Annotated in this window: 50 protein-coding genes and 1 pseudogene; 28 read left to right on the forward strand and 23 right to left on the reverse strand. The window is 68.8% G+C overall.

All coding sequences use genetic code 11. The features are described 5' to 3' along the window. A pseudogene (locus tag CLM62_RS16270) lies at positions 1-319 on the reverse strand (hypothetical protein); the annotation flags it as partial. A gap of 126 nt (positions 320-445) precedes the next feature. Here CLM62_RS16270 and CLM62_RS16275 point away from each other — a divergent pair. The 6 genes from CLM62_RS16275 (at position 446) to CLM62_RS16300 (ending at position 6,866) form a co-directional block, all read left to right on the forward strand. Beyond that, positions 446-1,657: a pyridoxal phosphate-dependent aminotransferase gene (locus CLM62_RS16275; RefSeq protein WP_095750593.1), complete on the forward strand. Its 1,212-nt coding sequence runs from the start codon at positions 446-448 to the stop codon at positions 1,655-1,657. A 119-nt stretch (positions 1,658-1,776) separates the two neighbouring features. Then, on the forward strand, positions 1,777-2,211 hold the full coding sequence (locus CLM62_RS16280; RefSeq protein WP_095750594.1) for a hypothetical protein: 435 nt from the start codon (positions 1,777-1,779) through the stop codon (positions 2,209-2,211). A 221-nt stretch (positions 2,212-2,432) separates the two neighbouring features. Then, entirely contained in the window at positions 2,433-3,506 is a 1,074-nt protein-coding gene (locus CLM62_RS16285; RefSeq protein WP_095750595.1) for a substrate-binding domain-containing protein, read from the forward strand. Positions 3,507-3,518: 12 nt separating this feature from the next. Continuing rightward, positions 3,519-4,697: a toxic anion resistance protein gene (locus CLM62_RS16290; protein ID WP_095750596.1), complete on the forward strand. Its 1,179-nt coding sequence runs from the start codon at positions 3,519-3,521 to the stop codon at positions 4,695-4,697. Positions 4,698-4,741: 44 nt separating this feature from the next. Next, positions 4,742-6,277, forward strand: a complete 1,536-nt coding sequence (locus CLM62_RS16295; RefSeq protein WP_095750597.1) for a VWA domain-containing protein — start codon at positions 4,742-4,744, stop codon at positions 6,275-6,277. Further along, positions 6,264-6,866, forward strand: coding sequence for a hypothetical protein (locus CLM62_RS16300; RefSeq protein WP_095750598.1), 603 nt, complete (start codon positions 6,264-6,266; stop codon positions 6,864-6,866). The genes CLM62_RS16295 and CLM62_RS16300 overlap by 14 nt, the downstream gene beginning before the upstream one ends. A 169-nt stretch (positions 6,867-7,035) precedes the next feature. Here the strand turns inward: CLM62_RS16300 and CLM62_RS16305 are convergent, their stop codons facing one another. Beyond that, on the reverse strand, positions 7,036-8,859 hold the full coding sequence (locus CLM62_RS16305; RefSeq protein ID WP_095750599.1) for a phosphoenolpyruvate carboxykinase (GTP): 1,824 nt from the start codon (positions 8,857-8,859) through the stop codon (positions 7,036-7,038). Positions 8,860-9,131: 272 nt separating this feature from the next. On the opposite strand from CLM62_RS16305, the gene CLM62_RS16310 reads away from it, so the two are divergent. The 4 genes from CLM62_RS16310 to CLM62_RS16325 all read left to right on the forward strand — a co-directional run bounded on the left by CLM62_RS16310 (position 9,132) and on the right by CLM62_RS16325 (position 12,902). Then, the gene (locus CLM62_RS16310) at positions 9,132-9,845 is read left to right on the forward strand and encodes a hemolysin III family protein (protein WP_095750600.1); all 714 of its coding nucleotides are present in this window, start codon (positions 9,132-9,134) and stop codon (positions 9,843-9,845) included. A 109-nt stretch (positions 9,846-9,954) separates the two neighbouring features. Beyond that, positions 9,955-11,502: a DHA2 family efflux MFS transporter permease subunit gene (locus CLM62_RS16315; RefSeq protein ID WP_095750601.1), complete on the forward strand. Its 1,548-nt coding sequence runs from the start codon at positions 9,955-9,957 to the stop codon at positions 11,500-11,502. A gap of 5 nt (positions 11,503-11,507) precedes the next feature. After that, positions 11,508-12,158, forward strand: a complete 651-nt coding sequence (locus CLM62_RS16320; RefSeq protein WP_095750602.1) for a TetR/AcrR family transcriptional regulator — start codon at positions 11,508-11,510, stop codon at positions 12,156-12,158. Between the two features lie 12 nt (positions 12,159-12,170). Further along, positions 12,171-12,902 (forward strand): Mut7-C RNAse domain-containing protein, encoded by a 732-nt coding sequence (locus CLM62_RS16325; RefSeq protein ID WP_095750603.1) that lies wholly within the window; start codon positions 12,171-12,173, stop codon positions 12,900-12,902. Here CLM62_RS16325 and CLM62_RS16330 read toward each other — a convergent pair. The 5 genes from CLM62_RS16330 to CLM62_RS16350 form a co-directional block, all read right to left on the reverse strand. Next, entirely contained in the window at positions 12,899-15,325 is a 2,427-nt protein-coding gene (locus tag CLM62_RS16330) for a galactose oxidase-like domain-containing protein (protein WP_095750604.1), read from the reverse strand. The two genes, CLM62_RS16325 and CLM62_RS16330, sit on opposite strands and share 4 nt — an antisense overlap. Then, entirely contained in the window at positions 15,322-16,515 is a 1,194-nt protein-coding gene (locus tag CLM62_RS16335) for a glycosyltransferase family 2 protein (protein WP_095750605.1), read from the reverse strand. The genes CLM62_RS16330 and CLM62_RS16335 overlap by 4 nt, the downstream gene beginning before the upstream one ends. Further along, the gene (locus CLM62_RS16340) at positions 16,512-18,170 is read right to left on the reverse strand and encodes a glycosyltransferase family 39 protein (RefSeq protein WP_095750606.1); all 1,659 of its coding nucleotides are present in this window, start codon (positions 18,168-18,170) and stop codon (positions 16,512-16,514) included. The genes CLM62_RS16335 and CLM62_RS16340 overlap by 4 nt, the downstream gene beginning before the upstream one ends. Further along, positions 18,167-19,444, reverse strand: a complete 1,278-nt coding sequence (locus CLM62_RS16345) for a glycosyltransferase (RefSeq protein ID WP_095750607.1) — start codon at positions 19,442-19,444, stop codon at positions 18,167-18,169. Before CLM62_RS16345 ends, CLM62_RS16340 begins: the two co-directional genes overlap by 4 nt. A 235-nt stretch (positions 19,445-19,679) precedes the next feature. Further along, on the reverse strand, positions 19,680-21,707 hold the full coding sequence (locus tag CLM62_RS16350; protein ID WP_095750608.1) for a thioredoxin domain-containing protein: 2,028 nt from the start codon (positions 21,705-21,707) through the stop codon (positions 19,680-19,682). 385 nt (positions 21,708-22,092) lie between these two features. Between CLM62_RS16350 and CLM62_RS16360 the strand changes: the two genes are divergently transcribed. Next, on the forward strand, positions 22,093-25,302 hold the full coding sequence (locus tag CLM62_RS16360) for a tetratricopeptide repeat protein (RefSeq protein ID WP_095750609.1): 3,210 nt from the start codon (positions 22,093-22,095) through the stop codon (positions 25,300-25,302). 220 nt (positions 25,303-25,522) lie between these two features. Here the strand turns inward: CLM62_RS16360 and CLM62_RS16365 are convergent, their stop codons facing one another. From CLM62_RS16365 to mca, 3 genes are read right to left on the reverse strand one after another with little or no spacing between them, the layout of a single operon-like run. Further along, positions 25,523-26,662: a Fic family protein gene (locus CLM62_RS16365; RefSeq protein ID WP_095750610.1), complete on the reverse strand. Its 1,140-nt coding sequence runs from the start codon at positions 26,660-26,662 to the stop codon at positions 25,523-25,525. A gap of 39 nt (positions 26,663-26,701) precedes the next feature. Then, positions 26,702-26,968, reverse strand: a complete 267-nt coding sequence (locus tag CLM62_RS16370; RefSeq protein ID WP_095750611.1) for a hypothetical protein — start codon at positions 26,966-26,968, stop codon at positions 26,702-26,704. Further along, positions 26,961-27,821 carry a mycothiol conjugate amidase Mca gene (mca, locus tag CLM62_RS16375; protein WP_179382119.1) on the reverse strand — a complete coding sequence of 287 codons (861 nt, stop codon included), beginning with the start codon at positions 27,819-27,821 and terminating at the stop codon, positions 26,961-26,963. Before mca ends, CLM62_RS16370 begins: the two co-directional genes overlap by 8 nt. 148 nt (positions 27,822-27,969) lie before the next feature. Between mca and CLM62_RS16380 the strand changes: the two genes are divergently transcribed. Together CLM62_RS16380 and greA are read left to right on the forward strand one after the other, a co-directional pair. Next, positions 27,970-28,368, forward strand: a complete 399-nt coding sequence (locus CLM62_RS16380; protein ID WP_095750613.1) for a DUF4307 domain-containing protein — start codon at positions 27,970-27,972, stop codon at positions 28,366-28,368. Positions 28,369-28,532: 164 nt separating this feature from the next. After that, positions 28,533-29,033, forward strand: coding sequence for a transcription elongation factor GreA (greA, locus tag CLM62_RS16385; protein WP_095750614.1), 501 nt, complete (start codon positions 28,533-28,535; stop codon positions 29,031-29,033). A 203-nt stretch (positions 29,034-29,236) separates the two neighbouring features. Here greA and CLM62_RS16390 read toward each other — a convergent pair whose 3' ends face one another. From CLM62_RS16390 to ilvA, 3 genes are all read right to left on the reverse strand, one after another. Then, the gene (locus CLM62_RS16390) at positions 29,237-30,088 is read right to left on the reverse strand and encodes an ABC transporter permease (protein WP_095750615.1); all 852 of its coding nucleotides are present in this window, start codon (positions 30,086-30,088) and stop codon (positions 29,237-29,239) included. Then, entirely contained in the window at positions 30,085-31,104 is a 1,020-nt protein-coding gene (locus CLM62_RS16395; RefSeq protein ID WP_095750616.1) for an ATP-binding cassette domain-containing protein, read from the reverse strand. Before CLM62_RS16395 ends, CLM62_RS16390 begins: the two co-directional genes overlap by 4 nt. Before the next feature lie 138 nt (positions 31,105-31,242). Continuing rightward, on the reverse strand, positions 31,243-32,475 hold the full coding sequence (gene ilvA, locus CLM62_RS16400; RefSeq protein WP_095750617.1) for a threonine ammonia-lyase: 1,233 nt from the start codon (positions 32,473-32,475) through the stop codon (positions 31,243-31,245). 158 nt (positions 32,476-32,633) lie between these two features. Here ilvA and CLM62_RS16405 point away from each other — a divergent pair, with 158 nt between their 5' ends. The 3 genes from CLM62_RS16405 (at position 32,634) to CLM62_RS16415 (ending at position 34,456) form a co-directional block, all read left to right on the forward strand. Beyond that, a complete protein-coding gene (locus CLM62_RS16405) occupies positions 32,634-33,155 on the forward strand; it encodes a MarR family transcriptional regulator (protein WP_257003876.1) in 522 nt (173 codons plus the stop codon). 190 nt (positions 33,156-33,345) lie between these two features. Beyond that, positions 33,346-33,852, forward strand: a complete 507-nt coding sequence (locus CLM62_RS16410; RefSeq protein ID WP_179382117.1) for a sigma factor-like helix-turn-helix DNA-binding protein — start codon at positions 33,346-33,348, stop codon at positions 33,850-33,852. A gap of 355 nt (positions 33,853-34,207) precedes the next feature. After that, complete coding sequence (locus CLM62_RS16415; RefSeq protein ID WP_095750619.1) at positions 34,208-34,456, forward strand: hypothetical protein; 249 nt, start codon at positions 34,208-34,210, stop codon at positions 34,454-34,456. Between the two features lie 48 nt (positions 34,457-34,504). Here the strand turns inward: CLM62_RS16415 and CLM62_RS16420 are convergent, their stop codons facing one another. After that, entirely contained in the window at positions 34,505-35,659 is a 1,155-nt protein-coding gene (locus CLM62_RS16420; RefSeq protein WP_095750620.1) for a cystathionine gamma-synthase, read from the reverse strand. A gap of 117 nt (positions 35,660-35,776) precedes the next feature. On the opposite strand from CLM62_RS16420, the gene CLM62_RS16425 reads away from it, so the two are divergent. Together CLM62_RS16425 and msrA are read left to right on the forward strand one after the other, a co-directional pair. Further along, entirely contained in the window at positions 35,777-36,895 is a 1,119-nt protein-coding gene (locus CLM62_RS16425; RefSeq protein ID WP_095750621.1) for a hypothetical protein, read from the forward strand. A gap of 88 nt (positions 36,896-36,983) precedes the next feature. Then, positions 36,984-37,700, forward strand: coding sequence for a peptide-methionine (S)-S-oxide reductase MsrA (msrA, locus tag CLM62_RS16430; protein ID WP_095750622.1), 717 nt, complete (start codon positions 36,984-36,986; stop codon positions 37,698-37,700). A gap of 179 nt (positions 37,701-37,879) precedes the next feature. On the opposite strand, the gene CLM62_RS50060 is transcribed toward msrA, so the two are convergent. Continuing rightward, positions 37,880-38,032, reverse strand: coding sequence for a hypothetical protein (locus CLM62_RS50060; RefSeq protein ID WP_179382116.1), 153 nt, complete (start codon positions 38,030-38,032; stop codon positions 37,880-37,882). Positions 38,033-38,157: 125 nt separating this feature from the next. Here CLM62_RS50060 and CLM62_RS49350 point away from each other — a divergent pair, with 125 nt between their 5' ends. Continuing rightward, complete coding sequence (locus tag CLM62_RS49350) at positions 38,158-39,858, forward strand: hypothetical protein (protein ID WP_143659090.1); 1,701 nt, start codon at positions 38,158-38,160, stop codon at positions 39,856-39,858. 83 nt (positions 39,859-39,941) lie between these two features. Here CLM62_RS49350 and CLM62_RS16435 read toward each other — a convergent pair whose 3' ends face one another. Next, complete coding sequence (locus tag CLM62_RS16435; RefSeq protein ID WP_095750623.1) at positions 39,942-41,294, reverse strand: hypothetical protein; 1,353 nt, start codon at positions 41,292-41,294, stop codon at positions 39,942-39,944. 191 nt (positions 41,295-41,485) lie between these two features. On the opposite strand from CLM62_RS16435, the gene CLM62_RS16440 reads away from it, so the two are divergent. Together CLM62_RS16440 and CLM62_RS16445 are read left to right on the forward strand one after the other, a co-directional pair. Beyond that, positions 41,486-42,052, forward strand: coding sequence for an ATP-binding protein (locus CLM62_RS16440; protein ID WP_095750624.1), 567 nt, complete (start codon positions 41,486-41,488; stop codon positions 42,050-42,052). A gap of 319 nt (positions 42,053-42,371) precedes the next feature. Next, positions 42,372-42,671 (forward strand): hypothetical protein, encoded by a 300-nt coding sequence (locus CLM62_RS16445; protein WP_095750625.1) that lies wholly within the window; start codon positions 42,372-42,374, stop codon positions 42,669-42,671. A gap of 409 nt (positions 42,672-43,080) precedes the next feature. On the opposite strand, the gene CLM62_RS16450 is transcribed toward CLM62_RS16445, so the two are convergent. Further along, on the reverse strand, positions 43,081-43,860 hold the full coding sequence (locus CLM62_RS16450) for a GntR family transcriptional regulator (RefSeq protein WP_095750626.1): 780 nt from the start codon (positions 43,858-43,860) through the stop codon (positions 43,081-43,083). A gap of 161 nt (positions 43,861-44,021) precedes the next feature. Here CLM62_RS16450 and CLM62_RS16455 point away from each other — a divergent pair, with 161 nt between their 5' ends. From CLM62_RS16455 to CLM62_RS16470, 4 genes are all read left to right on the forward strand, one after another. Then, on the forward strand, positions 44,022-44,369 hold the full coding sequence (locus CLM62_RS16455) for a hypothetical protein (protein WP_095750627.1): 348 nt from the start codon (positions 44,022-44,024) through the stop codon (positions 44,367-44,369). Continuing rightward, entirely contained in the window at positions 44,369-45,673 is a 1,305-nt protein-coding gene (locus tag CLM62_RS16460) for an FtsK/SpoIIIE domain-containing protein (protein WP_095750628.1), read from the forward strand. Before CLM62_RS16455 ends, CLM62_RS16460 begins: the two co-directional genes overlap by 1 nt. After that, positions 45,670-45,867, forward strand: a complete 198-nt coding sequence (locus CLM62_RS16465) for a hypothetical protein (protein ID WP_095750629.1) — start codon at positions 45,670-45,672, stop codon at positions 45,865-45,867. Before CLM62_RS16460 ends, CLM62_RS16465 begins: the two co-directional genes overlap by 4 nt. Positions 45,868-46,165: 298 nt before the next feature. Next, the gene (locus CLM62_RS16470; protein WP_095750630.1) at positions 46,166-47,539 is read left to right on the forward strand and encodes a replication initiator; all 1,374 of its coding nucleotides are present in this window, start codon (positions 46,166-46,168) and stop codon (positions 47,537-47,539) included. A 140-nt stretch (positions 47,540-47,679) separates the two neighbouring features. On the opposite strand, the gene CLM62_RS16475 is transcribed toward CLM62_RS16470, so the two are convergent. From CLM62_RS16475 to CLM62_RS16485, 4 genes are all read right to left on the reverse strand, one after another. Next, positions 47,680-48,774 (reverse strand): cutinase family protein, encoded by a 1,095-nt coding sequence (locus tag CLM62_RS16475; RefSeq protein WP_095750631.1) that lies wholly within the window; start codon positions 48,772-48,774, stop codon positions 47,680-47,682. 174 nt (positions 48,775-48,948) lie between these two features. Then, on the reverse strand, positions 48,949-49,323 hold the full coding sequence (locus CLM62_RS51525; RefSeq protein WP_257003877.1) for a hypothetical protein: 375 nt from the start codon (positions 49,321-49,323) through the stop codon (positions 48,949-48,951). A gap of 58 nt (positions 49,324-49,381) precedes the next feature. Continuing rightward, on the reverse strand, positions 49,382-50,428 hold the full coding sequence (locus CLM62_RS16480; RefSeq protein ID WP_257003878.1) for a recombinase family protein: 1,047 nt from the start codon (positions 50,426-50,428) through the stop codon (positions 49,382-49,384). A gap of 3 nt (positions 50,429-50,431) precedes the next feature. After that, positions 50,432-50,716: a hypothetical protein gene (locus CLM62_RS16485; RefSeq protein WP_095750632.1), complete on the reverse strand. Its 285-nt coding sequence runs from the start codon at positions 50,714-50,716 to the stop codon at positions 50,432-50,434. A 224-nt stretch (positions 50,717-50,940) separates the two neighbouring features. Here CLM62_RS16485 and CLM62_RS16490 point away from each other — a divergent pair, with 224 nt between their 5' ends. Next, positions 50,941-51,630, forward strand: a complete 690-nt coding sequence (locus tag CLM62_RS16490; RefSeq protein WP_095750633.1) for a DUF4389 domain-containing protein — start codon at positions 50,941-50,943, stop codon at positions 51,628-51,630. Positions 51,631-51,675: 45 nt separating this feature from the next. Here CLM62_RS16490 and CLM62_RS16495 read toward each other — a convergent pair whose 3' ends face one another. Beyond that, positions 51,676-53,292, reverse strand: coding sequence for a phospholipase D-like domain-containing protein (locus CLM62_RS16495; RefSeq protein WP_095750634.1), 1,617 nt, complete (start codon positions 53,290-53,292; stop codon positions 51,676-51,678). Between the two features lie 118 nt (positions 53,293-53,410). Here CLM62_RS16495 and CLM62_RS16500 point away from each other — a divergent pair, with 118 nt between their 5' ends. Together CLM62_RS16500 and CLM62_RS16510 are read left to right on the forward strand one after the other, a co-directional pair. Continuing rightward, the gene (locus CLM62_RS16500) at positions 53,411-54,514 is read left to right on the forward strand and encodes an AI-2E family transporter (protein ID WP_373559149.1); all 1,104 of its coding nucleotides are present in this window, start codon (positions 53,411-53,413) and stop codon (positions 54,512-54,514) included. 274 nt (positions 54,515-54,788) lie between these two features. Beyond that, positions 54,789-55,895 carry a serine hydrolase gene (locus CLM62_RS16510; protein ID WP_095750637.1) on the forward strand — a complete coding sequence of 369 codons (1,107 nt, stop codon included), beginning with the start codon at positions 54,789-54,791 and terminating at the stop codon, positions 55,893-55,895. A gap of 141 nt (positions 55,896-56,036) precedes the next feature. Here CLM62_RS16510 and CLM62_RS16515 read toward each other — a convergent pair whose 3' ends face one another. After that, positions 56,037-56,813, reverse strand: coding sequence for a carbonic anhydrase (locus CLM62_RS16515; RefSeq protein ID WP_179382118.1), 777 nt, complete (start codon positions 56,811-56,813; stop codon positions 56,037-56,039). Positions 56,814-56,920: the final 107 nt, after the last annotated feature.

Here is a 56,920-nt window from a genome sequence, read left to right on the forward strand (position 1 = left end):
CCCGCCGCCGGCCCGGGCCGGCACCACGAGCCGCCACCGGCGCGACGGCGGCCGCCGTCCGCGACTCGCCGATCTCTTCGACCGGCGGCAGTTCACCCGTCTCGCCGACCGGAGGCAGTTCACTCGTCTCGTCGTACGCGTTCTGCCAGCCGTGCGCGGCCGCCGGATCGGCGTACTCCTCGTACGCGGGCATCGACTCGGCCAGCGGGTGGTACACGTTCGGCACCTCCTGCGGCCCGTCGCCCGCGCTCGCGCCGTGAGCGCCGGTCGCACCATTGGTGCCGTACGCACCGTTTTCGTACTCCGGTGGGCTGGACATGGCCGCGCATTGTAGAGACGGGAGGGGCTGCCGGGACACCTGTCGGCGATATCCACCCAAACCACCGCGTCTCACGTGGTGGAAAACACGGCCCACGATGCGTTACCGGGCCGTAAGCTCCCAGACATGCAGGTGATCCAGTCGACCAAGCTCGCCAACGTCTGTTACGAGATCCGGGGCCCGGTTCTCGAGGAGGCGATGCGCCTGGAAGCGGCAGGTCACCGCATCCTCAAGCTGAACACCGGAAACCCGGCCGCGTTCGGGTTCGAGTGTCCGCCCGAGATCCTGGAGGACATCCTCCGGAACGTGTCGTCGGCCCACGGGTACGGCGACGCCAAGGGGCTGCTGGCCGCGCGACGGGCCGTCGTCATGCACAACCAGACCCTCGGCATCGAGACGGACGTCGAGCACGTGTTCGTCGGCAACGGCGTCTCCGAGCTGATCGTGATGGCGATGCAGGGGCTGCTGGACGACGGCGACGAGGTGCTCGTGCCCGCGCCCGACTATCCGCTGTGGACCGCGGCCGTCTCCCTGTCCGGCGGTACGGCCGTCCACTACCGGTGCGACGAGCAGGCCGACTGGATGCCCGACCTCGCGGACGTGGAGCGGAAGGTCACCGACCGCACCAAGGCGCTCGTCATCATCAACCCCAACAACCCGACGGGGGCCGTCTACGACGAGGCGATGCTCCGCGGGCTGACCGACATCGCCCGCCGCCACAATCTGCTGGTCTGCTCCGACGAGATCTACGACAAGATCCTGTACGACGACGCCACGCACACGCCGACCGCGGCCGTGGCCCCGGACCTGCTGACCCTGACCTTCAACGGGATGTCGAAGGCGTATCGGGTGGCGGGGTACCGGGTCGGGTGGATGTCGATCTCCGGGCCACGTGCGCATGCCGATTCGTATATCGAGGGTCTGACGATCCTGGCGAACATGCGGCTGTGCGCGAACATGCCGGGGCAGCACGGGGTCGTCGCCGCGCTCAGCGGGCGGCAGACCATCAACGACCTGGTACTGCCCGGCGGACGGCTTCGGGAGCAGCGCGACGTGGCGTACGAACTGCTGACGCAGATCCCCGGCGTGAGCTGCGTGAAGCCGAAGGGGGCGCTGTATCTCTTCCCGCGCCTCGACCCCGAGGTCTTCAAGATCAAGGACGACCGGCAGATGGTCCTGGACCTGCTGCGCCAGGAGAAGATCATGGTCGTCCAGGGCACCGGCTTCAACTGGCCCGAGCCGGATCACTTCCGCGTGGTGACCCTGCCGACCGCGGGGGACCTGCGATCGGCGATCACTCGGATCGGGAACTTCCTGGACGGTTACAGCCAGCCGTAAAGGCTGCGGGCGAAGGCCGTTCACCCTGTGTGTACACGCGGTCCGGTTTTGTGAATCACTCAACTTTAGACGAAATCTAAGCTAGGATGGCTTCCTGACAGCACAGGAGGCCATCCCCCATGTACGAACCGATCCGCACTGCGTCTTCCAGTCGGTCCCTCCACAGCACGATGGCCGGCACCACCCCCGACTTCCCGCACCGCTCCCGGGAGGAAGAGCTGGACATCCAGCTCGCGAGCCATCTTGCCGCGCTGCTCGCCGTCACGGACGAGCTGCGTGCGCTGGCCCCGTCCGCCGATCTGGACACCGCGGCCGACCGGCTCGCCGAGCAGGTGGCCCGGCTGCGGGCAGGACGTACGTCGGCCCGCGCGCCGCTCACGGCTGTCGGCGGGCAGTCGAATCTCGCGGCCGTGCACCACCGGGCGCACGCGCTGGCGGGCCGCGCCCTGGTCGTCGCGGCCTCCCGCGCCGACACCGCGGCGGCGATCCTCGCCGCCGAGCGCATGGACGCCCACGCGGCAGCCCTGGAGCCCCGCGAACTCGCGTCCCATTGACCCTCACCGAGCCCGAGGAAGGGCACCCCCGATCGGCCCCGGTCCGCGCGCACCCGCAGCGACGCGCGGGCCGGGTGCCACGCACTGCGCCGGCTTGAGCCGAGTCGGAACAGGGCCCGTTGCGTTCAGAACAGGGCCCGTTGCGTACCGGGACCGGTAAGTCACCCCCCGTTCATCCGATTCGCCTGGGAACGTTGGGTTCCGCGAGCACGCTCCCCGACGTGAGACGTATCGCAGGAATCGTCCTCGCGGTGCTGCTGGTCGGCGGAGTGGTGGCAGCCGTCGTAGCGGGCCGGGACAACGGGGACACGAGCACGGCAACGAAGACCGTGCGCGCAATGATCGGATCGGAGAAGGCGGAGTTCTTCGCCGATCCCGACGTGGTGAAGGCCCTTGCCGCCAAGGGCTACGCCGTGCAGGCGGAGACCTCCGGGTCCTGGGCCATGGAGGGCCTGGACCTCAAGGGCTACGACCTCGCCTTCCCGTCCAGCCAGGCGCCCGCCGACGAACTCGCCGCGAAGTACAAGGCCCGGCAGCCCCTGCCCGTGCCCTTCTACTCGCCGCTCGTCGTCGTGGCCCACCGCGGCGCCGCCGAGGTGCTCGCGGACAACGGGCTCGCCGTCCTCGACAAGAACCGCGGCACCCTGAAGATGGGCGCCTACCTCGACGCCGCCGAACGCGACCGGACCTGGCAGCAACTCAAGGGCGCGGAGAAGTACGGCGAGCTGACCGGCACCCTCTACATCGCGACCACCGACCCGGAGACCTCCAACTCCGGCGCCCTCTACCTCGCCACCGCCTCCTATGTCGCCGCCGGCGGCAAGGTGGCCGCGAGCGCAGCCGACGTCGACCGCACCGCGCCCCTGATGCGCAAGCTGGTCAGCGTCCAGGGTGCCCAGCAGTCCAGCACGGACGCGGCCTTCCGGGACTTCGTCAGCGGCGCCGGCAACCCGCTCGTGCTCGTCTACGAGTCCCAGGTCGCCGCCCTGCTCCACGACAAGCAGAGCTTCGACGACCTCACCGTCCTCTACCCGGACACCACCGCCAACAGCGACCACACCGTCGTACCGCTCACCGACAACGGTCGCGCCTTCGGTGAACTCCTCAGCAGCGACCCGGTGTTGCGCGAACTGGCCGTCCGGCACGGGTTCCGGCCACAGGGGGCCACCGCCGAGTTCACCAAGGCGACCGCCCCCCACGCCGCCTACCTCAACCAGAAGCTGACCGGCATCCGGCAGGCGCCCGTGCCCACCTCCGAGGTGCTGGACGAGATGGCGCGCCGGGCGCGCGGATAGGGGGAACCGCACATGACCGACAACACCGACGACACTTTCACGCTCACCCCGCCCGAGGCCGTCACACCCGTACCCCGGGAGAAGGCCGGCGGACTCGTCCCCGTCGACGACGACGTCCGTACGGACATGGCCAAGAAGGCCTCCGCGTACGTCGAAGGCCTCGCCGCCCTCGACGCCCGCTCCCCCGAGTTCGCCGGCAAGGTCGGCGAGATCACGGCGCTGGGCGCCGGCGAGATGCGCAGCGCCGCCGCGCAGTCCAACCGGATGCTGGAGCGGACCGTGCGCAGCCTGCCGTCCAAGGGCGGCGACGCGCAGTCCCTGGTATCGGGTTCGCTCGTCGAACTCCGGCGGGTGGTGGAGGACCTGGACCCGCGGGACCTGCCCGTCGCCAAGGGGCGGAAGTTCCTGTCCCGGCTGCCCGGTGGCAACAAGCTGCGCGACCACGTCGCCAAGTACGCCTCCGCACAGGGCACGCTGAACAAGATCGTGGGCTCCCTGCGGGGCGGTCAGGACGAACTCCGGCGGGACAACGCCGCGTTGCAGACCGAGCGGGTGCGCCTGTGGGAGACCATGGGCAAACTGCAGGAGTACGTCGTGCTGACCGAGGCCCTCGACACGGCCGTCGAGCAGCACATCTCGACGACGGAGGCCGCGGACCCGGCCCAGGCCGACACTCTGCGGGCCGACGTGCTCTTCCCCGTCCGGCAGAAGCATCAGGACCTGCTCACCCAGCTCGCGGTGTGCGCGCAGGGCTACCTCGCGATGGACGTCGTACGACGCAACAACGAGGAGCTGATCAAGGGCGTCGACCGGGCTGCCACCACCACCGTGTCCGCGCTGCGCATCTCCGTGATGCTGGCCTCCGCGCTCGACAACCAGAAGAAGGTCGTCGACCAGGTCAACGCCCTGCGCGGGACGACGGAGGATCTGATCCGGGGCAACGCCGAGATGCTGGCGACCCAGAGCGGGGAGATCCAGCGGATCGCCGCCGACCCGGCCGTCGGCGCCGACACCCTGCGCACCGCCTTCCAGCAGATCTACCGCACCCTCGACGCCATCGACACCTACAAGGTCCAGGCGACCGAGGCGATGGCGGCCACCGTGGAGTCCCTGACGTCGGAACTCCAGCACGCGAGCACGTATTTGGAGCGCAGCCGGTCCCAGGGCGCGCTGGAAGGCGGGCTCACATGAGACGCGGCATGGGACAAGGCATGAGACGAGGCATGGGACGAGGCATGCGACGACCCCTGGCCGTCGCCGTCGCGGCGATGGCCCTGCTGACCGCCTGCACCACCACGGCGGAGAAGCCGGACGACCCCGCCGCCCCCGAACCCGGCACGCTCCGCGTCCTCGCCTCCAGCGAGCTCAGCGACATGACCCCGGTCCTCGACCGGGTCGAGAAGGACACGGGCATCAAGGTCCGGCCCACGTACATGGGCACCCTGGACGCCGTGGAGCTGCTGGCGAAGGGCGAGGCGGACGAGCGGTACGACGCTGTGTGGCTGTCGTCCAACGACTATCTGCGCCTGCGCCCCGACGCGGCGAAGAAGGTGGTCTCCGAGACCCCGGTGATGTCGAGCCCGGTCGCGATCGGGGTGAAGACGGCCACCGTGGGGAAGCTGGGCTGGCAGCCGGACGACGTCACCTGGTCCCGGATCGAGCAGGCCGTCCGGGACGGGAAGCTGACGTACGGCATGACCGACCCGGCGCGCTCCAACTCCGGCTTCTCCACGCTCGTCTCGGTCGCCTCCGCCCTCTCCGGCGCCCAGTCCGCGCTCACGGACGCGGATGTCACGAAGGCCACGCCCCGGCTGAAGGAGTTCTTCCAGGGGCAGAAGCTGACGTCGGGTTCGTCGGGCTGGCTGGCGACCGCCTACGAGCGGCGCGGGAACGTGGACGCCCTGCTCAACTACGAGTCCGTCCTCAAGGGCATCCCCGGGCTCACCGTGATCCGCCCCCGCGACGGGGTCGTCACCGCCGACTACCCGCTCTCCTCCCTCGCGGCCACGAACGCCGCCACCCGCGAGGACGTGCGCCGCCTGACCGAGGCCCTGCGCACGCCGCAGATCCAGCGGGAGATCAGCGAGCGCACGCACCGCCGCCCGGTCGTCGCCTCCGTGCCGCCCGCGGCCGGCCTCGACACCGACCGCCGGCACGAACTGCCCTTCCCCGGCAGCCGGTCCGTCGCCGACGGCCTGCTCGACTCCTACGAGAACGAGCTGCGGCGCCCGTCCAGGACCGTCTACGTCCTCGACACCTCGGGCTCGATGAAGGGCGACCGGCTGGAGCGGCTCAAGACGGCGCTCACCGGGCTCACCAGCGACTTCCGCGAGCGCGAGGAGGTCACGCTGATGCCGTTCGGGTCGGCGGTGAAGAGCGTACGGACGCATGTCGTGAACCCCGCCGATCCGCGGACCGGCCTCGACGCGATCCGCCGCGACACCGAGGGGCTCACCGCCGAGGGCGACACCGCGATCTACACGTCACTGGAGGCGGCGTACGGGCATCTGGCCGTCGACCGGGACACGTTCTCGTCCATCGTGCTCATGACGGACGGCGAGAACACGACCGGCGAGGACGCGGAGCACTTCGAGCGCTTCTACACAGGGCTCAAGAGCACCTTCCAGGACATCCCCGTCTTCCCCATCCTCTTCGGCGACTCCGACAAGTCCGAGCTGGAGCACATCGCCGAGCTGACCGGCGGCCGCCTCTTCGACGCCCAGCAGGGCTCGCTGGACGGCGCCTTCGAGGAGATCCGTGGCTACCAGTAAGTTCCTCGGCTATCTCGAGTCCCGGAAGAACATCACCGGGAGTGCCTGCGGATTGGCCGGCGTAGTGCTGACCTTCGCGGGGGTGGCGGGGCCGTACTGGCCCGTGGTCGTGGTCGGCCTGTACGGCGCCGGGGCCCTGATCGCCCCGCCGGAGCGGCCGCCGCTGCCCGACTTCCCGGATCCCTCCGCCCAGCTCGACGAGGTGCGGGCCGACTTCGAGCGGCTCCGGGGCTATCTGGCGAACGTCGAGCTGCCGCCCGCCGCCGCGGGCCGGCTCACCGAGCTGACCGAGCTGCTGGCCGCGCTGCTGGACCCCGGCTGGGTCACCGAGGTGCTCGCCCAGGACCCGGAGGGCGTGCACGCGCTGTCCCGGGCCGTACGGCAGGACGTGCCGGAGGCGGTCGACACGTTCGTACGGACGCGGTGGTGGACGCGGCTGGCGCCGGGTCAGGAGTCACCGGAACGGCATCTGGAGCGGCAGTTGACTCTGCTGCACGAGGAGGCCGAGCGGCTGGCCGCGGCGGTGCGCGAGACCGAGGCGCGGCGGCAGGAGTCGCACACGCGGTACCTGGAGGACCGCTCGAAGTGAGCGGCTGGGGCCCTCCTCAGAAGGGCCCCAGGTCCCGCACGCCGTTGTGCGGGACCTCGCCGGACCTCGCCGGGCCTCGCCGGTCAGGGTGCTGTCACCGCGGCCGGCCGTGACGACGTTGCTGGTCAGGGCACGATCGGAGCCGGCCGCGGCGTAGGCGGGGGCTGTCTCAGCCCAGGCGCCGCACCAGCGCGCGGTACTCGTCCCACAGCTCCTTGGGCGTGTGCTCGCCGAAGGTGTTGAGGTGCTCGGGGACCAGGGCGGCCTCCTCGCGCCAGACCTCCTTGTCGACGGTGAGGAGGAAGTCCAGGTCGGAGTCGTCCAGTTCGAGGCCGTCGGTGTCCAGGGCCTCCTTGGTCGGCAGGATGCCGATCGGGGTCTCGACGCCCTCCGCCTTGCCCTCCAAGCGCTCCACGATCCACTTCAGGACGCGGCTGTTCTCGCCGAAGCCGGGCCAGACGAACTTGCCCTCGTCGTTCTTGCGGAACCAGTTGACGTAGTAGATCTTCGGCAGCTTCGACTGGTCCTTGCCCTTGGCGACGTCGACCCAGTGGCCCATGTAGTCGCCCATGTTGTAGCCGCAGAACGGCAGCATGGCGAAGGGGTCGCGGCGCAGCTCGCCGACCTTGCCCTCGGCGGCGGCGGTCTTCTCGGAGGCCACGTTGGCGCCGAGGAAGACGCCGTGGTTCCAGTCGAAGGACTCCGTCACCAGCGGTACGGCGGTGGCGCGGCGCCCGCCGAAGAGGATCGCCGAGATCGGCACGCCCTTGGGGTCCTCCCACTCGGGCGCGATGATCGGGCACTGCGAGGCGGGGACGGTGAAGCGGGCGTTGGGATGGGCGGCGGGGGTCTTTGACTCGGGCGTCCAGTCGTTGCCCTTCCAGTCCGTCAGGTGGGCCGGGGTCTCCTCCGTCATGCCCTCCCACCAGATGTCGTTGTCGTCGGTGAGGGCGACGTTGGTGAAGACGGAGTTGCCCCACAGCGTCTTCATCGCGTTGGCGTTGGTGTGCTCACCCGTGCCGGGGGCGACGCCGAAGAAACCGGCCTCGGGGTTGATGGCGTACAGCCGCCCGTCCTCGCCGAAGCGCATCCAGGCGATGTCGTCGCCGATCGTCTCGACCGTCCAGCCGGAGATGGTGGGCTCCAGCATGGCGAGGTTGGTCTTGCCGCAGGCCGACGGGAAGGCGGCGGCGACGTACTTGGACTCACCCTGCGGCGGGGTCAGCTTGAGGATGAGCATGTGCTCGGCCAGCCAGCCCTCGTCGCGGGCCATGACGGAGGCGATGCGCAGGGCGTAGCACTTCTTGCCGAGCAGGGCGTTGCCGCCGTAGCCGGAGCCGTAGGACCAGATCTCACGGGTCTCCGGGAAGTGGGAGATGTACTTGGTGCTGTTGCACGGCCAGGGGACGTCCTCCTGGCCCTCCTCCAGCGGTGCTCCGAGCGTGTGCACGGCACGCACGAAGAAACCGTCGGAGCCCAGCTCTTCCAGGACCGGCTGCCCCATGCGGGTCATGGTGCGCATGGACACGGCGACGTAGGCGGAATCGGTGATCTCGACGCCGATCGCGGAGAGGTCCGAGCCGAGGGGGCCCATGCAGAACGGGACGACGTACATCGTCCGGCCCTTCATCGAGCCGCGGAAGATGCCCTTCTCACCGGAGAAGATCTCCCGCATCTCGGAAGGCGCCTTCCAGTGGTTCGTCGGGCCGGCGTCCTCCTCCTTCTCGGAGCAGATGAAGGTCCGGTCCTCGACGCGCGCGACGTCGGTCGGGTCGGAGGCGGCGTAGTACGAGTTGGGGCGTTTGATCGGATCGAGCCTCTTGAAGGTGCCCTTGGCCACGAGCTCTTCGCACAGTCGCTCGTACTCGGCCTCGGATCCATCGCACCAGACCACGCTGTCCGGCTGCGTCAGTTCTGTGATCTCGTTCACCCACGAGATCAGTTCCTTGTGGGTGGTGGGAACGACAGGGGGAGCCGCTATGTCGCGCGCCACGATTGCTCCTAAATGAGGGATTTTTTGTTGGAGGCCCCGTGGGGGCTGCGACCCGGATGCGATCTTGGGCGCTCATCCGGTGCCGACCGCACTCATTTGATCATCCGACGAGAGTGCCCATCTGTCCAGAGGACCCCACAGGTGAGCGAACGTGAGGCTGGCCACGTCCGCTTCAGAGAGCGGCCACACACGCTTCAACTCCCGTGAGACGATGGCCACTCTTGTTCGCACACCGGTTCGTAACTTACTGTTCCGTAGGTACGATGCCCCGCATGACTGCGTCCGCCCCCGACGCGCCCACGGACACGCCGGCCGCCGGCCGCGGTCCCGTCGCGCTCTCCCTGCCGCATCCGGTCAAGCCCAAGCTGCGCGGCTGGCTGCATCTCGGTATGTTTCCGGCCGTACTCATAGCGGGCCTGGTACTCACCGCGCTCGCCGACTCCCCCAGAGGCCGCCTCGCCTGCGGCATCTACGCCCTGACGGCCTGCCTGCTGTTCGGCGTGAGCGCGCTGTACCACCGGGGCAACTGGAGCCCGCGGATGGACGGCGTTCTGCGCCGACTGGATCACGCCAATATCTTCCTGATCATCGCGGGCACCTACACGCCGCTGACGATGCTGCTCCTGCCGGGCGCCAAGGGTCAGTGGCTGCTGTGGGGCATCTGGGGCGCCGCGGCGGCGGGCATCGCCTTCCGGGTCTTCTGGGTCGGCGCCCCGCGCTGGCTGTACACGCCCTGTTACATCGCGATGGGCTGGGCGGCCGTCTTCTTCCTGCCCGACTTCATGCGCACGGGCGGCATCGCGGTCCTGGTCCTGGTGATCGTGGGCGGCCTCCTCTACAGCGCCGGCGGGGTGATCTACGGCATCAAGCGGCCGAACCCGTCACCGCGCTGGTTCGGCTTCCACGAGGTGTTCCACTCGTTCACGCTGGCGGCGTTCGTGGTGCACTACGTGGGGATCTCGCTGGTGGCGTACCAGCACGCGTAGACCAGCCTTCTCCCGGATGGCCACGGCTTTCGAGCCGTGGCCATTTTTCATGCGTTCGAGAGCTGATAGCAATTGACAGTCTCTAGATTTTAAGAGCTACTCTCATTTCATGGCTACTACCGAGTCCTACCCCGACCCCCGCCGCTGGTGGGCCCTCGCCGCCCTGGTCACGAGCATGCTGACGCTCGGCTTCGACATGACGATCCTCAACGTGGCGCTGCCGACCATGGCCGGTGACCTCGGCGCCACGACCGGCGAGCAGCAGTGGATGGCGGACGCGTACGTCGTCGTGTTCGCGGCGCTGATGCTCCCGGCGGGGCTACTGGGCGACCGGTTCGGGCGGCGGCTGATGCTGATCGTCGGGCTGGGGATCTTCCTGGCCGGTTCGGTGGTCGGGGCGCTGGCCGGGGACGTGAACGCCGTGATCGCCGCCCGCGCGGCGATGGGCGTCGGCGCCGCCCTCGTCACCCCGCTCGCGCTCTCGGTGCTGCCCTCGCTCTTCACGCCGGACGAGCGCGGCAAGGCCGTCGGCATCATCTCCGCGGGCTCGGCGCTGGGCCTGCCCCTCGGCCCGGTCATCGGCGGCTGGCTGCTCGACCACTTCTGGTGGGGCTCGGTCTTCCTGGTCAACGTCCCTATGGCCGCGCTCGGCATCGCCGCCTGCGTCTTCCTGCTCCCCGAGTCCCGCGACCCTTCCTCCCCCAAGGTCGACACCGTCTGCACCGCGCTCACCGCGGCCGGGCTCGGCGCTCTCATCTACGCGATCATCGAGGCGCCCGTCCGCGGCTGGGGCGACCCCCTGGTGCTGGGCATGCTGGCCGCGGCCGTGGTGCTGATCGCCGGGCTGGTGCTGCGCGAGCGGCGGGCCGAGCGGCCGATGCTCGACATGGCGCTGCTGGCCCACCGCGGATTCCTGTTCAACGCCCTCGCGGCGACCCTGGTGATGTTCGTCCTGTCCGGCCTGCTCTTCGTGCTGCCGCCGTATCTCCAGGCCGTCCTCGGCCACGACGCCCTCGGCACCGGGGTGCGCCTGCTGCCGATGATGGGCGGTCTGCTGGTCGCCTCGCGCACCGCCCAGCCGGTCGTCGCCCGGTTCGGCGCCCGGGCGCCGGTGAGCGCGGGCCTGGCCGTGCTGGCCTTCGCCGCGCTCCTCGGCAGCCGTACGACGATCGACTCCGGCTACGGCTTCACCGCCCTGTGGCTCTCGATCACCGGCCTCGGCTTCGGGTTCGCGCTCATCCCCGCGATGAACGGTGCCTTGGGCACCCTTCCCCGCGACCGCGCCGGCAGCGGCTCGGGACTGCTCATGACGCTGCGCCAGGTCGGCGCCGCGATCGGCATCGCCCTGCTCGGCAGCCTGCTGGCCGGCGCCTTCCGCGACCGGCTGGACGTCACCGGGCTGCCCGCCCGGGCGGCCGACACCGCCGGGGAGTCCGTGGTCGCCGCGCACCTGGTCGCCCGGCAGACGGGCTCCGCCGAACTGGCCGCCTCCGCGAACAGCGCGTACGTCCACGGCATGGGCGTCGTGCTGCTGGTGTGCGGGGTCGCCGCCCTCGTCGCCGCGCTGCTGTCCGCGGCGTTCCTGCCGAACAGCACCGCCGTCGAGGGCTCCGAGAGCCCGGACATGGTCGCGCCGCGGGCCGATGCCCGACAATGACCCTCATGACGCCCGCACGCACCTCTCCCCCCACCGACCGTCCCCAGCTGGGACTTCGTGAGCGGAAGAAGATCAAGACCCGGACGGCGATCCGCGACGCGACGTACGCGCTGATCCAGGAACAAGGTTACGACGCCACCACGATCGAGCAGATCGCCGAGCGCGCCGAGGTGTCGCCGTCCACGGTCTTCCGCTACTTCCCCACGAAGGAGGACATCGTCCTCACGGACGAGTACGACGCGATCCTGCTCCAGGAGCTGCGCGCCCGGCCCGCGGACGAGCCGTGGATGGACTCCGTGCGGTACATCATGCGCAAGGCCATCGGCCTCGGAACGTCCGAGGAACCCGAGGTCACCCGGCTCCGGGCGCGGCTGATGGTGGAGGTCCCCGCGGTGCGCTCCCGGATGCTGGAGAGCATGTCGGCCACCGGCAAGCTGCTCGCCGAGGCCGTCGCGGCGCGCACCGGCCGCGACGAGGGCAGCCTGGAGGTGCGGGTCTACACGAAGTCCCTCATCGGCGGACTGTCGGAGATCTCCCTGTACTGGGCCGAGAACGACTTCCGGGACGATCTCCTCGACCTCGTCGACCGCGCGCTGGACCTCTTCGAGTACGGCCTCCCCCCCCACGAGTCCTCAGGTCACGGCCTGCCGGCGTGACATCCTGACCAGGTGAACGGTCCCGAGATCCACGTCGACTTCGCCCCCGAGCTGCGCCCGTTCCTGCCCAACGGGCGGCGCCTGGGCGCCACCCCGGTCACCACCGACGGCATCTCGACCCTCGGCCATGTCGTCGAGTCCCTCGGCGTCCCGCTGACCGAGGCCGGCGCGCTGGTCGTGAACGGCGGCGAGGTGCCGACCTCGTACGTCCCCGTGGCGGGCGACACGGTCGAGGTAAGGCCCGTGAAGCGCCCCCAACAGGTCCCCGGCGCGCCCCTCCGCTTCCTCCTCGACGTCCACCTCGGCACCCTCGCCCGCCGCCTGCGCCTGCTCGGCGTGGACACGGCGTACGAGTCGACGGACATCGGCGACCCGGCCCTCGCCGCCCGCTCGGCGGCCGAGAAACGGGTCATGCTCAGCCGCGACCGGGGCCTGCTGCGCCGCCGCGAACTCTGGGCGGGCGCCTTCGTCTACAGCACCCGCCCCGAGGAACAACTCCGGGACGTCCTGGACCGGTTCCGCCCCGAGCTGGAGCCGTGGACCCGCTGCACGGCCTGCAACGGCCTGCTGAAGGAGGCCACCAAGGAGGAGGTGGCGGACCAGTTGCAGGGCGGGACGCAGCGGACGTACGACGTCTTCGCGCAGTGCCGGCAGTGCGGACGGGCGTACTGGAAGGGCGCGCACCACGAGCAGCTGGTGGCCATCGTGGAGCGCGCCCTCGAAGAGTTCGCCGAGAGAAGTTAACGCTTCCTGACGTCACCCTTCCCGCAGGCGATCCCGTCCTTGTTGCGGTCGAGCTTCAGCGGGTCGTCCTTGCCGTTGACCTTCAGGCGGCCGTAGTCGTTCTTCGCCAGCCAGGTGCAGCGGGCGGCCGTCGTCTTCTTCACCTCGTCCGGGAAGGCGGTCGGCACGCAGACGTTGATCGAGCCGTAGTGCCGGTCGCAGCCGGAGACGGTCGGGCTCACCTTCTGCGAGGTCTTCTTCTTGCCGGGCTCGGTGACCGTGCCCTCGAGGGAGTCGGCGAAGGAGTGGACGTGTGCCGAGGCGTCCGTCGCGCTCAGGGCCTGCGGGCCCTGGAGGTGCACCCACTTGGCCACCGACGGGACGCCGTTGGCGTCGACCGCGAAGAGCATGTACCAGCCGGGCGGGGCCAGGTTGGGGTTGCTCGTCACGTTCAGGTCGACGTTGTTGCCGTCCACCGACAGCGGCAGGTCCACGAACCGCTGGTTCGGGTCGGAGGAGTGGGTGACCGCCGCCGGGCGGATCAGCTCGGCCTTGGCGATGGGCCGGTCGACGGTGATCCGCTGGGTGTCGCCGTAGTTCCACTCGGTGTCGATCACCGAAGTGATCGTCGGACGCTCGCCCTTGAGCAGATAGGGCGGGGTGTAGATCGACACGTTGTGGTTCCAGGTGCCGTTGCCCGGGTTGTCGCCGGTGGTCATCACGCGGCCGTCGGGGAGGAGGAACGCGGAGGAGTGGTAGCCGCGGGCCTCCGGGTCGACGGCGACCGGGTCGAAGGTGTTGGTCGCCGGGTCGTAGATGGACGTCTCGTAGACCGGGTTGGCGCGGTTGTGCAGCGCGCCGCCGGTCTCCAGGACCTTGCCGTCGGGCATCAGGACCGCGGAGACGTACATCTTGCCCTGGTCGCCGGTCTGCGGCACCGGGCCGTTGCCGAGGTCGACCGTGCCCTGCGGGATCGGCGGGCCGGCGACGTACGCCGGGTTGGCGGACTTGAGGTCGATGACGTCGGTCAGCCGGTTGCCCTCCGGGTTGGAGTCGATATTGCCGCCGCCGAGGGTGAGGACCTTCTGGTCCTGCGCCGGGGGCAGCAGCACGCTGGCCGACTGGTCGCGCTCGTCCTTCTTCTGCAGGCCCGGGATCTGCGTGATCGTGTTGGCGTTGTAGTCGTAGATCGCCGATCCGGTGCCCGGGATGTTGTTGCCGAAGACATGGCTGCCCGAGTAGAAGAGGCGGCCGTCCTGCATCAGGATCATCGACGGGTACAGACCCCAGTACGACCAGGTCTGGTTGACCTTCCACGTCGGCAGCCACTGCTGCTCGGCGTCCGACCACAGCTCGGCCGTCACCGAGCCGGTGGAGTCCTCGCGCAGGCCGCCGAAGGAGATGACGTCACCGTTGCCGAGGGCGGTCGCCGACGGGTACCAGTGGCCGTCGTTCATGTCGTTGGTCTTGGTGTACGTCTCGGTGGCCGGGTCGAAGATGTACGAGTCCTTGTAGCCCTCGTAGCCGTGCCCGCCCGGAACCGGGTACGCCTTGTTGCCGCTCATCACCAGCACCCGCCCGTCCTGCAGCTGGACGTGCCCGGCGCAGAACATGTCCTTCGGGGTGGGGATGATCTTGTACTTCCCGGTCGCCGGGTCGTACACGGCCGAGGTGAACGTGCCCGCGTTGAACTGCTCCTCGCTGTTGCCGGAGCCCGCGATCAGCAGCACCTTGCCGTTGTGGAGGACGACCGAGTGCATGGAGCGCACCGGGTTCTGCATGGGCAGCACGTCCCACCGGCCGTTGGCGCACTCCGCGGGCGTGCCCGTGCACACCGGGTCCGGAACCGGGTCGGCGACCTGCTCCATCGTGTAGTCGTCGGTGGTCGCCGAGCCCGTGCCGTAGACGGAGACGCCCCAGGTGATGCGGTCGGTGCCGGCCGGGACCTCGGGGGTGCGGACCGTGGCCTCGGTCCAGCTTCCGGCCATGTCCAGCGTCTTGAGGTCGGTCCAGTACTGCCAGCCCGCCGTGGCGTCGTGCCGGAAGAGCGTGAGGGAGGTGTCCGGGGTCGTCGACTTGTACCAGAGGCCGAGGTCGTACTGCTTGCCCGCCGTGACGACCGGCGCGCACTCGGTGGACTCGGTGATCAGCGCCTTGCGGTCGCCGTCGACCCGGCGGGTCAGCTCGACCTTCATGGCCTTGGAGCCCGAGTGGGCGTCGTTCACGGTCGAGAAGGTGAAGTCGTTGTCGCCCCAGCCGGACTTCTCCCAGCAGTACGGCATGTCGGCCGTGCCGGCGGTCTCGAAGCCGGGGTTCTTGATGAGGTTGGCGGCGGAGGCGGACTGGGGTGAGGTGAGGAGCAGGCCGGCCGTGAGCGCGCCCACGCCGATGAGTGCGGTTCTTCGCCTGGATTTGATGTATCTGGTCGAACGACGTCTGTTCATACGGCTCTCCTTGCGGTGCGACTCCCGCGCAGCCCCCTGCGCGGCAGATAGACCAGCGCTTCGGTCGCCACGAAGCGCAGGACGAAGGTCGTCACCAGTGCGAGCGCGGTCGCGGACAGCGCGCCCATCTCGAACCGGTGGACGAAGAGGGCGATCAGCGGGATGCGCAGCAGCAGATCGGCGTTGGCGAGCAGCGCGAACCTGCCGACGCGGTCCCACCACTGGCGGTGCCGACGCCGGTCGCGGAACAGCAGGTGCTCGATGAGCAGGAAGTTCCAGGCCACCCCGAGCTGGTTGGCGAGGATCTCGGCCGGCACGTAGTGCATGCCGCCGGCGGTGAGAGCCCACAGGCCCAGCAGGTTGGGCACGAAGCCCGTCGCCCCGATCAGGCCGAAGCCGATCATGCGGGCGACCGGCGAGGCGGTGCGCAGACCGACCAGGTGGCGCAGGAAGCGGAAGCCCTCTTGCGCGGTCGACTTGGACTCCCCCGCGAACCGGTCCTGGAAGACGAACGGGACCTCGGTGACGCCGCGCGGACGGCTGCGCACGGCGAGTTCGAGGAGGATCTTGTAGCCGAGGGGCTGGAGGACGTCGGCGGTGACCGCGCTGCGGCGGATCGCGAAGAAGCCGCTCATCGGGTCGCTGATGCCGTGCAGCCGGCGCGGGAAGAGGGACTTCGTCAGCCAGGTCGCGCCGCGCGAGACGGCCACGCGGTAGCTGCCCGCCAGCCCGGCACGGCTGCCGCCCTTGATGTAGCGGGAGGCGACGACCAGACCGGCGTTCGCCCGTTCGCCGGTGGCCACCAACTCCGGTACCAGGGACGGCGGGTGCTGGCAGTCGCCGTCCATGACGACGATCCAGTCGGAGGAGGCCGCCTTCATGCCCTCGACGACCGCGCCGCCGAGCCCGCCGACCGGCTCGTCCCGGTGCAGGACGGTGACCGGGAAGGGGCAGTCCTTCGCCGCCTCCTGGATGACCTCGGGGGTGTCGTCGGTGGAGTCGTCCACGAAGACGACCTCGCAGGGCAGCCGCGTGGGCACCGATTCGGTGATCTGGTGCAGCAACTCCCGTACGTTCGCGGACTCGTTGAAGGTCGGTACGACGATGGTGACGGCGCCGGGTTCCGGCACCTCCACGGCCCGTGAGGCCGGATCGTCGAGTTCTCCGGGGACGATGGATTCCTGGCTCATCGGTCGCCTCCTGCGGCGCTGCCGGTGGTCTGGATCTGCCGGATCTCGATCCGGTCCTCACCGGTACCGAAGACGGCGACCGGTTTCGAGTGCTGGATGGCCGCCTTGACGTTGGGCAGGTCGACCGCGTCGCGCCGGACCGTCGGCGAGGCGACGACGTAGTCGATGTCCTTCCAGCCGCGCGGCATCGTCTTCGTCACCGCCGGGTCGAGGTCGGCCTTGTAGAACCAGATGACGCCGAGACCGGGCCGGTACCCGGCGTGCACCAGGTCCAGCCACATCGCGTCGTCGACGAGTACCCGGGTGTCCTTCGGGTTCTCCACCTCGCTGCTCAGCCACCTGGAGGCGGCCTTGTAGGGGGCGTTGGCGTCGAGGGTGACGGCGGTGCGCGTGGCGTCGTACCAGCGGGGTACGACGTAGGCGCCGGCGGCGATGGCGAGGACGGCGGCGAGCGCGTACCGCCCACCGGTGACGTACCGTTTCTCCCCCTCGGCCCGCCACCTGCGCACCACGGCGTGGGCGACGGACGCGGTGCCTCCGGCGAGGACGAGCGCGAGGAAGGGCAGCGCCTGGATAACGTACATCGCGGGCAGGTAGCCGTTGGGGCGCAGGGCCAGCGCGGCGAGGATCGCCACCGTCGCCGCCGGTCCGGCCAGCGCGCGGGCGGTGACCGACCAGCGCCAGGTGGCCAGCAGCAGAAGCGCGCCGGCCAGGCCGCCCAGCGGCAGCACACGGTCGTAGTAGAGCCACGACTGCAGAACGCCGTACGAGCCGGAGCCCTGGTCGAGGATGAAGCCCGAACCCGGCCTGGTCATCTGGTACTTGACGCCGTCCCAGAGGGAGACGTGGCCGCTGCCGGGCAGCAACTCGCCCTTGAGGAGGGCGAACAGGGGGTACGAGAAACCGATCAGCGTGCAGGCCGTGATGGCGCCGGTGACCGCGAACTTGCGGGTGTCGCGGTGGCTGTGCCGCCACATGGTGATCAGGAGCGCGGGCAGGATGACGAGCATCGTCTCCTTGGTGAGGACGGCCGTGGCGGCCGCGATGCCCGCCCCGAAGTGGTGCCAGAGGTGGCGGCTCGGGGAAGCGGCGAGGGTGAACGCGAGCAGCGTCCACATCACCGCGAGGTTGTCGAGGAAGATCTCGCGCTGGAGGACGACGGAGAGGGGCGAGAGCCCGAAGATCACCATGCCGAGCCCGGCGGCCCAGCGGGGCAGGGACAGGCGGCGGCCCAGGACGTAGACCAGGATCGCGCTGATGCCGCTGATCACCAGCATCGTCGCCCGCATCGAGCCGACCGTCATCGACTCGGGGCTGAGCATGGCGGGTATCCAGGTCAGCGCGGCTATCTGGATCCAGCCGAGCGGCGGGTGGTCGTACCAGTAGGTGTAGTGGGCCAGGCCCCGGCCCTCCTGGACCGCCCAGGCCTGCGCGAGATACGTGCCCTCGTCGTCGCTGAGCGTCGGGTAGTCGGCGATGTTCCAGCCCTGCACGATCATGATCGCCACGAGGAGGACGCCGCACAGCAGGAGGTCGGAGCGGGAGGAACGCAGTCGGCGCGGCGGGGCCGTTCGGCCGGCCGGACCGGATTCAGGCGCAGGCTGTCTCTGCGCGGGGACCGTAGGAGCGGTCACCGCGGGAAGGGTGGAGGTCACGCGGGGACGTCCTCTCGGGTCACAGCGGTACCGGTCGGTGCGGTGAGATGTGCTCCGACGTGCGTGGTCAGCTCCCAGTCGTTGCGGCCGCGTTGCTCACGCCATACGGCGCGGATGGCGGCCCCGGCGAGGAGCACCTGGTAGAAGGGGCCGCCCACGATGAGCTTGAGGTAGTGGACGAAGCGGACGCGCAGGCCGTACTGCTTGCCGAAGTCGTGCAGTCCGACGAGCTCGAAGACGAAGGTCACCATGGCGGTGACGAGCGGCAGGAAGGTGACGAAGGCGATGCTCACGGGCACGTCGAGGAAGAGCGCGATCGCCACGTTGAGCGGGATGATGATGCCGGTGAAGGCCTGCATGAACGGCGTCATCAGGGTGTAGCGGGCGAGCAACCGCTGCCCGAAGCCCGGGAGTTGCTTCCAGTCCTTCTTCCGGTACACCTGGAGGAAGCCCTGGTTCCAGCGGGTGCGCTGCTTCAGCAACGACATCAGCGAACCGGGGGTCTCCTCCTTGGTCACCATGTCGGAGTCGTAGGCGACGACGACCTTCTTGCCGACGCTGGAGAGCCGGACACCCAGATCGCAGTCCTCGGCGAGGCAGTTGGGGTCCCAGCCGTCGGCTTCCCGCAGTACGTCGGTCCGTACGAAGACGGTGTTGCCGCCGAGCGGGATGAACCCTTTCTGCGCGTGCAGGTGCAGCCGGGAGCGGAACCAGAAGAAGTACTCCAGGCAGTTGCGCAGGCTGTACCAGCTGGAGTGGAAGTTGATGAGCTGGACCCCGCCCTGCACGACGTCCGCGCCGGTGGACCGGAAGGCGTGGTCGACATGGGCGAGGAGCTCCGGATGGACCTGGTCCTCGGCGTCGAAGACCCCGACGACGTCGCCGCGGCAGTGCGGCAGCGCCGTGTTCATGGCCTTCGGCTTGTTCTTCTTCTCATGGGTGTCGACGACGACCCGCACGCGCGGATCGCGCTCCGCGGCGTCGCAGGCGACCGCCGTGGTCTCCGGGTCGTCGTGCCCGACGATCACGATGATCTCGAAGTCGGTGTGGCTGGACTCCAGCAGCCGCTGGATGGTGTGGTCGAGCACGGCCTGTTCGTGCCGCGCCGGAAGGAGCAGCGAGAAGGACAGCTGCTCGCCGCCCTCCGGGCTGCTGAAGCGGGTGGAGGCGAGCACTTCGGGCGTACGCCACGCGTGCATTTGCCACCACAAGGTGAAGGCCGCCATCCAGAACAAGGCCAACGAGACGGCAGCGATGAAGACAGACGTCAGCAACAGATCCCCCAGATCCCCAAGCCCCCTGTTCGCGACGGAAGCCCCCCTCCGTCACGTCACTGTGCAGAGATTAAGGGGGAACTGTGAAGCGTGGGAGCTGTTCCGATAAATAGTTTGTTTCGGAACGGTGGGGCGACTACTGGGAGGTATCCGAAGGACGTGGCCCATTTGGACACCCTGAACGAACGCCTCCGCTCCGGATACCCGCCGCTCAGCGCCCTGTCATCAGCCGCTGTCAGCCGCTCAGTTGCGTCCGCAGACGGTCCGGATCGGTCGTCGGGGTGTCACAGGTGAAGTTACGGCAGACGTACGCCGTCGGTTCACCGTTGCTCAACGGGCGGGCGGCGAGCAGCGGGAACTCGTCACTGTCCGGCGTGCCCACGGCGACGACCGCGCCCGGGGCGGTGCCGAGAAGTGCCGTGCGGTGCAGGGTCCTTGTGCCCGGGTCGTCCAGCGCCGGGCCGACGACCGCGACCTCCCTCGGACCGTCGAGCCGGGCCTCGGCCGCAGCGAGCCCCCAGCCGATGAAGCGGGGGACGCGCGGGCCGAGCGCCTTGACGACGCCGAGTGCCTTTTCGGCCGCGGTGCGGTGGGGCTCGTAGCCGGTCTGGGCAGCGTAGCTCAGCAGGGCGCCCGCGGCGGCGGTCCAGCCGGACGGGGCGGCGTTGTCGGTGGGGTCCTGCGGCCGGCGGATCAGCTTCTCGGCGTCGGCGGCGGTGTCGTACAGGGCGCCGGAGTCGTCGGTGAAGCGGGTGAGGACGTGGTCGAGCAGGAACCCGGCGAATTCCAGCCACACGCCCTCGCCGGTCACGGAGGCCAGCGCGAGGAACCCCTCGGCGACGTCGGCATAGTCCTCCAGTACGCCCGCGTTGGCACCGACGTGGCCGTCCTTGCTGGTGCGGGCGAGGCGGGCGTGGTCGTCGAGGTGCAGCCGGACGAGCAGGTCGGCGGCGCCGAGCGCGGCCTCGACCAGGTCGGGGCGGTCGAAGTAGGCGCCGGTCTCGGCGAGCGCGGCGATCGCGAGGCCGTTCCAGGCGGCGACGACCTTGTCGTCCCGGCCGGGGGCGGGGCGGGCCGCCCGGGCCTCGAGGAGGCGGCGCTTGACGGTCTCGACCTTCTCGGCGTCGAACACGCCCTCGTGCTGCGGGAGTTGCAGGACGGAGGCGCCGTGCTCGAAGGTGCCCTCCTCGGTGACGCCGAAGTAGTGGGCGGCAAGCTCTGCATCGTCGCCGAGCACCTCGCGCAGCTGCTCGGGCGTCCACACGTAGTAGGCGCCCTCGACGTGCTTGCCGGTCCCGTCGTCGCTGTCGGCGTCGAGCGCGGAGGCGAACCCGCCCTCGTTCGTGCGGAGTTCGCGCACCATGAAGTCGGCGGTCTCGAGCGCCACGCGCCGGGCCAGCTCCGAGCCCGTACTACGCCACAGGTGAGCATAGATGCGACACAAAAGCGCATTATCATAGAGCATCTTCTCGAAGTGCGGGATCACCCAGTCGCGATCGACGGAGTACCTCGCGAACCCGCCACCGAGCTGGTCATAGATCCCACCCCGAGCCATCCGCTCGCACGTGTCCTGCGCCATCTGCAAGGCACCCTCGGAGCCGGTGCGGGCGTGGTGGCGGAGCAGGAACTCGATCACCATGGCCGGCGGGAATTTAGGAGCTCCCCCGAACCCACCCCGCTGAGGGTCGTACTCCCGCGTCAGCCCGAGCAGTGCCTGCGCCAGCTCCTCGTCGCCGGGCGCCTGACTGTCGCCGTAGGAGATCTCCCGTCCGGCGAGATCCCGCACGATCTTCCCGGCGACCTCGGCGACCTCGTCCCGCCGGTCGGCCCAGGCGCTGTGCACCCCTTGCAGCACCTGCCGGAAGGAGGGCATGCCGTGGCGCGGGGCGGGCGGGAAGTACGTGCCGAAGTAGAAGGGCTCGGCGTCCGGGGTGAGGAACACGGTCATCGGCCAGCCGCCCTGCCCGGTGGCCGCCTGCACGGCCTCCATGTAGACGGCGTCCACGTCCGGGCGTTCCTCGCGGTCGACCTTGATGTTGACGAAGTGGGCGTTCTGGTAGTCGGCGGTCTCCTGGTCCTCGAAGGACTCATGGGCCATGACGTGACACCAGTGGCAGCTGCTGTAGCCGACGCTGAGCAGGACGGGCACGTTCCGTTTGCGTGCCTCCTCGAAGGCCTCGGCCGACCAGGGCCACCAGTCGACGGGGTTGTCGGCGTGCTGAAGGAGGTACGGGGACGTCTCGTGCGCCAGTCGGTTCGGCATGGTGTCCATCCTGCCGCAGTACCCCTCACATCGCCGGACAGCACACTGCCCGTGCGCCTAGGCCCTGTCGTCAAATTCCCGTCGTCCGCCCGAAGGGCGGGCCGCGCGGCGTCAGGTGCGTGCTCTCGGCGTGCCGGGCGCAGGCCCTCGTACTGGTTGTACGTGGGTCTGCGCCCGGTGCGGCGAGAGTGCGTGCATGGCGTCGCGCGGCAGGCGGGAATTTGACGACAGGGCCTACGCATGTGTTCCTCCGGGAGAGGTGTCTCTCCGGATATGTGTCCCTCCGGTATGTGATCCTCCGGCCCCCTCCCCAGGGCGTGCCGTCCGCAGCACACTTGACCGTGGACGATCGAGAAGTGCCGCTGCCGCCGGAGGGGGACATGACATGCGGGACAGTCATCGCGCGGAGGCCGAACGGCTGCTGGCGCGGGCCGTGGAGGAGGAAGTGCGGCGCTCGGGCGGGCGCACCGACGGGGGTGTGCTGCTGTCGCGGGCGCGCGGGTCGCTGGACGCCATGGCGCAGACGGCCGCCGAGGAGTACGAGGCCTACACCCGCGCCCTGGACGAGGCGAAGGCAGGGCAGCTCACCTTCGGGCAGCGGTACGCCAAGGAGGGCGGCGGCACGCCCCTGATGGTGGCCGGTGTCGCCGCCGTCGCGGCCGCCGTCGCCGACCTGGCGCTCGGCACCGGCGCGGGCACGGCGCTGGGCGCGGGCGTGACCGTGGGGGTCGTCGGCGCGGCGGCGACCGTGGTGAAGGTGGCCGGCTCCCATCTGCCCGCCGCACACCACCGCGCGGGCGCCATCACCCAGCCCGGCGGCCCCGAACAGCTGCGCCTGCAGTGGCTGACGGCGCTGGAGGTACGCGGGATCCGCCCGTTCCTCGACCAGCAGCGGGTGCTCAGCGCGTCCACCGGCCCGAAGAAGACCGCGCAGGGGCCGCGGCTGATCGGCGCGGACAAGAGCGCGGCGGCGCGCGGGCGGACCGTGCTCCAGCAGTCGTTCGGTCAACTCCCGGAGCCGGTGGGCCCGTTCGCGGGCCGACGGCAGGAGATGGGGCGGATCCGGCAGTGGGTGCAGGCGGCCCGGGCGAGTACGGAGACGAAGCCGACGGTGGTCGTTCTGCACGGGGCGCCCGGCAGCGGCCGTACGACGCTCGCGGTGCGCGCCGCCCACGACCTGAAGGACTACTTCCGCGGCGCGTGCGTGGTCGACCTGCGCGGCGACAGCCCGGAGGAACCGCCGCTGTCCACCCGCGACGCCCTCCTCCACCTGCTGAACCGGCTCGGCGCGCCCCGCGAGCAGCTGCTGTTCCGGGAGCGTTCCTCCGCGGACCAGCAGGTCAAGCGGCTGAGCGAGCTGTACCACCAGCATCTGACCGGTCTGCCGGTCACCATCGTCCTGGACGACGCCTCGGACCCCGAGCAGGTCCGCACCCTCGTCCCCGAGCGCTCCGACAGCGTGGTGCTGGTCACGGCGCGGGAGCCCATGGTGTTGCCCGCCGACCTGCCGGCCCGGGTGCACCACCTGTCCGTCGAGACCCTGGACGCGCCCGGCGCCGAGGAGCTGCTGGGCGCGGCCGCGCAGGACAGCAGCGGGCCCTACGACGCCGAATCGACCGACCGGGTCAGGGAGTTGTGCGGCGGGCTGCCGCTGGCGCTGCGCATCGCGGGCTCTTCTCTGGGCCCGCGCTCACCCCGCCAGCTGGCCACGGACCTGGGCGCGTACGGCCCGGTCGAGCCGGCCGAGAGAGTCCTCTGGCTGCGTTACACCGACCAGTCGGAGACCGCCCGCCGACTGCTGCGCCGCCTCGCGCTGGCCGGCCGTGCCTCGCTCGGCGCCGCCGCGGCGGCCGCTCTCCTGGCCACGGACGAGGCGGAGGCGACCCGCCACCTGGTGGCGCTCTCCCGGGCGGGCCTGATCGACCACGTGCGCGGCAGCCGCTACCGCCTGCACGACCTGGTCCGCGCCTTCGCCCACGCCCGCCTGCTGGACGAGGAGGAACCGGCGGAGCGTACGGCGGCGCAGGAACGCCTGATCGTGAACTACGCCGACCTGGCCGACTCGGTGCTCCGCCTGGTCGACGGCAACATGTCGACCCGCTCGGACCGCTTCAGCCCGCACGGCTTCCACTCCCTGGACGAGGCGCTGCGCTGGCTGGACGACGAGTCGAGCTTCATCACGGCGGCGCTGCGGCACGCGGAGGACGTGAACCAGGCGGCCGTACTGAATCTGCTGGGCGCCCTGTGCGACTACTGCCTGCTGCGCGGCGACCTCTACCGTCTCGGCGAGATCAGCGAGCTGGCGCAGGCGGTTGACCAGGGGTTGCTGGTCCGCTCGGTGCAGTGGCGCACGGGTATCGCGGCGCGGCAGCTGGGCGAGCTGGACAAGGCGCGCACGACACTGACGTCGGTCGTGGACCTCTACATGGAGGCACACCACGACGCCGGCGCGGCCCGAGCCCTGTGCTCTCTCGGCATCACCCTGCACCACCAGGGCAATCTGACCGAGGCGGCGGCGAGGCTCCGCGAGGCCCTGGATCTCCAGGCCGCGCCCCAACTGGCCACGGACCGCGCCTGGACGATGCACGCGCTGGCGGCGGTGGAGCGGGACCGGGCGCGGCTGGCTCAGGCTCTGGACCTGCTCACCGAGTCCCTGGTCCTGCACCGGCGGGGCGAGTCGGTGCACGGCGAGGCATGGGCCCACTTCCAGCTCGGCCAGCTGGGCCTGCGCATGGGCGACGTACCGCGCGCGGAGCAGGAGCTCCGTACGGCCCTTGAGTTGTACGGCCGCACCCGCGACGCCCGCGGCGAGGCCTGGGCCCTGACCCAGCTGGCCCGGGCCCGCCTGGTCGCCGGCGACGCGTCGGCGGCGGTGGACGCCCTGCGGCAGGCCGCGGCCCGACACCGTGACAACGAGGACGCGCGGGGCGAGGCGTGGACGGTGTACTACCTGGGGCAGGCCCTGGAGGAGACGGGCGACCTGGACCAGGCGGTACGGGAACTGGAGCGGTCGAGGACGATGTTCTCGCGGATCCGGGATGTGTACGGGCTCGCCTGCGCCCGGCATCACTCGGCCCGGGTCACTCGGGACCAACGGGCCGCGCAGACGGGGTCGCTGCGGAACTCGGGGTTCGCGCGCCAGTTGCTGGTGGACGCCCGGGCCGACTTCCAGCGGATCGGCGTCGCGCACGGTGAGGCGTGGACGTGTCTGGAGCTGGCGGTGGTCGACGCGGGGAATGCCCGTACGCCGCAGGCTCTGGCCTTGTGCGACGAGGCGGTGGGGTTGTTCACGTCGTACGGGGACCGGCGCGGGGAGGACTGGGCGCGCTTTCTCCGGTGCACCCTGCTCCCGTATGCCGCTCCGGGGGGCGTCGAGGTCGGTACGGCGGTGGCGCAGGAGGAGCTGGCTCAGTTGGGGCGCGCGGGGCATCCGGCTCGGGACGAGAAGCTGGACGACTACGTGGAGGCGTTCCAGCTGTTGCTGGAGCGGGGGGTGAGCCTGGAGGCGGGCTGGCAGGCCTGGCGGCTGGGGATGGTGCCGGGGAGGCATTCGCGGGAGGTGATGGGGGTGGCGGTCGCGGCTTCACCTCGGTGAGGAGGATTCGATGCGGCACGAACCAGATACCCGACGGGGGCGACCGACATGAAACCCAGGTTCCGGGCCGAGCTCCGGGAAGAACGCTTGTCGAAGCCGGCAAGCGAGGTATTCGTCCGCGGCAACGGCCCCGCAGGAGCCCACTGGCGACCATCTGCGCCCGGAGACGGCACACCTGATGCTGTCCCTGGCCGACCGCTCCCGTTGAGTGGGAGGTCCGTCAGTCGTCGTACGGATCCACGAGCCGGATCGGCTGTCGGACCGCTTCCAGCACCTCCGCAGGAAAGTCCGGACCGGGGACGTAGTACCGGGCCTTGGTGTTGCCGACGGCTTCGAGGAGGCCTGCCTCGGTGAGTGCGCGAATGTCCCGTACCGCCTGTTGGTTGCTCAGGTTCTCGGCGCGCTGGTAGCGGGAGCGGCGGACTCGGCCGGCCAGGGCGGCGTCGTGGAGGGCGGTGACCTGGCGTTCGTCGATTCCGTGGTGCTCGGCGTACTCGGTGAGGTCGATCCAGCAGCGGTTGGAGCGGTCGATTCGGTGCTTCACCGACTGGGACTGCTGGTGGTAGGCGAGGAGGTTGAAGCGGATCCAGGGCGCGGTGTCGCGGTCGGGGGACCATTCTTTGCCGCCGACCTGGTTGAGGATCTTGTAGTACTCCCAGGTGTTCTTGGGCTTGCCCAGCCATGCCTCGATCGACGAGAACTCTGGTGCCAAGACGCCGCCTCGGGCGATGAGCAGGGTCTGCAGCGAACGCGACATCCTGCCGTTGCCGTCGCCCCACGGGTGAATGTTGACCAGGTTGAGGTGCGCCATCGCCGCGCGAACGAGCATCGGCGTGTCCGGGTCACCGTGGTTGAGCCAGTCGGCCAGCTCGTTCATGAGGTCGGGCAGCCGTTCGGCATCCGGCGCGACGTACGCAACCTCTTGGGGGTCACCCGGCTCGTTGATCCACACGCCCCGCCTGCGGAACTGCCCCGCGAGCTTCCGTGGGTAGTGGTGCCCTTGAAGCATCCAGTGCAGGGCGTTGAGCAGCCACACCGAATACGTGAAGCCGGGAGCATCGTGTAGGGACTGGATGTATGTCATGGCGTGCTGATACGCCAGCGTCTCCGCCTTGTTGTCCGCCGAGACGGCGACTTCCTGCTCGCCGTCGATCAGGTCCTCGACGTCCGCGGAGTCGACCGCGTAACCCTCGATGGTGTTGGAGCCCGCGATGGCATGCGCGGTCAGCATCTTGCGCAGCCCCACCGTCCACTTCGTTGGCGTCTGCAAGACCTGATGCCGCAACTCATGGCGCATCTTGTCGATGTTCTCCAGCACCTCGCGGTCCTTCGAGGTGAGGGCAGAAGCCTGATACAGCATGACTCCACGATACCGTTAGGGTGTCATGGAGTCATGCGATCACGGCGTCGCCTTGCCCTTGCCGGAGGAGGCCGCCGCGCCCTCCTCCGAAGCCTCCGAAGCCCCCGAAGCCCCCGGAGCCTCCTCGAAGTCGACCTTCGCCATGTGCTTGCTCATCGACTTCATCAGGGCCCACACCGCCAGGGCCATCACCGCGAAGACGATGAAGCCGAGGACACCGGGGGTGACTTTGTCCTCGTCGACCTCCTTGGCGAGGGCGGCGAGCTGTGTCATTGCCAGGCTTGCGCTTGCGCTCATGTCAGGCATTCTCGCGGATGCCCGCAAAGAGGTCGTCCTCGGGGAGGGAGGTATCGACGAGGGACTTCGCGAGCTCGTACTCCTCCGTCGGCCAGACCTCCTTCTGGATCTCCATCGGGACGCGGAACCAGCCGCCGTCTGGGTCGATCTGCGTGGCGTGCGCGATCAGGGCCTTGTCGCGGATCTCGTAGAAGTCGGCGCACGGGACGTGCGTGGTGAGCGTGCGCTCGGCGCGCTGGAACTCGTCCCAGCGCTTGAGCCAGTCCCCGTACGGCGACTCCAGGCCGCGCTCCAGCAGGGCGTGGTGCAGCGCCTCGGTGCGCGGGCGGTTGAAGCCCTGGTTGTAGTACAGCTTCAGCGGTTGGTACGCCAGGCCGAACTCCTGCTCCGGGTACTTCTCGGTGTCCGCCGCGCCCTCGAACGCCACCATCGAGATCTTGTGGGTCATGATGTGGTCGGGGTGCGGGTAGCCGCCGTTCTCGTCGTACGTGGTGACCACCTGGGGACGGAACGAGCGGATCTGCTTCACCAGCTCGCCGGCCGCCTTGTCGACGTCCTCCAGGGCGAAGCAGCCCTCGGGGAGCGGCGGCAGCGGGTCGCCCTCGGGCAGGCCGGAGTCGACGAAGCCGAGCCACTCCTGCTTGATCCCCAGGATCTCGCGGGCCTCGTCCATCTCCTTCTTGCGTACCTCGTGGATGTGCTCCTCGATGTACTTGTCGCCCTGCAGCTTCGGATTGAGGATGGAGCCGCGCTCCCCGCCCGTGCAGGTCACGACCAGCACGTCCACCCCCTCGGACACGTACTTCGCCATGGTGGCCGCGCCCTTGCTCGACTCGTCGTCGGGGTGGGCGTGCACGGCCATCAGTCGCAGCTGGTCAGTCAAGACTCAATCCTTGTAGTCGGCGCCCCGGGGTGACCCGGTGCGATCGGCGGCTTCTATAGTGACCGAATCGGGGGGCGAATAATTCCGGGGCCGCGGATCTGCCGAAGGCCTTGCCGAGAGGACGATCATGAGTACGGCGAGCACGCGACTGCCCGAGGGCCGTTACGGTCGCTCCTCGGACGAGCGCGCCGACCGCAGGCTCAAGGTCATCGGTGCCGCCCTCGGGGCCCTGCTGCTCGCCCTGATCGGCTACTTCGCGTACCACTACGTCGGCCAGAACAAGATCAGCGGTGAAGTGATCACGTTCAAGCCCCTGAAGGACTCGGTGCAGGTGCATCTGGAGGTCCGCAAGGACGCCGGCGCCGGCGGCTACTGCACGGTGCGCTCCCAGGCGGAGGACGGCGCCGAGGTGGGCCGGGCCGACTTCCGCTTCGACGGGGACGCCACACGCATCGACAAGGTCGTCACGCTTCGTACGACGTCACAGGGCACGACGGCCGAGTTGCTCGGCTGCCACGCCGACTGACCGGGGAATACGTACCGGCTGACCTGCGTTGGCGTGATTCTGAGGGCTTATGTCCTCCCCCTTCGGGCTCTGAATTGTTAGGCTCGTGGTTTCGCCCTTCCATGGAGGAACATGCTTCTGGGTAGGGCGATGCTTTGTATTCCCAGTACCGACGAGGAGCACCTGTGACCCAGACCAGCGAGAACGTCACCTGGCTGACCCAGGAGGCGTACAACAAGCTCAAGGATGAGCTTGAGTACCTTACTGGTCCTGCGCGCACGGAGATCGCCGCCAAGATCGCGGCCGCGCGCGAGGAGGGCGACCTGCGCGAGAACGGCGGGTACCACGCGGCCAAGGAGGAGCAGGGCAAGCAGGAGCTCCGGGTGCGCCAGCTGACCCAGCTCCTGGAGAATGCCCAGGTCGGCGAGGCCCCTGCCTCCGCGGACGGTGCGGTGGCGCCCGGCATGGTCGTGACGATCGCCTTCGACGGTGACGAGGACGACACGCTGACCTTCCTGCTGGCCTCGCGTGAGTACGCGAGCGCCGACATCGAGACCTACTCCCCGCAGTCCCCGCTGGGTTCCGGCGTGATGGGCCACAAGGTCGGCGAGGACGCGCAGTACGAGTTGCCGAACGGCAAGAAGGCCTCGGTGAAGATCCTCAAGGCCGAGCCCTACAGCGGCTGACCCGGCCGAACCGACAGGTCCTTGGCGAGCCCCCGGTGTCCGCGTGACGCCGGGGGCGTCGTCATGCTGTCGTCGAACGGTACTTCCAGACCGTCAGGGTCCGGAATATGAGGATGATCAGGGCCGAGTAGATCAGTGAGGCCCAGACCGGGTGCCGCATCGAAGCCGCTTGCGCCACGTGGAGCAAGGTCCTCGACCTGCCATCAGCCGACCGCCCGGCGGTACTTGCGAACCGCAAGCGTACGGAAGATCAGGATGATCACGACCGACCAGATCAGCGAGGCCCACACGGGGTGCTGCATGGGCCAGGCGTCGGGTGTCTGGAAGCCAGGGGGAAGGTTGCCGAACAGCTCGCGGCACGCCTGCACGGTGGCGCTGAACGGATTCCACTCCGCGATGTGCCGCAGGAAGGTCGGCATCTGGTTCGCGTCCACGAACGCGTTCGAGATGAACGTCAGCGGAAACAGCCAGATCAGGCCGCCCGAGGTCGCCGCTTCAGGAGTGCGCACGGACAGGCCGATGAGCGCGCCGATCCACGAGAACGCGTACCCGAGCAGCAGGAGCAGGCCGAACCCGGCGAGCACCTTGCCGAAGTTCTCATGCGTGCGCCAGCCGACCAGCAGCGCGACGACCGCAAGGACGACCAGAGTGAGGGCCGTCTGCACGGAGTCGGCGAGGGTCCGCCCGGTCAGCACCGCGCCGCGCGCCATGGGCAGGGAGCGGAAGCGGTCGATGAGGCCCTTGTGCATGTCGTCGGCGATGCCCGCACCCGCGCCCGCCGTGGCGAACGTGACGGTCTGGGCGAAGATGCCCGCCATCAGGAACTCTCGGTAGGCCTGGGTGGAGGTGGACGAGCCGACCTGGATCGAGCCGCCGAACACGTAGGTGAACAGCACCACGAACATGATGGGCTGGACCAGCCCAAAAATGATCATCTCGGGAATCCGACCCATGCGAATCAGATTCCGGCGGGTGATGACCAGGGAGTCGCGCACGGACTGGCCGAGGGGGTGGGCGGACGCCGCGATCCGCGCGGCGTCGGTGGCGGCACTCACTTGGCGGCCTCCTTCTTGTGCTTGCGGGCGTGGGCGTCCTTGGCGTCTGCCGCCGCGTCGTTCTCCTTGTCCTCGGCCTCGGCCACATGGCCGGTCAGCGACAGGAAGACATCGTCCAGGGTCGGGCGGCGCAGCCCGATGTCGTCGATCTCGACGCCGCGGGTGTCCAGCTCGCGGATGACCTCGGCGAGCAGCTTCGCGCCGCCGGTCACGGGCACGGTGATCCTGCGGGTGTGCTCCTCGACGGTGGTCTCCCCCTTGCCGAAGCCGGTGAGCACCTCGACGGCGGTCGGTATGTGCTCGCGCTCGTGCACCACGACCTCGACGCGCTCGCCGCCGGTGCGGGCCTTGAGCTGGTCCGAGGTACCGCGGGCGATGACGCGGCCGTGGTCGACCACGGCGATGTCGTGGGCGAGGTGATCGGCCTCTTCGAGGTACTGGGTGGTCAGCAGCAGCGTCGTACCGCCGGAGACCAGCTGTTTGATGACCTCCCACAGCATCTGGCGGTTGCGCGGGTCGAGGCCGGTCGTCGGCTCGTCCATGAACATCACGGGCGGCGACACGACGAGCGCCGCGGCCAAGTCGAGCCGACGGCGCATGCCTCCGGAGTAGGTCTTCGCGGGACGGTCGGCGGCGTCCGCGAGGCCGAACTGGCCGAGCAGCTCCTCGGCCCGGACCTTCGCGGCCTTGGCCTTCATCTGGTAGAGCCGGCCGACCATCTCGAGGTTCTCGTGGCCGGTCAGGTACTCGTCGACCGCGGCGAACTGGCCGGACAGGCCGATCGAACGCCGCACTGCGTCGGGCTGCTTGAGCACGTCGAGGCCGGCGACGACCGCCTTGCCGCTGTCGGGGCGCAGCAAGGTCGTCAGACAGCGGACCGTCGTCGTCTTGCCCGCGCCGTTGGGCCCGAGCAGGCCCAGCACGGTGCCCTCCGGGACGTCGAGGTCGACGCCGTCCAGAGCCTTTACGTCGCCGAAGGTCTTGACCAGGCCTTCGGCATAGATGGCGCCTGGCATATGAGTCTCCACGTCGTTGGGAATTCGTTCGTCGGTGTTCGTTCGTCAGGGGGAATCGGCGGCACGAGACTCACCATAACGCGATGTATCGCGTCTCTCAATGGACTTTCCCGAACGAGTGACAAAGGTGGCCTGACCTCAGCCGATGACCGTGTACCCCGCGTCGCGCAAGGCCTGGCCGACCTCGGCGCAGTGTGCCGGGCCCTTCGTCTCCAGGTGCAGCTCGACCTCCGCCTCCGTGAGCCCGAGCCGTGGGTCGGTCCGTACGTGGCTCACATCGAGGACGTTAGCGTCCACCACTGACAACACCCCGAGAAGCGTCGCGAGGGCGCCCGGCCGGTCCGTCAGCCTGAGCCGAACGGCCAGGTAGCGGCCCTGCGCGGCCATGCCGTGCCGCAGGATGCGCTGGAGCAGCAGCGGGTCGACGTTGCCGCCGGACAGCACGGCCACGACCGGTCCCTCGAAGGAACCGGGGTCGCTCAGCAGCGCCGCGACCGGGCTCGCCCCGGCCGGCTCGACGACCAGCTTGGCCCGCTCCAGGCACAGCAGCAGCGCGGTGGACAGCTCGTCCTCCGTCACCGTGCGCACCTCGTCCACCAGATCGCCGATGATCCCGAACGGCACGTCGCCGGGCCGCCCGACCTTGATGCCGTCGGCCATCGTCGCCGGGTTCTCGATCGACACCGGGCGCCCGGCCGCCAGCGAGGGCGGATACGCGGCCGCGCCCGCCGCCTGCACACCCACGATCCGCACATCCGGCCTGAGCGCCTTCACCGCGATCGCGATACCCGCCGCGAGCCCGCCCCCGCCGATGCCGACGACGATCGTGCGCGCCTCCGGGCACTGTTCCAGGATCTCCAGGCCGACCGTCCCCTGGCCCGCGATGATGTCGAGGTGGTCGAAGGGGTGGATGAACACCGCGCCCGTCTCGGCCGCGTAGTCCTGCGCGGCGGCCAGCGTCTCGTCGACCACCTGGCCGTGCAGGCGCACCTCGGCGCCGTATTCCTTCGTGGCACTGATCTTCGGCAGCGGGGCGCCCTTCGGCATGAACACCGTGGAGCGCACGCCGAGCAGCGAGGACGCCAGGGCGACGCCCTGCGCGTGGTTGCCCGCGCTCGCGGCCACGACTCCCGCGGCCCGCTCCTCGGGCAGCAGCCCGGCGATACGGACGTAGGCGCCGCGCAGCTTGAACGATCCCGTCCGCTGGAGGTTCTCGCACTTGAAGTGCACCGGCGCGCCGACCAGCTGGGTCAGGTGCCGGCTGCCCTCCATCGCGGTCACCCGCGCCACGCCCGAGAGCATCTTCTGGGCGCCGCGCACGTCGTCGAGGGTGACCGACGGCAAGGAGAGGGAGACCTTGCGGTAGTTCATGAGTCAAGTCTCGCAGTTCATACGCGGAAGGCCCCGCTGTGACCAAGCTCCGAGACCGGATTGCGCAGCGCCGGTACACCCCGCGTCCGGGCCGCGTACCCTGTCCCCCAATTAGCGGTCCTCCATCAGCCAGCCCTTCACGAAGTGAGCTCCCGGCCATGCCCACAACACCTGAAATGTCGATGGACATGACGATCGTCGGTGACACCGGTCTTCTCGACACGCTGCAGCACGAGGTGGCGGTGTTCGCCCGCCGTGCCGAACAGACGCGGCTCGGCGGGGTCGGGCAGGTGCGCAACTCCATGGACCGCGCCGCGTACCTGCTGCTCAACCGCCTCGACAAAGAGGGCCCGATGGGCGTCAAGGCGCTCGCGGCGAGCATGGGGATCGACTCGTCCACGGTCACCCGGCAGGTGGCTCCGCTCGTCGACACCGGGCTCGTCAAGCGCACCTCGCACCCCGAGGACGGACGGGCCGTGGTGCTTCAGCTCTCCCCGCGCGGGCTGTCGCGGCTGGAGGAAGTGCGCTCGTCCCGGCGTCAGTTGATGGCCGAGCTGACGCACGACTGGACGCCGGAGGAGCGTGAGGCGTTCTGCGCGCTCCTGACGCGCTTCAACACCGCTCTCTCCGCCCGGATGGCGGCCCAGGGGCTACCGGGGGCGGAGCCCCCGGCCTCCTGAGCGCCCGGCACGCGCGCGTGGGCCGGTGGGAAGAGCACCGGGGCGATGCGCGGCTCTCGGCACTGCGCGGCTCTTGACCGCGAGGCCACGCCTGGCCTCATATGAGACCGGGTCCCCGTCGTACACGGTTTCGCATCCGCGCGCGACCGGGCCCGTTTTCCCTCAGGATCGCCCTCAGGCGGGAGGCGCGGTGCGACAACGGCATGCGTCCCAGGACGCCCGCCGGGCCCGGGAGTTCGAGGCGTTCGTCGCGGGCGCGGCCGGGCGACTGCTGCACACCGCGACACTCCTCACGGCGGAGGCACCGCACGACAACCCGCGCGCGCGGCGCCTGCTGACGCTGGCCCTCGCCCACACGTACGCGTGCTGGGACCGGCTGCGCGGCGAGGATCCCTACGACCGGGCCCGCCAGTACCTGGCCACCCGCTTCGCGCGCGGCGCATGGCACCACTACGGCGCCCTCGGCCGGGCCCGCCCGCACCCCGACAGCCCCCTGGCCCGGCTCGCCCCCCAGGAACGCCTGATCCTGGTGCTCAGGCTGTACGAGGGAGTCGCCGAGGAGCAGGCGGCGGCCCTGCTCGGCCTCCCCCCGGAACGCGTCCGAGCGATCTGCGACCGGGCGACCACAACGCTCCTGCACCGGCCCAGGGGCCCGGCCCCGGCGGGCGTGGCGGGGGCGACGGTGGCGCCGTCATGAGGTGGGTGCGGGGGTCTGGAAGGGGGCCGGAAGGACCGGACGGCGGCGGAAGTGGCGGCCGGATGGAGCGAGAGCGCGACATCGGCAGCGGGCGGCTGAGCGGCCGAACCGACGCCCCTGTGAGGGGAGAGTGCGGCACCCGCCGCGGGCAGCCGAGCAGCCGAACCGACGCTCTCAGGAACGGAACGTGCGACACCGGCAAGAGCCGTCCTGCCGGTGAAGGCGCCGCCCTCACGTCGCGCGAGACATGGGGAGCGCGCGAGTCCCGAAGAGGGCACCGCGGCAGCGAAACCTGCGCCCCCACGGGGCGAGCACACACCCCCGACCGGCGACGGCCCAGCCCCAGGAGGTCTGGATGAACCGGCCCGAGCGGGAGGCCGCCGTGCGGCGGATCATGGAGCGGGCAGTGCCGCCGGTGCCGCAGGAGCTGTACGCGGACGTCGTGCGCCGCGGCGGCCGCACGCTGCGCCGCAGGAGGGCGGCCCGCCGCCTGATGTGGCTGCTGCTGTTCGCCGTGACCGTGGCGTTCGTCGTGTGGGCACTGACGGCCCGGCCCTGGGTGGAGCCGCCCTCGCAGACGACTCCACCGATCCGGGACTGGTAGGGGACCGGAGGCCCTGTCGTCAAATTCCCGGGAATTTGACGACAGGGCCTAGCCGAGCGCCTGCTGAAGGTCTTCCAGCAGGTCGTCCACGTTCTCGATGCCCACGGAGAGGCGCACGAGGTCGGCGGGCACCTCGAGGGCCGAGCCGGCCGCGGAGGCGTGCGTCATGCGGCCGGGGTGCTCGATGAGGGACTCCACGCCGCCGAGGGACTCCCCGAGCGTGAACACCTTGGCGCGGTTGCAGACCTCGACGGCCGCCTCCTCGCCGCCCTCGACCCGGAAGGAGACCATGCCGCCGAACGACCTCATCTGCTTGGCGGCGACCTCGTGACCGGGGTGTTCCGGCAGCCCCGGGTACAGCACACGCGTCACGCGCGCGTGCCGGGTCAGCATCTCGGCGATCTTCGTGGCGTTCTCGCTGTGCCGGTCCATGCGCACCGACAGCGTCTTCGTGCCGCGCAGCACCAGCCAGGAGTCGAAGGGCCCGGCGACCGCGCCCATCGCGTTCTGGTGGTACGCCAGCTCCTCGCCCAGATCCACGTCGCCCACGATCAGCGCGCCGCCGACGACGTCCGAGTGGCCGCCCATGTACTTGGTCAGCGAGTGCACCACGACGTCCGCGCCGAGAGAGAGCGGCTGCTGGAGGTACGGCGTGGCGAAGGTGTTGTCGACGACCAGCTTCGCGCCCGCGTCCCGGGCGATCTGGGCGACGGCGGCGATGTCGGTGATGCCGAGCAGCGGGTTGGAGGGGGTCTCCACCCACACGGCCTTGGTCTTCGGGGTGATGGCGGCTCGTACGGCGGCCGGATCGCCGGTGTCGGCGACCGACCACTCCACGCCCCACCGGGAGACCACCTTGGCGAAGAGGCGGAACGTGCCGCCGTACGCGTCGTTGGGGATGACCACGTGGTCGCCGGGGCTGAGCAGCGTACGCAACAGGCAGTCCTCGGCCGCCAGTCCGGACGCGAACGCGAGGCCCCGGCGGCCGCCCTCGAGGGCGGCGATGTTCTCCTCCAGGGCGGTCCTGGTCGGGTTGGCGCTGCGGCTGTACTCGTAGCCGCCGCGCAGGCCTCCGACGCCGTCCTGCTTGTAGGTCGAGACCTGGTAGATCGGCGGGACGACCGCGCCGGTCAGGGGATCGGCGGTGTTGCCCGCGTGGATCGCGAGGGTCTCGAAGTGCTGACTGATGTGCCTGTCGCTCATGGGTGCGAGGGTAGTGCGCTCGCGGGGCGGTTGCCGGACGGCGGGACACGGGCGGGTTTTTCCACAGGCCGGCGACCAGGTTGGCCAATTGTCGGCGGCGTCTGGAACCCTTGAGACATGGAGATTCTCTGGGTCCTGATGGCGCTGGTCATGCTTGGCTTCGTGCTGCTGCCGTTCATGAGGCGCAGGCGCGGCATGATCGAACAGGTCCACCCGGGCCACCCGGACGCCGCGGACCCCGCGAACTACGGCTTCGCGCCGCAGGAGGAGCTGGACGTCCGTATGCCCGGCCCCGACCAGGACCTGCTGGACGTCCTGGACCTCGTGCAGCGCACGCAGGACCACCGGGCGGCCGCGCAGCTCCTCGCCGGCACCGAGACCGAGGGCGAGCGGCGCTGGCAGCGGGTGCAGGCCTTCGCCGGGGCCGCGTCGCTGGAGTTGCAGCAGCGGCCCGGCGGGGTCAGTGAGACGCCGGGCGGGCAGTGGCTGCGGGTGTGGCGGGCGGAGGCACCCAAGGACGCGGGCGGCGCGGCGGTGCACGCGGAGTTCCTGGTCCAGCAGGCGTGGCGGACGTCGACGCCCGGCACGGACGAGTTCCGGATCATCATGGAGGAGGCGAAGGCCGCCTGTGGTGACGCGGCGCTGCTGGCCCCCGGCGACCCGATCCCGTACATCGTCGAGCTGTCGGTGGCGCGCGGACTGGCGTACCCCCAGCCGGAGTTCGAACAGCTCTGGCTGAAGATCCTGGACCGCGCCCCGACGCACATGGGCGCGCATCTGGCCGCCCTGCACTACTGGTGCGAGAAGTGGCACGGCTCGCGGGAGCAGGCGTACGCCTTCGCGGAAGCGGCGGCCGCCCGTGCCCCCCGGGGCTCCCTCCTGGCGGCCATGCCCCTCTTCGCGGTCTTCGAGCACCTCCCCGAGGTGAACCTGGTCAGCGGCTTCTACCAGAGCGAGGTCGTGACGAAGGCGATCCACGGCGCGCTGCACGCCGTCCACTCGGCCCGCCCGGACGACCCGATGCTGGCCCACGTCCGCCACCTGCTGGTGTTCTTCCTGGTCCGCGGCGAGCGCTGGGCGGAGGCGATGAGCCAGCTCGTCCACATAGACGGCCACGTCGGCGCCCTGCCGTGGACCCTCTCCCCCGACCCGGCGGCGGAGTTCGCGGTCTACCGCGCGCTGGCGGTGGCGGGCTACGAGGCGAACGGCGGCAGCCCGGCGACGTTGCCGCACTGAGGGCGGCGGGCGGCCGGAATTCACGGCGCGCCCCGCACGTTGATGTGACCGGAGCCGTGATGGGCCCCGGGCCCCGATTGGAGACCGCATGTTCCTGCACAGCCGTACCCCCCAGCTGCCGAGCCCCGAGCAGGCTCTGCCCGGCCGCCCGGAGCCGGCCTTCACGGTCCCCGACCGCCACACCGTCCTCGGCAACCCGCTGCTCGGCCCCTACCCCGAGGGCCTGGAAGTGGCCGACTTCGGCCTCGGCTGCTTCTGGGGCGCCGAGCGCAAGTTCTGGCAGCTCCCGGCGGGAGTCTGGACAACGCTGGTCGGCTACCAGGGCGGCTACACCGAGCACCCCACGTACGAGGAGGTCTGCTCGGGCCTGACCGGCCACACGGAGGTGGTCCGCGTGGTCTACGACCCGAAGCTGATCTCGTACGAACGTCTCCTGAAGACCTTCTGGGAGTCCCACGACCCCACGCAGGGCTTCCGCCAGGGCAATGACGTCGGCACGCAGTACCGCTCGGCGATCTATACCCACACCCCCGAACAGGCCGCCATCGCCGAATCCTCCCGCAAGGCCTACCAGGAGGTCCTGACGGGTTCGGGCCACGGCACGATCACCACAGAAATCCTCCCGGCGGAGGGCCGCGCCTTCTATCCGGGGGAGGGGTACCACCAGCAGTACCTCGACAAGAATCCGGCGGGGTACTGCGGGATCGGCGGGACGGGGGTCAAGCTAAGTACCCCGTTCGAGACGAACTGGGGGGCGTCCTGCCCGACGGGCATCGCTGAGGTGCCGGAAACGCACGACAACTAACGCCCGTCGCCCAGACACGGCTGATGTTCTCCACGGGGGAATGCACCACTGAACAACCGTCGCCGATCAACACGAAGAGTCCCCAGCACGGACAGGGCCCCGGTCATCTCGACCGGGGCCCTGCTTTTGTGGTCCCCTTGTACGGAGGCCGACGCGTGCCCGCCCACCGGGCAACTGCCTCAGCCGACCGTCACGGTCACCCCGTTGGTGGCGGCGATCATCAGCATCACTATGACGCCCACCGTCACGAGGATGCTGATCAGGCGGGCAGTCCGGCGCTCCTTCTTGATTGTGTACCGGACTGTCCGCCCCACCTCCTTGCTCACGCTCATACGTCTCACCTCCCCTCGGCGCAGGTCCGGGTTTCAGCTTGCATGACAGGGATGACGTGACGTTCCGGGCCGATACGCTGTGCACCAACGTGTGCCACATTGAAACAAGATGTGACGGGGGACGCTTGGCCAAGATCGATATTCCGGACAGCCTGGGGCCGGGGGCCTTGCGTGAATACCTGGAGTGGCTCCGCGACCTACACGACAAGGCTGGCCAACCGGGAGCGCGAGAAATCGGCAGCACCATTGGGTGCAGTCACGCGACGGTGACACGTTTGTTCAAGAGCTACCCGAGTAACCAGAGACTCGCATATGAGCTGGTCAAGTACTTGGTGAGCACTGCTCTGCGCCCGACGGTCCGCACAGAAGAGGACCTGGAAACGATCCTCGACAAGCTTGACGAGTTGCTCCGAGCTGCGGATCCCAATGCAAACAGGGCAAAGCCAAGCGGAGAGCCACAAGATCGCTTTACCGAGACGGTCAAGGGGCAACCGCCGCACCGGTCCCAAAAATCAGTCACGTTGGCCGAATTCCAACGCAGTTGGGATTTCCTAGGTGTACCGCAGACCTTGGTGCTGCACTTCTGTGGATGGGCGCCGAACCATCGACACGCAAGCAGGTTCGATGCCGACGACCGGTTGAGCGTCTTGGGTGACCGAACTGGCGTTACCACGTACGTTCGCCTTTGCCCAGATCATGCGTTGACCAGCAATCTTCTGTACCTCCGGAATCAGAGGCCTGACGTAGTCCTCATCTACTTCGAGGACCGGACGGAGATCAAAACGGATGTAGGCCGAACGAGATTCGACGTGACCTTGCTGCAAGAAATCAGCCTTCTGGAGCTGCTGATTGACATGAATCGACCGTCACAAGTTCTACTGATTTTCGAAGCAGTCGACTGTAATAACAGACCGACAGAGGCGGCAGTAAGGGGGACACTTCGGAAAATCGCCGAGTTGAATCGCGGAGTCACAGAAAGGGAGTCGACCACCGCCAGCGCGGTGTTTATCGATGCCGACGAGAATGGCCCAGGGGTTCCCCTGCCGGTCTTGCTGGAGGAAGCCACCCGCGAGCAGGAAGAAAGCGGTGTTACCCATTTCGGCCTCACCGCCCTGATCACCGCGGCACAAGACCTAATGGACGTCCATTTCCATACAGAGAACTACGAAAGGCCGAGCAAAGCACTCAATGCACACCAAGAAGGAACGTTCAAGGATTACCGAAAAGAGCCCCACCACCATCCATCCCGCGCAACAAATCAGGAACCACCTAAGCTGCGTGAATCCCTATCGCCGTATGCGAGCGATATAGCAAAGATTCGTGATGCCGCCGCAGCAGCCGCAGCAGCTAAGGCCTCAGACAAACAACAGGAACCTGCCCAGCTTTACAATGATGCACTGAGCCGGACACATTCAGGTTTGGAAAATTATCTCGCGAAGAAACTAGAAGGTACGGGTCTTCGCCTCGTCGGCTCTGTTCCGCGAGCACCTGCTGGCTGGCCTCCCAGAGACTACGGGGGGAGTGCCAACCTGCCTGGCTGGGGCATCGAACTTCTGCCAGCACCTTGGCTTGGCGCAAGCATCGGCGTTGTCCACCGTTCCCACCCCGGCGAAGATCTCACCGACCTGGGATTGACATTCATCCTGGCAACAATGACGCATAATTCACAGCACGATCACATACGAGAATTTCTACGATTCGTTCCAGGATCGCCGCAACTCGATCAAGTGATTACAGTATTGAGGGGTAAGATCGATGCTGCACTCCCCTCTGCGCTGGCCCATTTCCTGAGTGCCTGCAAAGAAGCCGACATCAGGGGACTCTAATCGACAATTAGCTGTAAGCTGATGCAGCAAAGAAGGAGATTGCACCTATCCTGCCTGCAAATTCGACTTACACATATGTCGCTTCAGAAGGGGAGCTCTGGCCTGGTCGCACCTCTCTTGATGGTCATGATTCGCTCGTGGAAGTCACGGGCTGCAACCTCTCGCGGGTACCGGGAGCGCAGTTCCTTGTCCAGCTCATCAGCGACTAAAAGCAGGGACGGGAGAGACTTGCGGTCGGCTTCGAGTGCCGTAGTGCCCATTCCGATGGCTTCTTCTATGTCGCCGGTGCGGGCGGCGGCCACACCGAGAGTGAGACGGGCCTCTGCGGCACGCATGGGGGAGATCTCGGTGCCGTCGGGGCCGGTGCTGATGCGGATCACTGAGCGGGCGTGGGTGGCGGCGCGTTCGTCGTCTCCGAGGAGACGGTAGGCGTCCATCTCGTAGAAGTCCCACTTGTCCGGGTCAATGATGAAGTGGTGCTCAGGGTGATCCGGTCGGGGTAGTCGGTCCAGGCGGGCGCGGCCAGCATCCAGGGAATCGCGGACCATGCGGCCGTCTCCCATGCGGGCAGCGGCGCGGGCCTTGTGCGCGTAGAGCTGCACGCCGACGGAATGGGTCTGGTCGGCGACGTGGCCGGCCTCGACGGCTTCGAGCATGTCTTGCCAACGGCTCTGGGTGAGGGCGAACCAGGCTTCGATCTCCCACGCCCATGCCATGATCTCGCCGTGGCCTGCCTCCTGGCCTATGCGGAGTGCGGCGGCCTTGCTGAGGTTCGCGGCCTCGCGCTGGCCTCGGTCGTACTGGACGCACGCGTTCAGCAGGAACAGCCAACCGGTGTCGACGAGTAATTCCCGGTGCTGGCGGAGGGTCATGCGGCCTTCGAGTTGCTTGGTGACGTACTGGAGGCCGTTGCGGGTGCGGTCGTGGAGGTAGTCCGCATCGGCATACGGGTAGGCGCGGGCCAGTTGGTCAATGCCCTGTTCGATCGACTCCAGGGCGGCGCTGTTGATGCTGGACATCTCCGTACGTCGGAGCATCTCGGCGATGTCCCACAGTCCGGCTCCGCCCTGTGCGATCAAAGTGCTGGGGTCCTCGGTTCGGGAAGTGACGGCCGGTCGTTCCAACTCCCATGGGCGGGGCGCGAGTCCTGCGAGATGGCCAGGGATGCGCAGTCCGTCGACGACTTCGAGGATCTTGAAGTACTGCGTGATCCGGGGGCGGACGCCCTTGCCGTCAGTCTCGGGACGGGCCATCTTGCCGATGTGTTCGCGCTTGTAGCCGACGGCCTCGGAGATCTTCGCGTAGCTGATGTGGCCATGGATCTTCGCGAGTCTGAAGACTTCACCGAAGTCGTGGTTGGCGATTGCTGACCGCACGTCCGCGCGTTCGAGTACGTGCGGCGGCAGAGCTGCCGGTGTCGGCGCTACCTCGGCCATCTCACTTCCCCATCGTGATTGACCTGACGCTCTTCGTCAGATCGGCTCTCTCGATCTGAACTCACGTCCTAACTCCGAGTGTACCGGTGAGGGGGATCCCCAAGAGGGGGGAGCGGCACGTGGGTTGAAGGGTGCACCCTCGTCACCCTGCCGGGAGGGCCTCGGTAGACGTGACCTGACGGGACCCGTTCATGGACGCGAGAAGAGCGCGACAACATGCGCACTTAGCCAGTGAACTGGATGCGTACGCACACTGGTTCACCGCGCCGGATCCCTCGTCCGGCGGGCACTACCTGACGCTGACCCTCTTCGCCGACTGCGGCAACGCCACACGCGTCGCACGTGACCAGACGGCCGAGTTCCTCCGGGGCATGGGCGCCAGCGAAGTGGTGGACGACGCACGGCTGATCGTTTCAGAGCTGGTCGGGAACGTGGTGAACCACGTGGTGCCGGAACGCTCCCTGACACGTCCTGGCGGCTCCCGTCGTATTGACGTGCACTTCAAGGTGTGGCCGAAGTGGCTGTTCATCGGGGTCGCGGATGAGGACTCGTCGCCGCCGCTGCTGCCGCTCGGTGACACGTTCTGGCCGGGCCTGATGGAAGAACTGTCGGAAGCGGTCCTGCCGGACAGCGGCCGGGGGCTGCTCATCGTTCAGCGCTTGGCGACGGCGGTGTGGTGGTCGCCGGAAGACCGGGGCGGCAAGACCGTGTGGTGCCGCCTCGATCTCGGTGCTGGGACTCGGGGCCTGCCGTCTTGATGATCTCCGGCTGTCGTTGCGCGTCTTGCTCTCTCATGAGTGCGCGGCGGCCGGGTGCCGGAAGGTAGCTCATCCGGCGAACGGGGTGTGGCTCCTGGGACGGTCCGCTGAGATCCCCGCTCAGCTCCCAGGGGCCACGCTTCACAACCGAAGACCGAGACCGGGCCACCCACTCAGCCCTGGAAAGCGGAGGGTGGCCCGGTTGGGGAACGCGAAGATCCCCGGTGCCTGATGGTACCGGGGCCTTCGTGCTGTGCATCTGCCCTGGACCAAACAGAGTTGACGATCCGTTATCTACATCAGGGCAGAGGTGGGACACGTGAGCGGCTCGGGTGAGGGCTGGCTGAGTGACGGGCTGGACGACGTTGCGGGCGTGGGATCCGGTCTGTGGGTGCGCGGCGTCGACTACATGTCGGGCTGGCGCGTGGCGCGTGAGGCCGCCGATCAGCTGAACCTTGCACTTCTCTTAGCAGAGTTCCAGCCGTCCGAGTTACGGGCCGTAGCCGCGACGAACGACGACGGGCACGGCGTGGTGCGCCTGGTAGGCCTGCCCGGTGCGGCCGTCCGGCTCGCGGGACTCCTGGAGAGGCTCGGCGATGGCGACGAAGGAGCGCTGTGAGGGCGCTTCCGCTGGTGAGTGGTGCACGTGGGCACGTCGCCGGCCGCAGAGACTTTGGGCGGGAGCTGCCATGGGGCGAGTGAACAGGGGGCCTTACGCTCGCCCGGCGAATCGGGCAGGTACTGGACCTGCCCGGTGTTGTGCCCGATTGGCCCCCTGTTCTTCGAGGCTCGCCCCATGGTGGCTGCCTAAAGTCTCGGAGGCCGTCGACCCCCAGCCACCCACGCCCTGGCTGGCTTCGGCCGATCGACGCCTTGCCACCTCGGGCGGGCTTCGGTCTGGGGCGTCGGGCGACCGGGCGGGATCGGCGGTCACGCCGCACGCCCGGCCGGGGCGGCCAGGCGCCCCGGCGCGCCGCAGGCGCGCCCTTGAGGAAGTGAAGACAGATTCGACCGATCGCCCTTGGCGCTCAGGCGCGGGCGCGTCGCGCGGGCTGCTTGTCGGCGGTGATCCGGTAGGCGAGTTCGGCACGGTCCGCGCCGACGCGGAGCTCTTCGAGCATCAGCGGGCGGTCGTCGGTGCCGTGTGTGACGCGGGCCAGGTGCAGGATCGGGGTCGCGTCGGGGAGCTGGAGCGTGGTGCGCTCGTCGGGCAGCGGCATGCGGGCGCGGACCGTCTCGGACCACCAAAGCTTGTGGCCGTCTTCGGTGAGCAACCGGTAGAACGCTGCCGGGCGCTTGCACGGCTCCTCCGCGATCAGGGGGACGTCTTCGGCCACTGCGAAGGGGATCGAGGTGCGGTGCATCGCTCGGGTACCGGTGCCGGGGTCGATGAGCAACCTGTCGCAGGCGAACAGGGCTTCCTCTTCACCGAGTTCGAGCAACCGGCCGGTGGCCTTCGTGGTGTGCGTGCGGTACGGGTTCGGCTCCTCGGCCTCGTTCCAGACGTCGCCGTTGGGCATCACGAACCGTCCGTCGGAGGTTCGGCTGATGCGGCGTTCGATGGTCAGGGTGGGCTGTCCGTCGGAGCGTACGAAGCTGCCCTTGCCGTGGCGGACGTCGATGAGTCCTTCGGCGCGCAGTGCCGCGATGGCGTTGCGGACGGTGGGGCGGGAGACCTGGTATCGGGCCATGAGCTGGGCTTCGGACGGCAACAGGGAGTCGGGCGCGAACTCGCCCGACAGGATCGCTTCGCGAATGGCGGCGGCCACCTGCTGGTAGAGGGCGCCGGGGCGCTGGATCTCCGTCATCTCGGCATCTCCGGTTCGAGGTCGTAGTCACGTCTCACGCTCGACGTCACTCGTCAGCATAAGTAGATCTTCGCCGTACAGGACTCCACACTCATAACTCGTAAGGACAAGTGACGTCCGGATGAGTTCCGAGCGTTCCGACTGGCCAGGGAGGCCAAGCAATGCAGTCCATTCCCGTGGACACTGCGCGGCTGGGCGTACTGCGGTGCGCCATCGCGCCCGAAGTGAAGATCAGCAACTCCGAGACACAGGAGGTGAAGAAGGACCGGGACGGCAACCCGGTCTACACCGTGGCAGTCACGGTGCGGCAGGACCGGCGGCGGATCTCCGTGATCGAGATCGCCGTGAGCGGTGAGCTGAAGGGGATCGAGGAAGGACAGCTCGTCAAGGTCACCGGACTGACGGCGTTCGCCTGGGCGATGGGCGACCGGCACGGGATCAGTTTCCGCGCCGACGCCGTCACGCCCGTGCATGCAACTCCCGCGCCTGCCAAGGGTGGTGGCGCGTGATGAGTGGTCCCATCGTGCTCGCCTTCGGGCTCGCCGTACTGGCGTGGGTGCTTGTCGTGGGCGACCTGGTGCGGCGGCACCGTCCGGTCTGGCACTGGTACGTCACCGGCTATCCGGTGACCGCGTGCCGGGTGGTGTTCACCTGGCGCAAGGTGGCCATGCTCAACGACCTAGCGGTGTCCCGGCGACCGCCGCGCGGGCTGCTCGGCAACGTGGTCGTCAAGGGCGATCCGCTGCGGCCGGTGGCTCCCCGGATCTCGTTCCCGCGCGCCAACCGCACGGGCCTGACCGTGACCGTGCGCCTGCACGCGGGCCAGACACCGGCGACATACCTGAAGGCGGCCGATGCCCTCGTGCACGCGTGGAAGGTCCACGCCGTGCGGGTCACCTCGCCGGAACGCGGGCTCGTACTCCTAACGGCCACGGCCACGGATCCGCTTCAACGGCCTGGTCTGGCCACCGCCCCCGCCGTACTGCTGTCCGCCCTCATCGGCGCTCTGGAGAGCGGCGGCGCCTGGGTGATGAACCTACGGCTGGTCCCGCACTGGCTCATCGCGGGCGCCACCCGGTCCGGCAAGTCCACGCTGCTGGCCCGGCTCATCACTCAACTCGCCCCGCAACCGGTCGCCCTGGTCGGCATCGACTGCAAGGGCGGCATGGAACTCGGTCTGTTCGCCGGACGGTTGAGCGCCCTCGCGACGTGCCGCCGTGAAGCGGCCGCCGTCCTGAGCGCGCTCGTCGTCGACATGCAGGACCGCATGGCGGCCTGCCGGTCTGCGGGAGTCCGCTCGATCTGGGAGCTACCCGACAAGCTCCGGCCCGTTCCGGTCGTCGTGATCGTCGACGAGATCGCGGAGCTGTACCTGTCCGACGGCACCCGCGAGAGCAAGGCAGAGGCAGAGCAGTGCTCCACGCTCCTGCTGCGCCTGGCGCAGCTCGGGGCCGCGCTCGGTCTGCACCTGGTCGTGGCCGGACAGCGGGTCGGCTCGGACCTCGGGCCCGGTGTGACCGCGCTGCGGGCTCAGCTCGGCGGCCGGATCTGCCACCGGGTCAACGACCCCGGAACGGCGGAAATGACGCTGGGTGACCTCAACAAGGACGCCGTGGCGGTCGCTCAGTCGATCACGGCGGAGGAACGGGGCGTGGCCGTCTGCACGGGCCCGGACGGCGGTTGGAGCCGTGCGCGCTCCCACCTCACGACGACTGAAGAGGCCGTGTCGACGGCCCGGAAGCACGCGGCCATGGCCCCGGAACTGCCCACCCTGGAGCGCGCCTTGGCGGCGTTGGAAGGAGACAGCAAGTGATCAGCGAAGGTACGGCGTTCACGTTCGCGGTGATCTTCGGGATCATCACCGTCCTCCTCTTCCGCTCCCGTGACGTGCGCGCCTGGGAGGCGGTCTGTGTCGGCCTCTTCGGCCTCTACCTCGGCCAGACGCCCGTGATCTACACCGTGCACGGGCTCGTCACCTGGATGATCAACGGCTTCTCCCACACCTGAGCAGAAGGGACGTACCCCCATGCCCATGCCTCGCGTGAGGTGCCCCGTCTGCAAGGGCGACGGGGCCCGGAAGACCTGGACCGGACGGCTTCGGCGCTGCCGGGTCTGCCGGGGCACCGGAACCATCCGCTGACCGACCCGCACCACACCAGATCAAGAAGGGAGTGATCCCCATGACCGACCACGCGCGACCAACCATCACCCATGCCGCCTCGGCGGCCCACCCCGGAAGGTCACCACCATCACCCCGGAGTACACCCCGGCTGACAGGCGCGCCGCCCTCGACCGCGCGGCGCGCCTGCGTCAGCTCCCCGAAGCAGACCGCGACGCAATCCGCATCGCCCAAGATCCGAACTTTCCTCGCTGGCTTGAGCAGATCACCGCAACCGGCGGCTGCTCCCACCCCGTCCACCTCTCCGGCTCGACCACCACCCTGGACGCAACGACCGGCGAGATCCTCCACCACTACGACACCCGCCATGAGCCCGGCGAACGCCTCCTCGTCCGCTGCCGCAACCGACGCGCCACCATCTGCCCCGCCTGCTCCCGCCTCCACGCCGGAGACACCTTCCACCTCGTCCGCGCGGGCCTCCTCGGCGGCAAGAACGTCCCCGCCACCGTCCGCCACCGACCCCGGCTCTTCATCACCCTGACCGCACCGTCCTTCGGCCCCGTGCACCGTGCCGGCGACGCCCGGTGCCGACCCCGCCGGGACGGCGCCACCTGCGAGCACGGACGCCCCCTCGGCTGCGGCACCGTCCACGCCCCGGACGCTGCCGTGGTCGGCCAACCGCTTTGCCCCGACTGCTACGACTACACCGCCCACGTGCTCTGGCACGCACATGCCTCCAAGCTGTGGGACCGGTTCGTCATCGACACCCGGCGGCGCCTGGCCTCCTCGGCCGGCCTCGTACAGTCCCAACTCGCCCGGCACGCCCGGCTCTCCTTCGCCCGCGTCGCCGAGTACCAGAAGCGCGCGGCCGTCCACGTCCACGCCGTCATCCGCCTCGACGGCCCGGCCGGACCCACCGACGAACCCCCGCCCTGGGGCACAACCGAACTGCTCACCGACGCCGTACACGCCTCCGCCCGGCGGGTCCGGGTCCACACCACCTACACCCCCGCCGTAGGAGAGATGGCCCTGCGCTGGGGCACCAAGGCCGACGCCCGCCCGCTGCGCGCCCACGCCGACTGCCCCGACGATGACGCGGTCGCCGCCTACGTGGCCAAGTACGTCACCAAGGGAGCGAGCGAGACTGGCGCCGGCACGGACCACCCGCTCACCACTTGGCACGACATCGAATCGGCACCCGTCAGCACACACGTCCGCACCCTCATGCGTACCTGCTGGCGCCTCGCCAAACTCCCCGAGTACGCACCCCTGCGCCTGCGCGCCTGGACTCACACCCTCGGCTACCGGGGCCACATCCTCACCAAATCCCGCGCTTACTCCACCACCTACGCCGCACTCCGCGCCGAACGCGCCCACCACCTCGGCCACACCGACATCCCCGACACGGTCACCGAACGCCACTGGCGCTACGCCGGCTCCGGCCACACCCCCGGCGCCGCCCTCATCGCCGCCGGAATCGCCGAAGACCTGGCAACCGCTCGGGAAGCAGCGCACGACGCTGTCTCCGCTGCCTTCAGGGGCGCTCTTGGTACCGGATGAGCTTCGTAGGCGAGTGGCCGAGTCGCGCGCTCGGCAAGGGCTTCCCCCGGTGATCGAGGACCTGGCGGTTATCGAACGTGTGGCGTTGGCTTTCCGCCTCATCGATCCGGACATACCCACGACCGGGAGCGGTGCCGATGTTAGCCCCGCCGCAAGGTGGCCCGGGCGCGTTCCGGGGAGTCGACCGCGTACTGCAGTGTCCCGTCCGCCGAGGGTGTGAGGGTGATGGTCACGACACCGACGCAGTTGCTCTTGCCTTCGGTGATCTGCTCCTTCACCTCAAGCGCTTGGCCAGTCTGGGAGACGAGCACCCAGTTGCCGCTGCACTCTAGTGTCGGATATTCGACAGTGGCCACCGTTTCCCCGATTGCGCCGCCCTTGTAGTTGACCTTGACGGGATAGGTGTCGCTCTCGCCTTGCTTCACCGAGCCCCGCCAGGTGCCTTGGTATTTTGTTATAGCTGCAAGAAATTCAGCGGCGCGATTGGTTCCGCCCGTCTCCTTGTAGCGGAAGTGCGGACACCGCTCCTTAGGAAGTTTTCCATAGTTGGCCGCTATGCAGTCGGCTATATCTCTCCTATCCCTGAGCTGACAGAGGGGGTCGGCTACGGCGCGCCGCCCGAGCCCTAGATCTGGAAGGTCATAGGAAAGACACCAACTCTCAGTCCTCCCCTTGATGGAATCAGGGAGAGTAATCGCATAACTTGGCGCCAATTCTGCGACTATTCCAGTTTCTGGGAATTGAGGATCACCGAGCAAAGCCACGCCTGCGATCCAGTCCAAGACCGCCGTAGAATCAGCTATGGCAAGGAATTTATGAATAACCCAAGCGCCCTGCGAGTATCCGACAAGAACGTACCGCTCGTCACCGCATTCAGCACGGCGTCTACTGAGCTGGTCACTCAACGTTATGGCCCCATTGGTGACCGCTTCCAGATTGCGGTTGGTTCGCGGCTTGAGGAGCTGCAAAAGAGTCTGCTTCGGATAGTTGACCGGCGCGGCATCCAGCGTCAAGCCCGAGTTTGACATGCTTTGCTTGTATTTGTTCCACACGTCTGCTACTTCGAGACCAAACCCTTCTTGCTCCACGCCGTGAGCGCCGAAGAAGAATATGTCCTTGCACTCTATGGCCTGGGGTGACGATCCGCTATGCGCATCCGTCGCCGGAGACTGAATAGTCAACCCGAAAAAGAGCGAGATCGCTCCAAAGTACGCGGTCAACTTTCTCAAGGTCATGAATACCCTCCCGGCAAGAGCCTCTGGAGGCGAACGCACGAGGGTCCGGATCCCAACCCTTCACAGTGCGATGGTGACTCTTTCACCACAATGCACTCATCTCCCATGGGACGCATCTGGAACGATGTGTTCACTACAGTCCCACCAGCCACTTGGACGCCGGTCCACCCCCGCCTACGCGATCCAGTCGAGCACAAAACGATCCGCGTCCCACCGTTTCCGTGGGTCCGCCGGACGTACCTCGACAGACCGCACACACGCCGTAATGATCGCCCGGCGCTGGGAGTTGTTCATCTTCTTCCAACGCGCCTGCATGTCCTCGTAGGTGCCGACGAAACCGCTGAGGACGGCAAGTCGGGAGACCTTCGAGAGCTTGTTCCGGTTCCGGTTCAGCCGCTCCTCGATGGGCTGACGGGCGATCATCCATTCCTTGCGGCTGATCCTCCGCTCCCCCATGTCCTTCGCGAGGGCTTCGATTTCCTCCTCATCTTCCCGGATCTCGTCGTACAGCTCCTTCCCCACGTGGTCCTGGTCGCGTAGGCGTTGCATGAACACCGGAGACTCAAGAGCGGCCAACACCATGTCCCGTACGTGATCGTCCGTCCGCTCAGCGTTCGTGGCCGTACCGGCGCACGCGTCCGTGCCGGGCGTGTTGGGGCACACGTAGCGAGGTACCCCGCTCCTGGGGCGACCGACCATGCCCCAACCGCACGTGCTTCCATCCGCCTTCGGCTTTCCGCATTGCAAAACGCCCGTGAGCAGATAACTGCGCTTGGTCGTCCCCTCCACACCACGCCTTCGGTGCAGGGTCGCTGAGAATGCGCCGAACACGGTCCGAGTCCTCATGGCTGATGATGCCCGGCCAGACGGCATCGGCGACGATCTCGCCCAGCAACGGGCGCGTGCTCTCCCACGAATTACGCGGCGTGTGTTCGCGGCGCCCGCTGATCCGTGCGGACGCGAGTAAGCGGCGCAGTCCAGTGGGCTTCCACGGCTTGCCCGCCGGACTCGTGATCTCCCGTTCCTGCCAGTCCCGGCAGATGCTCGCCAGACTCTCGTTGGCGAGTACGCGCCGGACACCTTCGCGTATGACCTCGGCCTCGCTCTCACGGATCGTCATGCGGTCGTCTTCGTATCCGAACGGCCGCTTCCCTCCCCCGGCCACGCGCCCCACCTCGGCGGCCTGGCGGCGCTGCCGCTTCTGCCGCTCGGACTTGTGCTCCGCCTCGTGGCGGGCGGCGGCCCCCAGCATGCGGGCCACCATGCGGCCTGTCGGCGTCGCAAGGTCGATCTCACCGCTCACCGTGGCGAGTTCGACGCCCTGACGGTCGGCGAGATCGATAACGTCTTCCAACTCGCGCGGCGACCGTGTCAGCCTGTCCACATGCCATACGGCGATCGCGTCGATCTCACCCCTGCTGATGTCCGCCAACAACTCCTGCCACTGGGGACGCGGAGCGCCCGAGTACGCGCTGACGTCGTTGTCCGGGTACACGGCTACGAGGTCCCAACCCATGCGAGCGCACAGTGCCCGGCAGTCCTCTTCCTGACGTGCGACGCCGAGTCCGGCTCCGCCCCGGTCCTGGCTGATCCGGCAGTAGATCGCCGCTCGCCTCGTGCCCCTGGTGCCCTTCGTTCCCGTGGAGTTCGTCATGGGTCACATAGGTACACCCTCGTAGGTACTGGTGTGTCCTGCCCGATCGGCGTCGCACCTGCCCCGACCAACGACTGACTGCATGCTGTCCAGCCTCTCGGGCGTATGCCGCAGGACAGGTGGGGCTCCGTAGACGATGGCCACCCGGATCGGCTCGTCGGCGCGCTCCGCGTGGATCTCGCCGAGCGCGTCGAGCAACCGTTCGTAGCGCCGGCGGGTCATCGCCTGCTCCACAGGATCGTCGGCCATCATCTCCGCCCGCAACGTCGACGGCAGATCGTCGACCACCAGGTCCTCGTCGAGGAAAGCGCGCGGACCGCGCAGCGCGAACCCCTGGCATCGCCTTCCACGCTTCGTAGGTCCGCCTCCGGGCAATCCACCCAAGTCGCGGCCTTCCACTTCGCGTGCGAGCCTGAGTTCATGATCAGGCAACTACCTGGCCCGTCTGCCCGTTCGGGCCGGAGTACGGACGTGTGGCCGCCGGGCGGGGCTCTCGAAAGGAACCGCGCCCCATGATTCCCGTCACCGCGTCACCTGTGCGTCTCGAGGCGTCTCTCGATCCTCGGCTGTCCAGATGGCTGTGGCTGGTGAAGTGGCTCCTCGCCATCCCGCACTACATCGTGCTGTTCTTCCTTTGGATTGCGTTCGTCTTCGTGACGATCATCGCGTTCTTCGCCATCCTGTTCACCGGCCGATACCCCCGGTCCCTCTTCGACTTCAATGTCGGCGTACTGCGCTGGAACTGGCGTGTCAGCTATTACGCGCACACTGCGCTCGGCACCGACCGGTACCCGCCGTTCACCCTCGCGGATGTACCCGACTATCCAGCGCATCTCGACGTTGTCTATCCGGAGCGTCTGTCCCGCGGACTGGTCCTGGTGAAGTGGTGGCTGCTGGCGATCCCGCAGTACATCGTCGTCGGAATGTTCGTCGGCGGCTGGGGATGGGGCCGGGAAGGAGGGGACGGTTGGCATGACAGCGGCCTGATCCCCTTCCTCTCCCTGGTCGCCGTGATCATCCTGGCAGTTACCGCCCGTTACCCGGTTCACCTCTTCGACTTCTTGCTCGGCCTCGCCCGCTGGGTTGTGCGGGTGGCTGCCTATGCCGCACTGATGACCGATCAGTACCCGCCGTTCCGTCTCGACATGGGTGGGCAGGCCTCCCCGCTGACAAAGACATCGGCGAGCGGTTCCGGACGGTAGCCGGCCGAACAACCCCTCGCCTTTGGGGCGGGTCACTTCGGGTGGTCAGTACTCGTTGCGGCGCCGGAGCCTGAAGGGCCGGCCATCCGGGTCGACGAGAAGGCGATGCAGAGGCGTGCAGAGCGTCTTGGCCGTAGGCGAAAGGCTCGGTGGGCGATAGGCGCGCAGGCGCCCGGGTGGCCTGGGGCCGCAGCAACCGTTGTCGTGCCAGGAGTCCAGTGCGGCCGCGCTCGCCGCGAAGGCGTCGAAGGCGTTCATGGGATCGCAGAGCGGGTCAGGCGCGTGCAGGGTCTGGGGTGCTTCCCTGTCCAGGTGCTCGCGCGAGAGCTCCAGGCGCAGATTCCTGGCGTAGCTGCGCGCGCCATCCCCGAGACCGCCGGGGTCGCGCGGCTCACGTGGGTCCGTGCTCTCGTCCAGGACGGCACAGGTGAGTTCGGAGTCGTGGGTCCAGGAGCGGAGGTTGATGTTGTCGGATCCGACCGAGGCCCACACGTCATCGATCACGCACGCCTTGGCGTGCACGTACACCGGTGTCCCGGCGTGGTTCTCCAGCCCGTACACCGCGACGCGCCCACCACCGGCGCGGCGCAGTCTGTCCAGAGCCGTGATCCGGCCGATCAGGTTGATCGGCAGTGTGAGCCGGCCGTCCTGTTCGGGGACGGAGGGGATGACCGCGATCATGCGCAGACCGGAGTGGGCGATCAGCGCCTCGGCGAAGCATGCCACCACGTGCGGAGACCACAGGTACTGGTCCTCCAGGTAGATCAGGGCCCGGGCCCGCCGCAACGCCTTGCGGTAGCCGCGCGCGATACTGCGCTCACCGTCGGGGGCGAACTCGTAGCCGCGCAGCAGCCGGTTGGGGTAGGTGCGCAGGACCTGGACGGTGTGTGTACCGCAGGGCGGGGGGTCAGGTGCCTGGGGTGGCAGGGCGTCGGCACGTGTGTCCTCGTGGTGAGCGAGCTCCCGCAAGCGGACGAGCGGGCTGCGGGTGAGCGGCGCGGGGTCGTCCCAGCGTTCGCGGAAACCGGCCTCGATGTCACCGACGGCCGGTCCGCGTATCGCCAGCTGGATGTCGTGCCACGGTGGATGCCGTCCGTACGCGGCGGCGATGGGCAGTGACTGCGGGTCGCCGCGGTGCGTCGCGTCGTCGTTGCGGTTGTGGCACAGGTCGATGCCGCCGACGAACGCGATGTCGAGCTCGGGGCGGTCGGAATACCGGAGGACGACGAGCTTCTGGTGGTGCGAGCCGCCGGGGCGCACCCGCATGTCGAGCAGGCACTCGCCGCCCGCCGCTTCGATCTCCTCGCCGAGGTGGCGGTTCTCGGCCTCACTGAACTGGAAGCGGTCCAGGTGGGAGCGCCAGACAAGCCCTTTGACGATCACACCACGCTCGGCCGCCTCGCGCAGAACGGTGCCGATTTCACTCCCGGGACCAGCGAGGCGCTCGTCGGGATCGCCCCTCCAGTCGGTGAACAGGAGCAGGTCTCCCGCGCGCTGCGCGCGGATAGCGCTGAGGAGTTCTGGGAAGTACGTCGCTCCGTGGATGAGCGGCCGCACCAGGTTTCCGTACGACCAAGCCGCTCGATCCGATCGGCGGCTGTCCAGACGTGTCGCGCTGTTGCCGCGTTCGCCCGAGGTGAGCAGCCAGTTGGTGAGTTCCACAGCCCAGGTCCTCCAGCCGACACACACGGGTACCCGGTTCTCGTCCTCTCATCCTCGCGCGTCGGCCGCAGGACCTTGATGACTTGGGTACCAATAGGGTGCCTCCGTGACTGCCACGTTGAGTTCCACGAAAGCCCGCGCCGCGCTCCGCACATCGGCGCGTGTCTCCGCGGAGTTGCTGCTGATATTGGTGATGCTCTCGGTCGCACTGTGGGTTTTGGGCCGGATGTGGTCAGTGGTCTGGCCGCTCGTGGTCGGCCTGCTTCTGACCACACTGACCTGGCCCCTGGCTCGTTTCCTGCGTCGTCACGGGTGGAAACCCGCCCTCGCCGCGTCGGTCGTGACCGTGCTGTTCCTCGTGGTCGGCATGGGCGTGGTGGCGCTGATCGCAGTGCCGGTGGCGTCCCAGTCCGGCGAGCTGGCCGACGGCGTGGTCGAAGGCGTCCAGAAGCTGCGCGAGTGGGCCGCCGGGCCGCCGTTGAACATTGGTGACGCCCAGATCACCAAGGCCTTCGACACCGCGGTGGCCCGCGCTCAGGACGGCCTCGGCAGCATGGTCACCGCTGTCGTCACGGGAGTGAGCACCGTGGTCAACGGCGTCGTCACTGCCGTCCTGGCGCTCTTCCTGATGTTCTTCTTCCTCAAGGACGGCCCGCGGTTCCTGCCGTGGCTTGCCCGTCAGCTGCCCGGTCGGCTCGCCACCCACGTCCCGACCGTGGCTGCGCGCGGCTGGGACACCCTGGGCGCGTTCGTGCGTTCTCAGGCGGCCGTCGGCCTGCTCGACGCCGTCCTGATCGGCCTGGGCCTGTGGATTCTGGGAGTACCGCTGGTGCTCCCGCTGGCGATGCTGACCTTTGTCTCCGCGTTCGTGCCGATCATTGGCGCCCTGTTCGCCGGTTTGGTCGCGGTTCTTATTGCGCTGGTGTCCAACGGCCTGATGGACGCGCTGATCGTGTTGGCCATCATCGTCGTGGTGCAGCAGCTCGAGGGCAACGTGTTCCAGCCCATGATCCAAAGTCGTGGGCTTGGCCTCCATGCGGCCGTGGTCCTGCTGTCGGTGACGTTGGGCGCCAGTCTGGCCGGCATCGTGGGCAGCCTGCTCGCCGTACCGATCGCCGCACTGATCGCGGTGGTCTGGAACTATGTGCGCGAGCAGCTCAGCGAGCCGTCACAGGAACCGGGGACCGAGGAGTCGAACACCGGCGCCGCCGTCCCGTCGTAGCAGGGGCCTGCGTTCGGCCACCCGGCCCGACGCTGCCGGATCGCCGCCCGCACGACGGTACTCGATGCCGCCTGTCCGGCCATCGCCGCCCGACTGCGCCAACTGACAGTGTGCTTCCTGCTCGTTGAACAGCGTGTCGCCATAGGGATCCACCCAGCCGAGCTTGCCCGAGCCGTGCCGGTCGAGCGTGCTCGGCGCCCTCGCCAACGCTCAGAGATCATTTGCCGGACAATTCGGTTGCCCCCAACGACCCGATGCGGGCTGAATACCGTTCATGGCCGACATCCAGGGCTCATACGATGATCTGTTCACCGCCGTGCCCAGTGCGCTGGCCGCGTTGCTGGACGACGGAGACGTGGGCGCCTCGGTGGCGGTCTTCGTGGACGGCGAGCCGGTGGTGGACGTGTGGGGTGGGTTCGCCGACGCGGAGCGCACGGCCCCTTGGCAGCGGGACACGATCGTCAACGTCTGGTCCGTCACCAAGACGATGACGGCGCTGTGCGCGCTGGTTCTGGCCGATCGTGGTGAGCTCGATCCGGACGCGCCGGTCGCCCGGTACTGGCCGGAGTTCACGGTGGCGGGCAAGGAGGGGGTGCTGGTGCGGCACCTGCTCGCGCACACCGCCGGACTGCCCGACTGGGACGGGCCGGTGGACGAGCTCTACGACTGGCCGACCGCCACGGCGCGGCTGGCCGCGCAGGCCCCGCAGTGGGAACCCGGCAGCGCCGCCGGATACCACTCGATCACCCAGGGCTTCCTCGTGGGCGAGGTCGTACGCCGGATCACCGGCCGGAGCCTGGGCGAGTTCTTCGCCGAGGAAGTGGCGGGAACGCTGGGCGCGGACTTCCACATCGGGCTGCCCGCCGAGCACGACCACCGGGTGGCACTCACGGTCCCACCCCCGTCCCGGGACGAGGACTACACCGCGAGCGCGCCCGGCAGCAACGCGAGCCCAGCTTCCGGGACCGGGATACGGGTCCGCGACGGCAACAGTGTGGCCTGGCGCCGCGCGCAGATCCCCGCGGCGAGCGGATTCGGCAATGCCCGCTCGGTCGGCCTCGTGCAGTCGGTGATGGCCTGCGGAGGAGCGGTGCGCGGGGTGCGGCTGCTGTCGCGGGCGGGCTGTGACCGTGCGTGGGAGGAGCAGTTCAGCGGTGAGGACCGCGTCCTGGGCATGCCGATGCGCTACGGCCTGGGCTACGGGCTGTTCGGCAGCGCCTACGGGTGGGGCGGCTGGGGCGGCTCGTTGGTCATGATCGAGCCCGACGCCCGGATGGCGGTGGCGTACGTGACGAACCAGATGCGCGAACCCGCCGACGACAACCAGGGGCTGGAGGTCGTGATGGCCGCCTACGACGGGCTCAAGGGGCTGCGGGCCTGATCCGAAGCACGTGGCAGTCACGTGGCAGTCACGTGGCACCAGCGAACACGGCCGGCGGGACGGGGTCGAGCCGCCCGCGCACGCTGCACGCGCCGCCGACCGGCACCGAGGTCCGGTCAGCAGCGCGTCGCAGGGTCGCACTCAGGCCGAAGGCGCCCCCGTCAGCACTTCGACCCGCCCCGTGTCGAGCGAGTAGTACGCGCTGACCACGGCCAGATCGCCCTTCTGCACGAGCGGAGCGAGGTCCTTGTTGGACCGCAGGTCCTCGGAGGTCTGCTTGATGTGGACGCGGGTCATGGCGTCGACCGGGTCGGCGTGCTTCTCCTTGGAGATCACCTCGTACGCCGGGCGCAGGGCCTCGGCGATCGACTGCAGGTTGCCCGGCAGCGGCTTGTTGTCCTTCAGCGCCTTGTGCGCCGCCTTGATCGCGCCGCAGCGCTGGTGCCCGAGTACGACGATCAGCGGGGTCCCGGCCGTCAGGGGGCCGTACTCGGCGGAACCGACGACCACCGGCGCGACCACCTGGCCGCCGGTGCGCATCACGAAGAGGTCGCCGATGCCGGTGTCGAAGAGGAGCTCCGGCGGCACCCGGGAGTCGATGCAGGAGAGGATCACGCCGTAGGGTTCCTGCTCCTCGGCGACGAACTGACGTCGCTTCGGGTCCCGGTCGGGGTGCTGAAGCGCTCCGCTCACCCACCGCTTGTTGCCCTCCATCAGCCGCGCGAAAGCCGACCAGGGGGAGTCCGGCCGTGCGCCCGCGGCCGGGGACGGGGAGGTGGAAGCCGCCGCTCCCGCCGCCGCCGGCTTCGGCGTCCCGGTGCTGTCCGACTTCGACGAACAGCCGGTGATCAGAGCTGCGGAGGCCGCAAGCCCTCCAGTGAGAAAGGCCCTGCGCTGTGGTCGCCCGACACTAGGCATTGATCCGTTCCTTCCAGCAGGTGAGCGGGGTGAAGCAGGTGATGTCACTGTGTCGGGAGGCCGGTTAACGTCCGTAAAGGGCTGATGCAGCGCGGGCTAAGCGCATG

It is taken from the genome of Streptomyces sp. SA15 (genome assembly GCF_002291145.1).
Lineage (GTDB): Bacteria > Actinomycetota > Actinomycetes > Streptomycetales > Streptomycetaceae > Streptomyces.

Coding starts and splice junctions, on each gene's coding strand:
- CLM62_RS16275 (WP_095750593.1), top strand. CDS start 446: ATGCAGGTGATCCAGTCGACCAAGCTCGCCAACGTCTGTTACGAGATC.
- CLM62_RS16280 (WP_095750594.1), top strand. CDS start 1,777: ATGTACGAACCGATCCGCACTGCGTCTTCCAGTCGGTCCCTCCACAGC.
- CLM62_RS16290 (WP_095750596.1), top strand. CDS start 3,519: ATGACCGACAACACCGACGACACTTTCACGCTCACCCCGCCCGAGGCC.
- CLM62_RS16295 (WP_095750597.1), top strand. CDS start 4,742: ATGCGACGACCCCTGGCCGTCGCCGTCGCGGCGATGGCCCTGCTGACC.
- CLM62_RS16310 (WP_095750600.1), top strand. CDS start 9,132: ATGACTGCGTCCGCCCCCGACGCGCCCACGGACACGCCGGCCGCCGGC.
- CLM62_RS16315 (WP_095750601.1), top strand. CDS start 9,955: ATGGCTACTACCGAGTCCTACCCCGACCCCCGCCGCTGGTGGGCCCTC.
- CLM62_RS16320 (WP_095750602.1), top strand. CDS start 11,508: ATGACGCCCGCACGCACCTCTCCCCCCACCGACCGTCCCCAGCTGGGA.
- CLM62_RS16330 (WP_095750604.1), bottom strand. CDS start 15,325: ATGAACAGACGTCGTTCGACCAGATACATCAAATCCAGGCGAAGAACC.
- CLM62_RS16335 (WP_095750605.1), bottom strand. CDS start 16,515: ATGAGCCAGGAATCCATCGTCCCCGGAGAACTCGACGATCCGGCCTCA.
- CLM62_RS16350 (WP_095750608.1), bottom strand. CDS start 21,707: ATGCCGAACCGACTGGCGCACGAGACGTCCCCGTACCTCCTTCAGCAC.
- CLM62_RS16360 (WP_095750609.1), top strand. CDS start 22,093: ATGCGGGACAGTCATCGCGCGGAGGCCGAACGGCTGCTGGCGCGGGCC.
- CLM62_RS16365 (WP_095750610.1), bottom strand. CDS start 26,662: ATGCTGTATCAGGCTTCTGCCCTCACCTCGAAGGACCGCGAGGTGCTG.
- CLM62_RS16370 (WP_095750611.1), bottom strand. CDS start 26,968: ATGCCTGACATGAGCGCAAGCGCAAGCCTGGCAATGACACAGCTCGCC.
- mca (WP_179382119.1), bottom strand. CDS start 27,821: ATGGCCGTGCACGCCCACCCCGACGACGAGTCGAGCAAGGGCGCGGCC.
- CLM62_RS16380 (WP_095750613.1), top strand. CDS start 27,970: ATGAGTACGGCGAGCACGCGACTGCCCGAGGGCCGTTACGGTCGCTCC.
- CLM62_RS16395 (WP_095750616.1), bottom strand. CDS start 31,104: ATGCCAGGCGCCATCTATGCCGAAGGCCTGGTCAAGACCTTCGGCGAC.
- ilvA (WP_095750617.1), bottom strand. CDS start 32,475: ATGAACTACCGCAAGGTCTCCCTCTCCTTGCCGTCGGTCACCCTCGAC.
- CLM62_RS16405 (WP_257003876.1), top strand. CDS start 32,634: ATGCCCACAACACCTGAAATGTCGATGGACATGACGATCGTCGGTGAC.
- CLM62_RS16415 (WP_095750619.1), top strand. CDS start 34,208: ATGAACCGGCCCGAGCGGGAGGCCGCCGTGCGGCGGATCATGGAGCGG.
- CLM62_RS16420 (WP_095750620.1), bottom strand. CDS start 35,659: ATGAGCGACAGGCACATCAGTCAGCACTTCGAGACCCTCGCGATCCAC.
- CLM62_RS16425 (WP_095750621.1), top strand. CDS start 35,777: ATGGAGATTCTCTGGGTCCTGATGGCGCTGGTCATGCTTGGCTTCGTG.
- msrA (WP_095750622.1), top strand. CDS start 36,984: ATGTTCCTGCACAGCCGTACCCCCCAGCTGCCGAGCCCCGAGCAGGCT.
- CLM62_RS50060 (WP_179382116.1), bottom strand. CDS start 38,032: ATGAGCGTGAGCAAGGAGGTGGGGCGGACAGTCCGGTACACAATCAAG.
- CLM62_RS16435 (WP_095750623.1), bottom strand. CDS start 41,294: ATGGCCGAGGTAGCGCCGACACCGGCAGCTCTGCCGCCGCACGTACTC.
- CLM62_RS16440 (WP_095750624.1), top strand. CDS start 41,486: ATGGACGCGAGAAGAGCGCGACAACATGCGCACTTAGCCAGTGAACTG.
- CLM62_RS16450 (WP_095750626.1), bottom strand. CDS start 43,860: ATGACGGAGATCCAGCGCCCCGGCGCCCTCTACCAGCAGGTGGCCGCC.
- CLM62_RS16455 (WP_095750627.1), top strand. CDS start 44,022: ATGCAGTCCATTCCCGTGGACACTGCGCGGCTGGGCGTACTGCGGTGC.
- CLM62_RS16460 (WP_095750628.1), top strand. CDS start 44,369: ATGAGTGGTCCCATCGTGCTCGCCTTCGGGCTCGCCGTACTGGCGTGG.
- CLM62_RS16475 (WP_095750631.1), bottom strand. CDS start 48,774: ATGACCTTGAGAAAGTTGACCGCGTACTTTGGAGCGATCTCGCTCTTT.
- CLM62_RS51525 (WP_257003877.1), bottom strand. CDS start 49,323: ATGCAACGCCTACGCGACCAGGACCACGTGGGGAAGGAGCTGTACGAC.
- CLM62_RS16480 (WP_257003878.1), bottom strand. CDS start 50,428: ATGACGAACTCCACGGGAACGAAGGGCACCAGGGGCACGAGGCGAGCG.
- CLM62_RS16490 (WP_095750633.1), top strand. CDS start 50,941: ATGATTCCCGTCACCGCGTCACCTGTGCGTCTCGAGGCGTCTCTCGAT.
- CLM62_RS16510 (WP_095750637.1), top strand. CDS start 54,789: ATGGCCGACATCCAGGGCTCATACGATGATCTGTTCACCGCCGTGCCC.
- CLM62_RS16515 (WP_179382118.1), bottom strand. CDS start 56,813: ATGCCTAGTGTCGGGCGACCACAGCGCAGGGCCTTTCTCACTGGAGGG.